This window comes from Clostridium sp. ETTB3 (assembly GCF_053571985.1).
Genome location: NZ_CP199832.1, coordinates 1783259 through 1840929, shown reverse-complemented (window position 1 = coordinate 1840929; position 57671 = coordinate 1783259). Strand labels below are relative to the sequence as shown.

At 25.0% G+C, this 57671-nt stretch carries 56 protein-coding genes and 2 pseudogenes (2 of these 58 running past the window's edge); 47 read left to right on the top strand and 11 right to left on the bottom strand.

Going from position 1 to position 57671, the window contains the following annotated elements:
• The 3 genes from ACUN06_RS09090 to ACUN06_RS09080 all read left to right on the top strand — a co-directional run.
• On the top strand, positions 1-952 hold the 3' portion of the coding sequence (locus ACUN06_RS09090) for a C39 family peptidase (protein ID WP_291735794.1). The gene continues 44 nt to the left of window position 1, outside the view; the window shows 952 of its 996 coding nt (coding positions 45-996); the start codon falls outside the window, past its left edge; the stop codon is at positions 950-952.
• A gap of 239 nt (positions 953-1191) precedes the next feature.
• A complete protein-coding gene (locus tag ACUN06_RS09085; protein WP_449389677.1) occupies positions 1192-2766 on the top strand; it encodes a PAS domain-containing sensor histidine kinase in 1575 nt (524 codons plus the stop codon).
• Between the two features lie 265 nt (positions 2767-3031).
• Positions 3032-4630 carry a C40 family peptidase gene (locus ACUN06_RS09080; protein WP_449389676.1) on the top strand — a complete coding sequence of 533 codons (1599 nt, stop codon included), beginning with the start codon at positions 3032-3034 and terminating at the stop codon, positions 4628-4630.
• A gap of 230 nt (positions 4631-4860) precedes the next feature.
• On the opposite strand, the gene ACUN06_RS09075 is transcribed toward ACUN06_RS09080, so the two are convergent.
• Entirely contained in the window at positions 4861-5808 is a 948-nt protein-coding gene (locus tag ACUN06_RS09075; protein WP_291737027.1) for an L-lactate dehydrogenase, read from the bottom strand.
• Between the two features lie 854 nt (positions 5809-6662).
• Between ACUN06_RS09075 and ACUN06_RS09070 the strand changes: the two genes are divergently transcribed.
• The 6 genes from ACUN06_RS09070 to ACUN06_RS09045 all read left to right on the top strand — a co-directional run bounded on the left by ACUN06_RS09070 (position 6663) and on the right by ACUN06_RS09045 (position 10313).
• On the top strand, positions 6663-7097 hold the full coding sequence (locus ACUN06_RS09070; protein ID WP_055292454.1) for a hypothetical protein: 435 nt from the start codon (positions 6663-6665) through the stop codon (positions 7095-7097).
• A 17-nt stretch (positions 7098-7114) separates the two neighbouring features.
• Positions 7115-7621 carry a hypothetical protein gene (locus ACUN06_RS09065; RefSeq protein WP_055292451.1) on the top strand — a complete coding sequence of 169 codons (507 nt, stop codon included), beginning with the start codon at positions 7115-7117 and terminating at the stop codon, positions 7619-7621.
• 149 nt (positions 7622-7770) lie between these two features.
• Positions 7771-8145 (top strand): hypothetical protein, encoded by a 375-nt coding sequence (locus ACUN06_RS09060; RefSeq protein ID WP_055292449.1) that lies wholly within the window; start codon positions 7771-7773, stop codon positions 8143-8145.
• Between the two features lie 181 nt (positions 8146-8326).
• Positions 8327-9382 (top strand): IS1595 family transposase, encoded by a 1056-nt coding sequence (locus ACUN06_RS09055; protein ID WP_006785445.1) that lies wholly within the window; start codon positions 8327-8329, stop codon positions 9380-9382.
• A gap of 91 nt (positions 9383-9473) precedes the next feature.
• The gene (locus ACUN06_RS09050; protein ID WP_449389641.1) at positions 9474-9848 is read left to right on the top strand and encodes a hypothetical protein; all 375 of its coding nucleotides are present in this window, start codon (positions 9474-9476) and stop codon (positions 9846-9848) included.
• 24 nt (positions 9849-9872) lie between these two features.
• A complete protein-coding gene (locus tag ACUN06_RS09045; RefSeq protein WP_449389642.1) occupies positions 9873-10313 on the top strand; it encodes a hypothetical protein in 441 nt (146 codons plus the stop codon).
• Positions 10314-10418: 105 nt separating this feature from the next.
• Here the strand turns inward: ACUN06_RS09045 and ACUN06_RS09040 are convergent, their stop codons facing one another.
• Together ACUN06_RS09040 and ACUN06_RS09035 are read right to left on the bottom strand one after the other, a co-directional pair.
• Positions 10419-11195: an N-acetylmuramoyl-L-alanine amidase family protein gene (locus ACUN06_RS09040; RefSeq protein WP_449390269.1), complete on the bottom strand. Its 777-nt coding sequence runs from the start codon at positions 11193-11195 to the stop codon at positions 10419-10421.
• A 21-nt stretch (positions 11196-11216) separates the two neighbouring features.
• Positions 11217-11357 (bottom strand): N-acetylmuramoyl-L-alanine amidase, encoded by a 141-nt coding sequence (locus ACUN06_RS09035; RefSeq protein WP_449389675.1) that lies wholly within the window; start codon positions 11355-11357, stop codon positions 11217-11219.
• Between the two features lie 46 nt (positions 11358-11403).
• Between ACUN06_RS09035 and ACUN06_RS09030 the strand changes: the two are divergent.
• From ACUN06_RS09030 to ACUN06_RS09000, 7 genes and pseudogenes are all read left to right on the top strand, one after another.
• Positions 11404-11562, top strand: a pseudogene (locus tag ACUN06_RS09030) (IS5/IS1182 family transposase); the annotation flags it as partial.
• Positions 11563-11590: 28 nt separating this feature from the next.
• A pseudogene (locus ACUN06_RS09025) lies at positions 11591-11800 on the top strand (transposase); the annotation flags it as partial.
• A 123-nt stretch (positions 11801-11923) separates the two neighbouring features.
• Positions 11924-13501, top strand: coding sequence for a hypothetical protein (locus ACUN06_RS09020; protein ID WP_449389674.1), 1578 nt, complete (start codon positions 11924-11926; stop codon positions 13499-13501).
• A gap of 203 nt (positions 13502-13704) precedes the next feature.
• Positions 13705-13947, top strand: a complete 243-nt coding sequence (locus ACUN06_RS09015) for a MerR family DNA-binding transcriptional regulator (protein WP_449389673.1) — start codon at positions 13705-13707, stop codon at positions 13945-13947.
• Positions 13868-15046, top strand: coding sequence for an RNA-guided endonuclease InsQ/TnpB family protein (locus ACUN06_RS09010; RefSeq protein WP_449390268.1), 1179 nt, complete (start codon positions 13868-13870; stop codon positions 15044-15046). The genes ACUN06_RS09015 and ACUN06_RS09010 overlap by 80 nt, the downstream gene beginning before the upstream one ends.
• Before the next feature lie 23 nt (positions 15047-15069).
• Positions 15070-15219 carry a hypothetical protein gene (locus tag ACUN06_RS09005; protein WP_449389672.1) on the top strand — a complete coding sequence of 50 codons (150 nt, stop codon included), beginning with the start codon at positions 15070-15072 and terminating at the stop codon, positions 15217-15219.
• An 84-nt stretch (positions 15220-15303) separates the two neighbouring features.
• A complete protein-coding gene (locus tag ACUN06_RS09000) occupies positions 15304-15663 on the top strand; it encodes a hypothetical protein (protein ID WP_294162894.1) in 360 nt (119 codons plus the stop codon).
• 187 nt (positions 15664-15850) lie between these two features.
• On the opposite strand, the gene ACUN06_RS08995 is transcribed toward ACUN06_RS09000, so the two are convergent.
• Entirely contained in the window at positions 15851-16498 is a 648-nt protein-coding gene (locus tag ACUN06_RS08995; protein WP_294367413.1) for a hypothetical protein, read from the bottom strand.
• A 450-nt stretch (positions 16499-16948) separates the two neighbouring features.
• On the opposite strand from ACUN06_RS08995, the gene ACUN06_RS08990 reads away from it, so the two are divergent.
• Positions 16949-17863: a hypothetical protein gene (locus tag ACUN06_RS08990; protein ID WP_449389671.1), complete on the top strand. Its 915-nt coding sequence runs from the start codon at positions 16949-16951 to the stop codon at positions 17861-17863.
• A 56-nt stretch (positions 17864-17919) separates the two neighbouring features.
• Here ACUN06_RS08990 and ACUN06_RS08985 read toward each other — a convergent pair whose 3' ends face one another.
• A complete protein-coding gene (locus ACUN06_RS08985; protein ID WP_291735280.1) occupies positions 17920-18741 on the bottom strand; it encodes a nitroreductase family protein in 822 nt (273 codons plus the stop codon).
• Between the two features lie 211 nt (positions 18742-18952).
• Here ACUN06_RS08985 and ACUN06_RS08980 point away from each other — a divergent pair, with 211 nt between their 5' ends.
• A complete protein-coding gene (locus ACUN06_RS08980) occupies positions 18953-19834 on the top strand; it encodes a LysR family transcriptional regulator (protein ID WP_291735282.1) in 882 nt (293 codons plus the stop codon).
• Between the two features lie 356 nt (positions 19835-20190).
• Here ACUN06_RS08980 and ACUN06_RS08975 read toward each other — a convergent pair whose 3' ends face one another.
• Positions 20191-21282, bottom strand: coding sequence for an Mbeg1-like protein (locus ACUN06_RS08975; RefSeq protein WP_449389670.1), 1092 nt, complete (start codon positions 21280-21282; stop codon positions 20191-20193).
• Between the two features lie 167 nt (positions 21283-21449).
• On the opposite strand from ACUN06_RS08975, the gene ACUN06_RS08970 reads away from it, so the two are divergent.
• From ACUN06_RS08970 to ACUN06_RS08950, 5 genes are all read left to right on the top strand, one after another.
• On the top strand, positions 21450-22034 hold the full coding sequence (locus ACUN06_RS08970) for an accessory gene regulator B family protein (RefSeq protein ID WP_294125818.1): 585 nt from the start codon (positions 21450-21452) through the stop codon (positions 22032-22034).
• A complete protein-coding gene (locus tag ACUN06_RS08965; RefSeq protein ID WP_291735290.1) occupies positions 22024-22152 on the top strand; it encodes a hypothetical protein in 129 nt (42 codons plus the stop codon). Before ACUN06_RS08970 ends, ACUN06_RS08965 begins: the two co-directional genes overlap by 11 nt.
• Before the next feature lie 28 nt (positions 22153-22180).
• Positions 22181-23443, top strand: coding sequence for a sensor histidine kinase (locus tag ACUN06_RS08960; RefSeq protein ID WP_449389669.1), 1263 nt, complete (start codon positions 22181-22183; stop codon positions 23441-23443).
• A gap of 175 nt (positions 23444-23618) precedes the next feature.
• The gene (locus ACUN06_RS08955; protein WP_291735067.1) at positions 23619-23783 is read left to right on the top strand and encodes a hypothetical protein; all 165 of its coding nucleotides are present in this window, start codon (positions 23619-23621) and stop codon (positions 23781-23783) included.
• A gap of 60 nt (positions 23784-23843) precedes the next feature.
• A complete protein-coding gene (locus ACUN06_RS08950) occupies positions 23844-26627 on the top strand; it encodes a helicase-related protein (protein WP_449389668.1) in 2784 nt (927 codons plus the stop codon).
• An 83-nt stretch (positions 26628-26710) separates the two neighbouring features.
• Here the strand turns inward: ACUN06_RS08950 and ACUN06_RS08945 are convergent, their stop codons facing one another.
• The 3 genes from ACUN06_RS08945 to ACUN06_RS08935 all read right to left on the bottom strand — a co-directional run bounded on the left by ACUN06_RS08945 (position 26711) and on the right by ACUN06_RS08935 (position 28020).
• Positions 26711-26926, bottom strand: coding sequence for a DUF2922 domain-containing protein (locus ACUN06_RS08945; RefSeq protein WP_291735062.1), 216 nt, complete (start codon positions 26924-26926; stop codon positions 26711-26713).
• 24 nt (positions 26927-26950) lie between these two features.
• Complete coding sequence (locus ACUN06_RS08940; RefSeq protein WP_291735060.1) at positions 26951-27169, bottom strand: DUF1659 domain-containing protein; 219 nt, start codon at positions 27167-27169, stop codon at positions 26951-26953.
• 170 nt (positions 27170-27339) lie between these two features.
• Complete coding sequence (locus ACUN06_RS08935; protein WP_449389667.1) at positions 27340-28020, bottom strand: response regulator transcription factor; 681 nt, start codon at positions 28018-28020, stop codon at positions 27340-27342.
• 311 nt (positions 28021-28331) lie between these two features.
• On the opposite strand from ACUN06_RS08935, the gene ACUN06_RS08930 reads away from it, so the two are divergent.
• Genes ACUN06_RS08930 through ACUN06_RS08920 form a run of 3 tightly spaced genes read left to right on the top strand, consistent with a single transcriptional unit; the run spans position 28332 to position 31202 of the window.
• Complete coding sequence (locus ACUN06_RS08930) at positions 28332-28877, top strand: DUF2800 domain-containing protein (RefSeq protein WP_449389666.1); 546 nt, start codon at positions 28332-28334, stop codon at positions 28875-28877.
• A gap of 58 nt (positions 28878-28935) precedes the next feature.
• A complete protein-coding gene (locus ACUN06_RS08925; RefSeq protein WP_449389665.1) occupies positions 28936-29826 on the top strand; it encodes a hypothetical protein in 891 nt (296 codons plus the stop codon).
• Between the two features lie 50 nt (positions 29827-29876).
• Positions 29877-31202 (top strand): replicative DNA helicase, encoded by a 1326-nt coding sequence (locus tag ACUN06_RS08920; protein ID WP_291735051.1) that lies wholly within the window; start codon positions 29877-29879, stop codon positions 31200-31202.
• Positions 31203-31467: 265 nt separating this feature from the next.
• Here the strand turns inward: ACUN06_RS08920 and ACUN06_RS08915 are convergent, their stop codons facing one another.
• Positions 31468-31908 carry an Hsp20/alpha crystallin family protein gene (locus ACUN06_RS08915; RefSeq protein ID WP_449389664.1) on the bottom strand — a complete coding sequence of 147 codons (441 nt, stop codon included), beginning with the start codon at positions 31906-31908 and terminating at the stop codon, positions 31468-31470.
• A gap of 413 nt (positions 31909-32321) precedes the next feature.
• Between ACUN06_RS08915 and ACUN06_RS08910 the strand changes: the two genes are divergently transcribed.
• The 3 genes from ACUN06_RS08910 (at position 32322) to ACUN06_RS08900 (ending at position 33757) form a co-directional block, all read left to right on the top strand.
• Complete coding sequence (locus tag ACUN06_RS08910; RefSeq protein WP_449389663.1) at positions 32322-33056, top strand: zinc ribbon domain-containing protein; 735 nt, start codon at positions 32322-32324, stop codon at positions 33054-33056.
• A 98-nt stretch (positions 33057-33154) separates the two neighbouring features.
• Complete coding sequence (locus ACUN06_RS08905) at positions 33155-33292, top strand: hypothetical protein (RefSeq protein WP_449389662.1); 138 nt, start codon at positions 33155-33157, stop codon at positions 33290-33292.
• A gap of 81 nt (positions 33293-33373) precedes the next feature.
• Complete coding sequence (locus tag ACUN06_RS08900; protein ID WP_449389661.1) at positions 33374-33757, top strand: hypothetical protein; 384 nt, start codon at positions 33374-33376, stop codon at positions 33755-33757.
• Between the two features lie 318 nt (positions 33758-34075).
• Here ACUN06_RS08900 and ACUN06_RS08895 read toward each other — a convergent pair whose 3' ends face one another.
• On the bottom strand, positions 34076-34330 hold the full coding sequence (locus ACUN06_RS08895) for a DUF3303 domain-containing protein (RefSeq protein WP_366002393.1): 255 nt from the start codon (positions 34328-34330) through the stop codon (positions 34076-34078).
• A 713-nt stretch (positions 34331-35043) separates the two neighbouring features.
• On the opposite strand from ACUN06_RS08895, the gene ACUN06_RS08890 reads away from it, so the two are divergent.
• The 18 genes from ACUN06_RS08890 to ACUN06_RS08805 form a co-directional block, all read left to right on the top strand.
• Positions 35044-36999: a hypothetical protein gene (locus ACUN06_RS08890; RefSeq protein ID WP_449389660.1), complete on the top strand. Its 1956-nt coding sequence runs from the start codon at positions 35044-35046 to the stop codon at positions 36997-36999.
• Position 37000: 1 nt separating this feature from the next.
• Entirely contained in the window at positions 37001-37852 is an 852-nt protein-coding gene (locus ACUN06_RS08885; RefSeq protein WP_412344951.1) for a hypothetical protein, read from the top strand.
• Complete coding sequence (locus ACUN06_RS08880) at positions 37842-38609, top strand: hypothetical protein (protein ID WP_449389659.1); 768 nt, start codon at positions 37842-37844, stop codon at positions 38607-38609. The genes ACUN06_RS08885 and ACUN06_RS08880 overlap by 11 nt, the downstream gene beginning before the upstream one ends.
• 67 nt (positions 38610-38676) lie before the next feature.
• Complete coding sequence (locus ACUN06_RS08875) at positions 38677-39246, top strand: hypothetical protein (protein ID WP_449389658.1); 570 nt, start codon at positions 38677-38679, stop codon at positions 39244-39246.
• Positions 39225-40031, top strand: coding sequence for a hypothetical protein (locus ACUN06_RS08870; protein ID WP_449390267.1), 807 nt, complete (start codon positions 39225-39227; stop codon positions 40029-40031). The genes ACUN06_RS08875 and ACUN06_RS08870 overlap by 22 nt, the downstream gene beginning before the upstream one ends.
• A gap of 98 nt (positions 40032-40129) precedes the next feature.
• On the top strand, positions 40130-40996 hold the full coding sequence (locus ACUN06_RS08865) for a hypothetical protein (RefSeq protein WP_449389657.1): 867 nt from the start codon (positions 40130-40132) through the stop codon (positions 40994-40996).
• Positions 40981-43479, top strand: coding sequence for a tetratricopeptide repeat protein (locus ACUN06_RS08860; protein ID WP_449389656.1), 2499 nt, complete (start codon positions 40981-40983; stop codon positions 43477-43479). The genes ACUN06_RS08865 and ACUN06_RS08860 overlap by 16 nt, the downstream gene beginning before the upstream one ends.
• 63 nt (positions 43480-43542) lie before the next feature.
• Positions 43543-43728, top strand: a complete 186-nt coding sequence (locus ACUN06_RS08855) for a hypothetical protein (protein ID WP_449389655.1) — start codon at positions 43543-43545, stop codon at positions 43726-43728.
• A 19-nt stretch (positions 43729-43747) separates the two neighbouring features.
• Positions 43748-44578: an NERD domain-containing protein gene (locus tag ACUN06_RS08850; RefSeq protein ID WP_449389654.1), complete on the top strand. Its 831-nt coding sequence runs from the start codon at positions 43748-43750 to the stop codon at positions 44576-44578.
• Between the two features lie 10 nt (positions 44579-44588).
• Positions 44589-45542, top strand: coding sequence for a hypothetical protein (locus ACUN06_RS08845; RefSeq protein ID WP_449389653.1), 954 nt, complete (start codon positions 44589-44591; stop codon positions 45540-45542).
• Positions 45543-45856: 314 nt separating this feature from the next.
• Complete coding sequence (locus ACUN06_RS08840; protein WP_449390266.1) at positions 45857-46414, top strand: helix-turn-helix domain-containing protein; 558 nt, start codon at positions 45857-45859, stop codon at positions 46412-46414.
• A gap of 29 nt (positions 46415-46443) precedes the next feature.
• Entirely contained in the window at positions 46444-47961 is a 1518-nt protein-coding gene (locus ACUN06_RS08835) for a class I SAM-dependent DNA methyltransferase (protein WP_449389652.1), read from the top strand.
• 27 nt (positions 47962-47988) lie between these two features.
• Complete coding sequence (locus ACUN06_RS08830; protein WP_449389651.1) at positions 47989-49284, top strand: restriction endonuclease subunit S; 1296 nt, start codon at positions 47989-47991, stop codon at positions 49282-49284.
• A 54-nt stretch (positions 49285-49338) separates the two neighbouring features.
• A complete protein-coding gene (locus ACUN06_RS08825) occupies positions 49339-49500 on the top strand; it encodes a four helix bundle protein (RefSeq protein WP_449390265.1) in 162 nt (53 codons plus the stop codon).
• 105 nt (positions 49501-49605) lie between these two features.
• Positions 49606-52857 carry a type I restriction endonuclease subunit R gene (locus ACUN06_RS08820; protein ID WP_449389650.1) on the top strand — a complete coding sequence of 1084 codons (3252 nt, stop codon included), beginning with the start codon at positions 49606-49608 and terminating at the stop codon, positions 52855-52857.
• A gap of 74 nt (positions 52858-52931) precedes the next feature.
• Positions 52932-56246: a sigma factor-like helix-turn-helix DNA-binding protein gene (locus ACUN06_RS08815; RefSeq protein WP_449389649.1), complete on the top strand. Its 3315-nt coding sequence runs from the start codon at positions 52932-52934 to the stop codon at positions 56244-56246.
• A gap of 14 nt (positions 56247-56260) precedes the next feature.
• On the top strand, positions 56261-57607 hold the full coding sequence (locus tag ACUN06_RS08810; RefSeq protein WP_449389648.1) for a DEAD/DEAH box helicase family protein: 1347 nt from the start codon (positions 56261-56263) through the stop codon (positions 57605-57607).
• A protein-coding gene (locus ACUN06_RS08805; RefSeq protein ID WP_294161508.1) for a hypothetical protein crosses the window boundary here: on the top strand, positions 57608-57671 show its beginning. The gene runs 107 nt beyond the window's last position; only the first 64 of its 171 coding nucleotides appear in the window; its start codon is at positions 57608-57610; its stop codon lies beyond the right edge, outside the window.

Below are 57671 nucleotides of genomic sequence, written 5' to 3'. Positions count from 1 at the left end.
AAAATTTAAAGTTCAAGAAGAAAAAAATAAAACAATATACTTATCAAAAGAAATAAAGATTAAAGATTTTAAAAAAATAATAATTTCCTGGAATATAGTAACACCAGTGGATTCATATGTGGATATTGAAGCTAGGGTTTTAGTAAATAATAATTTAAAAGAAAAAATATGGTCAAAATGGTTATCTTGGGGGAGATGGGGAACTAATATTAAAAGAGCATCAAATAGTAGTAATTGTACAGAAGCTAAAATTAATGTAGATACATTAACAATAAATGAAGGTTATATAGGAGAAGCTATTCAAATAAAAATAAGCAGTTATTATGATGATAAGGAATCAAAAGCTGATTTGCAACTTGTGGTAATTACTTATTGTGGAGAAAAAATTAATAATAAAAATGGAAAAGAAAAATTGATTAATAAATTAATAGAAACACCTTGTATTTCTCAAATGAAAAGAGAAGCAGAGATAGCTAATAGGATATGTAGTCCAACTAGTATGACTATGTTATTAAATAGACTTGGAGAAAATTTATTGGTTGAAGATGTTGCATATAAATGTTTTGATTATAAATATAATGAATTTGGAAATTGGTCATATAATGTAGCTTATGCTGGAAGTTTAGGATATAAGGCATATATTCAATTTGGAAATATTGATTTATTAATAAATGAACTTAATAAGGGGTATCCAGTAGAAGTGAGCGTAAAGTATACAAATGATATTAATAATAAATTATATCCATATATAGAAAATGCACCATTAACAACAAGTGGGCATTTAATAGTAGTATGTGGAATGGAATGTACTAAAAATAGCAAATATGTTATAGTTAATGATCCAGCAGCAAAGGAAAATAATGGGGTAAGATTAAAATATAAATTTGATGATTTTATGAAAGCTTGGGCTACATCTAATTATATAATGTATGTTATACACTATAAGGATTAAATAAATATAAAAGAATTTATGGGGCTGTTGCACTAAAATTTTTATACACAATATATTGTTTTGAAAAATGAAAATCAACACAATATATTATAGTATTTATTCTTAATGGGACATCCTCATAATTTTTTATATAACATGGATAATCTATATCTTGAAATATATCAATTATTTGGATACAATAGTAAGAATATAAGGTGAAAAATGAAAGATTAATTTAAATTTATAAATAGAGGATAAATATGAAAGAAGTATTAGAGAATGTAAATAATTATGTAGTTATTATTGATGAGAATGAAATAATTAAATTTTGTAATGAAAAATTTGCAAAAAAAATAAGTTATAGTAAAGATGAGTTACTTGAATGTAAAATTACTGAAAAGTTATTATATAAAAATCATTTTTTTTACAATATAAAAGATAGTTTTAAACTTTTAAATGAAAGTGATAATATATATAGTTTTAAAAACAAAAATGGTAATATAAATAGTTTCATTGGAAAATTACATAATATTAAATGGGAAAATGAAGAGGCATATATATTAATTCTTAATGATGATGAAGTTAGTTTAACTGATTTTGTAAGAAAAGATTTAAATATAGCATTGCAAAAATATAATGAATTAGAAAAAATTATTTCTATGGTATTAAATTCTAAGAATAATATAGTGGCTATTATTGATACTGAAGGAAATATGATGAAAATAGGAAAAGGATGGACAGCTTGTACTGGATGGAATGAAGAAGATTTTAAAAATATGAAGTGGCCAGAATTATTTCATCCTGATGAAAGAGAAAAAGCTGTTAATTTAGCGAGAAAATGCAAAAAAGGTAATATAGCTAGTATAGGTATTAATAGATGTAAATGTAAAAATGGAGAATATAAAATATTTAATTGGAGTTGTATGTACATAAAGGAACAACAAATTTACATAAGTTCAGCAAGAGATATAACAGAAGAAAAAAGATATGAAAGTGAAAGTAAAAAATATGAAGAAGCATTTCATAAAGAAGTTGTAAAAAATGAATTTTTTTCTAACATGTCTCATGAATTTAAAACACCATTAAATATTATATTTTCGGCATTACAATTAATAGAGCATGGAATTAAAAATAATGACATTAAAGTTTATAATGAATTTAATTTGGAAAAGTATATAACATCAATTAGACAAAATTCATATAGATTATTAAGATTAGTAAATAACATTTTAGATATAAGTAGATTTAATATGGGATACTTTGATTTAAATTTAGAAAATTGTAATATAGTTTATTTAGTTGAAGATATTGTTACATCTATAGTTAAATATGTTGAAGGAAAAAATATAGATTTAATATTTGATACTGAATTTGAAGAGATTATTTTGGCATGTGATTCAGAAAAAATTGAAAGAATAATATTAAATTTAATTTCTAATTCAATAAAATATACAATTAAAGAGCAGACTAGACATGGAAAAATTGAAGTTGATTTATCAGTAAGAAATAATGAGGTTTTAATATCTGTTAAGGATAATGGAATAGGAATATCAAAAGAAGAGATTGAATTGATATTTAATAACTTTAAAAGGGTTGACAATAAATTGAATAGAAAAACTGAAGGTAGTGGTATTGGTTTATCATTAGTGAAAGCTTTAGTTGAAATGCATAAAGGGAAAATATGGGCTGAAAGTGAAGTTGGAAAAGGAACTAAAATTGTTTTTTCAATTCCAATTAAAACTGTAAATGAATATTCAGTATACAATAATGAAATTGTAAAGCTAGAAAGCACTGAAAAATGTAATCTTGAATTTTCTGATATATATGAATTTTAATCTAAAGGTTTGTATAAAAAGGAATTTGGGGATATTGGTAAAATAATAAAAAAATATAAACTCTAATTTATGTTGTATATGTATATAGCTTAAATTAAAGTTTATTTTTATTTAACAAAAAAAATATATTAAATTGACAAAAGTAATAATAATGATGAATTTAATGATAAAAATAGCAAAATATATAGAAAATTTATTAATTAAAATATATAATTTAATATGTCATAATTTATATTATAATTAGTGGGGGTGTAAAAAAAATAGAATGCAGAAAAAAAAGCTAAAAAAAATAATGATTGCTTCTGGCGTAATTGGTTCTATTTTAAGTGCTAAGGGTGTAACTGTAAATGCTACTACAGTTAATAATGGAATTTCAGTTGCATCTATAAATAAAGGACAAGTAGTTAATGTTACTTCGGCATTAAGAGTTAGAGCGGAAGCTAGTACAAGCTCTTCAGTACTTGGAACTATGAGAAATGGAACTACATTTGATATTGTTTCAAAAAGTGGAAACTGGTATGAAATTAAGTTTAATGGGAAAAATGGATTTATTTATGGAGATTATGTTAAGGAAATTACAAATTCTTCAGCAGTTTCAACTACAGGAAAGGTTGTAAATGTTACTTCTAATCTTAGAGTAAGAAGTGGAGCTTCAACAAGCTCAACAGTATTAGGGTATATAACTAATAATACTTCAGTAAGTATATTAGGATCAGAAGGCCAATGGTATAAAATTAAATATAATAGTGGTTATGGATATGTTCATAAAGACTATATATCAGTTAATGGAAGTTCAAGTAATAATACTTCTGGAGGGAATAAAGAAGATGATGATTTAAACTCTAGAATTGATGAACCTGTTCAAAATCAAGTTAATAAAACTGGATATGTATATAATGTAAGTAGTGGTGGATTGAGAGTTCGTAAAGAAGCTTCAACAAGTTCAACGGTTTTAGGTACTTTATATTCAGGAAATTCAGTTAATATTATAGGGGAAAGTAGAAGTTGGTATAAAATAAGTTATAATTCTTCAACAGCATATGTTCATAAAGATTATATAACTGAAACTAAGCCATCTTCAGGAAATACATCTAATAATGTAGGAAATAGTAACTCTACTTCTAATGGAAATTCATCATCATCTGAAGCAATGAATGAAACAGGAGTAATAGTAAATGTTTCAACTAATCTTAGAGTAAGAAAAGAAGCATCTTCAAGTTCATTTGTATTAGGATATCTTTTAAATAATCAAAGTGTTAATATAATTGGAAAAGAAGGAAATTGGTATAAAATTAAATTTAATGGAGCTACAGGTTACGTAAGTTCAGATTATGTTAAGATAACTAATGGAAACTCTAATAACGGAAGTAGCAATGGAAGCAGTAATGGGAATAATTCTAATATAGAATCAGTTTCTAATTCTTATGAAATTGTTTTAGAAGCAATGAAATCTCAAATAGGTTCACCATATGCTTATGGTGCGGCTGGAGAATTAGTTACTAGAGATTCAATAAATAGTTTAAAAGGAAGATTCCCAAGTTATGCATCACAAGGGAAATATGATTTCTTAGAACAATTTGTAGATAGCGGATTAAGAGCATTTGACTGCTCAGGATTAATGCAATGGGCATTTGCTAAAGCTAATATAAATATAGGTAGAAGTACTTATAATCAAATAAATGCTGGTATTGAAGTTGCTATAAGTGATATTAATCCAGGAGATTTATTATTTGATAATGCTCTTGGGCATGTTGCTATGTATATAGGAAATGGACAATGGATTGAATCCCCTAATTCAGGGAAAACAGTTAGAATAACTAATGTTCGTTGGGAATCAGTACAAAGAGCAAGAAGAGTACTTTAGGGAGTTACAAGTTTCAACAGTTGCAAGTGGCAAGCTTCAATAGTTGCAAGTGACAAGCTTAAACAGTTTCAAGTGACAAGTGACAAGTTTCAAGTTAAGGTGTAAATTCAGCTTATGCTGAATTTAATAAATATATTTTTAGAAATTCCATAAGGAATTTCATCTTTAACTTGTCACTTGTCACTAATTTAACTCCATTAGAAGTTTCATCCTTAACTACTAACTACTAACTAATTATTTTGTTTTGTATTAATTCTATCTATATATTCTTTCATTAAATTAGCAGATTCAATAAATTTTCTTTCTTCAACTTTAGATAAATGAATATTTAATACTTTTTCAATACCATTTCTACCAAGAAGTGTAGGCACACTTAAATAAGCATCACTAACTCCATAATAATTATCTAAAAGTGTTGAAACAGTTAAAATACTTTTTTCATCTCTTATAATTGCTTCAGTAATTCTTGTTAATGCAATTGCAACTGAAAAAGCTGTTGCACCTTTTCTTTTTATAACTTCATAAGCACAATTTTTAACATCTTCAGCAATAACATTTTCTGTTCCAATATCCCAAGTTATTGAATTTTGTTCGGAAAAGCTTTTAACTGGAATGTTACCAATCATTAAAGAAGACCATGTAACAAATTCACTATCACCATGTTCACCAAGAACATAACCTTGAACATTTCTACCATCAATACCCAAATATTTACCTAATAAGCTTCTAAGTCTTGCAGTATCTAAAACAGTTCCAGAGCCAATAACTCTTTCTTTTGGGAACCCTGAAAGTTTATACGTCATATAAGCTAATATATCAACAGGGTTAGATACTACTAATAAAATTGAATTAGGACTTAACTTTGCAATTTGGGGTATAAAGCTTTTAAATATTTCATAGTTTTTATCAACTAAATCTAATCTAGTTTCACCAGGCTTTTGTGGTGAACCAGCAGTAATAATTACTATATCTGAATCTTTAGTATCTTCTATACTTCCTAAAGTAACATTACAAGGAGAGCATAATGAACTTCCATGCATTAAATCCATAACTTCGCCTAATGCTTTTTCTTGATTTATATCATTTATTACTATTTCTCTTGCAATTCCTCTTTGTAATAAAGCAAATGCTGTAGTTGCACCAATTGCGCCTGCACCAATTATTGATATTTTACTCATACTTCCACCTCATTTTTATTATATATATTATAGTATTAGTATTTTTTTTAAAATATATTATTAAATTAAATAATAATAATTATTATTTAATAATTATATTTTATAATAATAAAGAGAAAATTTCAAGTAATGTATGGATTTAATGGTAAAAATAATAAAAAATTATGCAAAATAAGGATTAAAGTTTGATATAAGTTTAACTTTAGGCCTGTTGGATAATAATGTTCATATGTACATATAATTCATAAATAGTGCTATAATATAGATAATAGCATTATTGGAGATATCTACTAAACTTCTATCAAATTATATTAGTTATTATAAGTGGTTGCAAAGTTTTAGTATTCAATTTTAGTAGAGAAATTTAAATTCAATTTTGTTGTTAAATTAAAAAATGAACGTGGTGCTGGAAGAAAAGAAATGTTTACTGAAGAACAAAAGGCTAGAGTGAAAAGTTAAGATTACAAGATAAAAGTTACAGAGCTATTGCTAAAGATAAGAAGTGTAGTGTTACTAGTGTTCATAAAATAATTAATGAACAACAATGTTAATAAATTAATTAACAAACAAAGTGTTATTTAATTAATTTGTTAACAAGAATATTAAAAATTTAATGTGGTGAAAAATACAATTTTATATGAAAGTTTACTGGAGCTAAACTTAGAGTGGTGTTTTCACCCCTTATAAATGGCTTAAAACCGTAAATTTTAAAAAATAAAAATAAAAAACTGAGTAGAAGAATAATTCTACGCAGTTTTTTTGTTAAATTGAAATAAATCATTATAGATGGTAAAATTAGCTATGATATTAATAAATAGGTAACATATGAAAAATAAATAGGGGAGGAAGGCATTATGTTAATAAAATATATAAATACTAAAGAAGATTATTGTGATGTTTTAGAATATTTTGGTATAAAAAAGTTAAAAGTTCTTAATTTTATAGCGTTTTGCTTGAGTATAGTAGTGGCTATTTGTATATATGTATTATTATATAAATTTGATAATATATATAGAGTAATAATTTCACTTTTAATTAGTATATTGATTTGTGTATTTGCAATAAAGAGAAATCGAGAGAGTTTTTATGATGTGGCAAATAAATTAGTAAGTAATGAGATGTTAGAATTAACAATAAATAAAAATAAAAATTATAATTTATTAAATATAAATAATAAATGGGTATTAATAGATGGAAATAAAAGTGTAGTTTTCATTGTTCCGAATAATACTTTTAAATCAAAAAACGAAGAAGAAATTTTTATTAATTTAATAGAAAAACAAATTTAAAATATTAAGGGGGAGCTATGGAAATTAGATATAAAAATAATAAAAAAGATATATATACATATTCTGAATATGTGTTTAAAAATTCAGTATTTAGTAAAAAAAAGTTTATATATTACAATTTATTTTTCTTTTTTTTTACAATAATAATCATAAATTTATATTTTTCAAATAATAAAAGTGAAAATGAATATAAATTATTTTGGATTTTATTAATATTAGGCATTATTGTAATAATACAGGTTGTTGCATGTAAAAGATACATATATAGTTTGATGAAATCATTATTTACAAATGAATTTTATAACAAAGAAGTTTATATAAATATTGAAAATGGAAATATAATAAGTATTTTTAGTAATACAGTAAAAATAAAAACTAAATTAGGTTTAAATAGTAAATTGATCAATTATAAAAATATATTTATTTTCATAATTGATTTAAGAACAGTTTTAGTAATTCCAAATAGAGTTTTAGAAAATTTACAAGATAAAGAGCAATTTTTTAAAGTGTTAAATAACTCTTAAAAAAATTGGATAAGAGAGGAGAAGCTATGTATATCAGATATAATAATACGAGAAATGAATGTAATCAGGTATATAGATACTTATATAAGAAAAAAATATCTTTGCTAAAATTGAGAGTCGTAGTATATAGCATATTGGGGGGAGTTGGTATGTATATGGCAATGTATACATTGGTAGATTATATATATAAAATATTTTTTTCAATTTTATTTACTACAATACTTTTTATAGCAGGTTTAAAGCAAATGACTAAGCAAATAAATAAAGAAGTAGATACTATTATAAACGATGAATTAATAGAATTAGTAGTTGAAAAAAACTTTATAAAAATAAAATCAAAAGAAAAAGAGTATAGTTTATTAATAAATAAAGAAGAAAATTATAGATTCTTAGAAATTTGTAGGAATATTGTATTGGTAAATAAAAATAGTAAAATAGTTTTTATTATTCCAGAAAGAGCTTTTAAGGATATAACTGAAAAAGAACAATTTTTAAATGAAATTAAACTAAAAATTGAAATATGACAAAAAAGAAATCTCTTTAAATTGAGATTTCTTTTTTGTGTATTTGAGATAGTTTAAAATAAATAATTTATTTTAAATATTTTTAATTATTAGGCTTTGTTTTAATAAACTGTTGAAATTTGATTAACCTCTATAAATATGGTTATAATATATAATATAACTACTATTTAGGAGGTTTTTTATGCCAAGAGTTAATAATGTTATTCAGCAAGTTTCACAATTAAATACATATGAGCAAGAGAAGGTATTTGATTTTTTAAAGACTGTATTGATGTCAAATGGAATAACTAACTCTATAGATGAAGAAATCGCTGAAAATAGATTTAACAAGGGGAAGTGCTGTCCTTTTTGCAATCATGATAAAATATCTAAGTATGGAAAATATCATGGTAAGAATGGCGTTAAACAAAGGTATAAATGCCAAAATCCAGAGTGCAAAAAAACTTTCAATGATTTTTCTAAATCCCCGGTTTCAAGTAGTAAAAAGGGATTAGATAAATGGCTACTATATGCTCAATGTATGATAAATGGTAACACTATTAGGCAATGTGCAGAAATTGTTGAGATTAATATTGCAACAGCTTTCTTTTGGAGACATAAAATTATAGACGCTATTAGAAAATTTATTGGCTACGGCTCTCTTGAGGGTGTTATTGAACTCGATGAGACATACTTTGCCCTTAGCTATAAAGGGAATCATAGCAAAAGTTCTAATTTTACTATGCCAAGGGAATCAAGAAAGCGTGGTAAAGAAATAAATACAAGAGGTATATCAAAGGAATTTGCCTGTGTATTATGTGGTGTAGATAGATTAGGAAATATATATACTGGTTTAATATGTGATGGCAGACCTAACTATACTGATATAAATAGGGCTTTATCAGAGGTTGTTGAAAAAAATTCTATTTTATGTACTGATAAACATAGGAGTTATATCCCATTTGCGGCTCAACATAATTTTGAATTACATCAAATTAGGGGCGGGAGAAAAACTGTGGATATTTATAATATTCAAAGAGTCAATGCTTTTCATAGTAGCTTAAAAAGATGGATAAGAAAGTTTAATGGTGTTTCAACCAAGTTCCTAACAAACTACCTATTTTGGTATAAATGGACCCAATTATTTAAAACAGAAATGGAAAGGAATAAACCTAAAAAGTTCTTTATTCATGCTAATTCAACACATTCTGTATCTTTAATAAAGGATTTTAAGATTAGAAGACCAATATATGTATAAAGGTAAAATTTGTTTTAATTTTACTATTTTTAGTGTACAATAAATATAATGATTGATGAACAATTGTATTTAATTTGAAAGGAGGAAAGACATGAAATCTAAGTATGCGAAAAAATCATATATAGAGGTAATATGTTTTGGTGCAATTATTGGTCTGATTACTGAATTATTGAATTTTTATCCTAATGATGATTTATGGGGTTGGAGTTCTATTGCAAGCTCTTTTGGCTTTTGGATATTCTCAACAACATTTGTGATTTACTTTAGTTCTTCAAATAAAAATGCAATGATAAATACCTTCTCATATTTATCCAGTATGTGTATCAGTTATTATTTGTTACAAGGTATCATTGATTTTTTCACCCCAAATGTAACAGTTGATAAGTTTCTCCAATGGAACCATCTATTCCACTGGATTGGTATAGCTGTTTTTTGCGGACTTGTAGCTTATGTCTTGTTCTATTGAAACAAAAAGACAGTTTGGGGTAGTGTGTTGTATGCACTTCCTGTTGCGGGGATGTTAGTTGATACGATTAACAACTGCATGAAGTTCTACTATTCGCAGACAAATTTAGCAAACAGCATTTTGGGTATTATATTTCTTCTCATTATGTTCGTGGTGCTATTTAAGAAAGTAGATAAGAAATGTATATTTGTGTTTGTATTAATCGTTGTTGCGTTAATCGGCTTCATACTGTTCCCAACGACTTCTCAAAGTATTACAATGGAATCTACTATAACTTGCGAATTAGGCGGTGAAACTGAGGTGTTTTACATAAAAATGAGGGATGACGGTAAAATATTAGAAATTGAGGGTGACGAAACAGTTTATGAGGAAATAGATATTAATTCCTTAAAAACTATTCCAGAAGTAGTCCATGCATTGCAAAACTATTACGAGAGCAAAGGCGGAGCATGGAAAATGGAATAACTTCCAATTTGTAGAGTTGATTTAGCGAACAATTTTAAATTATTGCGATTCAAATAGGATGTCCAAATGGACATCCTATTATGTTATGCTAATTTCAACACTATTTTAAAACAAAGCCTTTCTTTTTTGTGAGGTAAGCGAAGAATAATGATTATCTAGTAAAATATCAAATCTTTTAGTTGTAAAACTTTGAGAAAGTTTTATTGCATCAATATCTGCATCAATATCAATTTTAGAGAAGCTAGAATCTTTTCCAGTAACATATTTATCTGCAATGTCTTGTTCAGACTCATTTTTATATTTGGTTTGTTTTAATTTAGTTATATCTCTTAGAGCAGTAGCTAAATCACCACCCCAACCAGTCCAAAAGTTAGGTATTGCTATTGATGGTGGATGATCAAGTATACTATTTATATATCCTAAAGTTGTAGCTGCTAAGTGAGCTAAATCTATTTTAAATCCATATATATTAAAATCCTTAGGGTCATTTTGAATATAAGGTAATAATTTATTATGAATAGAAGTATAATTAGTTTTTATATATTCAACAAAAGGGCTAATATCACCGACAACTATTTTCCACTCAGAGTCATCATATCGAACATGTCTTAAATAATCTAAAATACATTTATTAATACTCTTTATACCTAGTAATGAATTCATTGAACAGTATCTGACTGCTAAACTTGCTAGTTCATTAATTAAAGAAATATTTGTAACAGGATTTCCAAAATAATTATAAATTTCATTAAAAATTGCATTAGCAAAATCAGATTGCCTAGTATTTAAAAGGTTAGCATCGCTAGAGTTACTAATGAAGGCAGTTTCAACTAAAATAGCAGGCATATTAGAAAGTCTTAAAACAGCAAAATTAGTATGTATTGATACGAATAAGTCAGCTCCCTAAGCATTAGCAAGTCTAGCTCTTTCCTCTAAGCTTAAATAAGTATCATTAGTTCTAGAGTATTTTATTGATATTCCACTTCCGTTAAGTAAAGAACCTAACTTTGTAGCAATGCTAAGAACAATATCTTTTTCTTTCAATCCATTTCCTGAAGCTCCAGAGTCTTTTCTACCATGTCCAGCATCAATGAAAGAAGATGCTATGAAAAATGGACAACTTAAACCAGCTTATAATGTGCAGCATGGGGTAGATGCTGAATATATTACGTGGCTTACTGTTGGGCCTGAGCCAACAGACACAACTACATTGATACCATTTCTTAAAAGTATGGAAGAAAATTTAAACTTAGTATGTTATAATCAATAGTAATTAACATAGAAATAAGGCTAGATTAAAAGTAGCTAAATTACACGAAAAAATAACAAATCAGTGTAAAGATTTTTTACATAAATTATCTACTAAGCTAATAAGAGAAAATCAATCAATAAATATAGAAGATTTGAGAGTAAAAAATATGCTTAAAAATAACAAATTATCAGAAGTAATTAGTGAAGTTAGTTGGTATGAATTTAGAACAATGTTATAATATGTAATGTAATTGATAAAAGTAATGAAAAATTAAAAGAATTTGTCTTTTAATAAAGAAAATATTGAAGTTAAGTTACTTTATAAAATGCTTTACTTCGACTAGAAAGGAGAATTTGATTTGGGAAAAACCATTGATGAAAAAGAATTAGAAATACAAGAAATAAATAAATTAAAAGTTCAGCTTGATTTAGCTAATAATGAAATACAAAAAATTAAAAAAGATATGGAGTTATTAAAAAGAGCTATTAATATAAATAATAAGGATATAAAAGATGCTGATTTAAAGGAGTTAGAAGATAATAAATCTGGGTTAGAATTTGTTATTGAAGATGAAAAAAAAGAAGATGGTATTAAAGATGAAAAAATAAATACTCAAAATAATGAAATAATTGAATTTGAGCTTAATAAGGAAGAAGAGGAAAAAAGTGAAAAGTTAACAGATATTACCGTTGAGGAAATAGATAGTGAAATTCAATTAAGTTTAAAGAAAATATCTGGAGAAATTGAAAGAGAATTAGAAAATATAGCTAATGAAATAGTAAAAGAAGATGATGAGAAAGCTGAATTGAAGGATGAAGAGGGGAAAAACCTTAAAAAACAATTAGAAGATAAAAATCAATATATAGAAAATAACTTATTAGAAGATACAGAAAATGATAATTTAAATGAAGAAAATGAATTAAAAATAAATCTAGATGAAGACTTACACAAAAATAAAACAACAAATTCAAAAGATACAATTGAAAGTGTAGAAGAAATTATTGGACAAATAGAAAGTAAAATGAATGAAGAAGCTAATAAAGAAAGTTTAAGCTTATTAAAAAATATTAAAAATTCATTTATAGAAAATAATAATTATGAATGTATAATAGCTTTAAATAAATTTATGGATAATATAAGACATATAGAAAAGTATTTAACTTCAAAAGATATTATAATGTTAATGTATTTAGGCTATTTTTATGAAAAATTAAATAATTTACTAGAAAAAAGTAAGAAAGTAAATGAGTTTTATATATCAGAAAATGAGGAAAGTAAATTATTAAGATTTATCATATTAGAAAAAGGTTTTCCAATAAATAAAGATGCAAATTCATGTGTTGAAGAAATGTTAAATAATAAAAAATTATTTAATTCTCTAGAAACAATGGTTAAAGGAAATATTATAGAAAGAATTCATAATATTGCTTATAAAAAATTTGATGAAGTGTTTTCAATTAAGGATATAGTTCATGGAGAAGATATTATAAATATTAAGGCTTGGGTTAAGAAAAAAGATAAATTGGGATGGAAACTTGTTGAGGGGTTATACTCTAATGGAACAAATAAGTTGTACATGCTTGAAAGTGCTATTTCTATATTAAACTTAAATTATAATAAAGAAAGAATAGTTTCTAATAATCTAGAAAGTAATGTAAGTGTAAAATCTATAAAAAAAACAGAAGTTAAAGAAAAGAATTCAACTGAAAATATAAAATTAGATAACGATCCACTTGTAAAAAATATAGAAATTGAAGAAAATAATAAAAATCAAAGCAATATAAATAATACTTGTAAAATTGATAAAAATAAGATACTTAAAGAAGTTAAAGAAAAAGTCAAAGAAGAAAATATTGGTGATGATGAAAATGATTATGGATGGAGAAATTTAAAAAATAAAATATTTTCTAAATTTAAAAGAAGTGATAAAGAATAATTGTTATGAAAAAGGCATATCATGTTTGGTATGCTTTTTTGTTTACAGTTATTTAACAATAAAGAAATATTAATAACGTTTACAAGTGGTATAATATACTGTATAATACAAATATAAAAAATGTTTAAGGAGGAATATATAGTCAATTAAAATATTAACGAATGTGTTTAAAAGTGTTAATATGTGCCCGATGAGTGATATTAATGAACAGTAAACACATAACAAATTACAAACCAAAAGATTTTGCTGAATTACTTGGAGTGAGTGTAAAAACCTTGCAACGTTGGGATAGAGAAAACATATTAAAGGCAAAAAGAACACCAACAGATAGAAAATATAAGAAAAAGATAAAAAGGGATGAAGAAATTGCTAAAAGCCTACAAAGTAGAGATAAAACCAACAACAAAACAAATACAGAAAATCAATCAAAGTATTGGAGTTTGTAGATGGCTATATAATGAATATTTATCAACGAACAATCAACTATATACTAAATACAAAAATGGATTCATTGATAAGAAACAGGTGTTTATGAGTGCCAATGATTTTGATAAGTATATAAATAATGAAATTAAAGTTTTAGATGAATACTCTTGGATAAATAATTGTGGTTCTAAAGCTAGAAAAAAAGCTATACAAAATGCCGAAATCGCTTATAAAAGGTTTTTTAAAGGTCAAGCTAAGTTTCCTAAGTTTAAAAAGAAAAATAAATGTGATGTTAAATTATACTTTCCTAAGAATAATAAAGGCGATTGGAAAGTGGATAGACATAAAATAATGATACCTACATTAAAAAACGTAAGGTTAAAGGAGTATGGCTACATTCCAATAGGCTCAAAAATTATTAGCGGAACTGTATCAAAGAAAGCAAATAGATATTATGTGTCTGTAATAATAGATGTAGAAAATATCCCACAGAAAAATACAAATCAAGGTATAGGAATTGATTTAGGCATAAAAGATTTTGCTATTTGCAGCGATAAAATCATTTATAAAAACATAAATAAAACTCAAAGAGTTAAGAAGTTAGAAAAGAAATTATTAAGAGAGCAAAAAAGACTTTCAAGGAAATATGAAAGTTTAAAAATAAGAAATAAAAAAGAGAAGGGAGAAGCTACTAGACAAAATATCCAAAAACAAATAGCTAAAGTACAAATACTTTATCAAAGACTTAACAACATAAGAACTGATTATATAAATAAAGTTGTAAGTAATGTGGTGAGAAACAAACCATCTTATATTACGATAGAAGATTTAAATGTTAAAGGAATGATGAGGAATAAGCATTTATCTAAAGCAGTAGCACAACAGAAATTTAATGAATTTAGAAATAAATTAGCAAATAAATGCAATGCTTTGGGTATAGAATTAAGAATTGTTGATAGATTTTATCCTTCAAGTAAACTATGTCATAAATGTGGTTCTATAAAAAAAGATTTAAAGCTTAAAGATAGAATTTTCAATTGTGATTGTGGGTATGTTGAAGATAGAGATTATAATGCAAGTCTTAATTTAAGAGATGCAAAAATCTATAAAATAGCATAAACAAATTTTATAGATATGTACCGATGGCTAAGTCGGGAATTTACGCCTTTGGAGTGACATATCAAACTAAAGTAGTCTATGTTTATCAAGACAAAATAGGTCACGTTGAAAAAGGAAAAATCTCAATATGGATACGTTTGTCCATATTTCGAGTAGCAGGGATAAATTTGTAAAATAATTTTAAGATTATATTAATATTACTGTAACAAAATTGACAAATTAATATAGTATAATTTTTATAATAGAGGTGATTTTATATGGAAAATAATACAGAATTTGTGGATTTTTATCACGAAAGAAATTATATAGAGTTAGTTAAAAATTTTATGGGAAAATTAAATAAAGATTTATATATAGTATTGAAATTGTTAAGTATAAATGAAGTTTATACAGTTGCAAAGGAATATATATTTGAAACAACAATTAAATTTAAAGATTTATTAAATGATTCAAGAATTGTTAGTACATCAAAATTTATAACAGAACTTGCTTATAGTTTTTATACAAAGCATTTTTCTGTTCATGAAATATCAAGTACAAGAAAGTTAGATACTGATACAAGAAATTTTATAATAAATATTTTAAATTATTATGAAGAAAAAGCGGTGATTAGTTAGGAGCAAGTGACAAGTGGCAAGTTTCAAGTTAAGGTATAAATTCAGCTTATGCTGAATTTAATAAATATATTTTTAGAAATTCCTTAAGGAATTTCATCCTTAACTTGCCACTTATCACTTATCACTTGCCACTTATCACTTGTCACTTATTACTTGTCACTTATTACTTGTCACTATCCTAATGCTACTAACTAACTCTAAAGCTTGCCATGTTATTACGATTATCTCCTAGTTTAACTACAAATTCAGTAAGAGCTTTTGGTAAAGTTAATACTATTTTTGTAGAGCCAGAATCATTTGATTGTAATCCAACAGAATTTTCAAGAGTAAATTTTCTTATTATATAATCATTATTTTCATTTATAAGTGAGCTTCCATCTAAATTACAAACTTCAATGCCAACAGTGGAATATTGACCATCTTTTGTAGTTTTTGTATTATTTGATAAAGAAGTTGTATATTCAATTATTACATATTCTAAAGAATTATTAGCTAATTGAGGGATTTTTGAAGTTGAAGCATTTTTATTATATTCATTAATTATTTTTTCAGCTTCAGCACCTCTAATTACTTTATTTAATGTTATAGATGCTTCATCATTAGAAATTTTTTCTGATGAATCAACTATATTTTTAGAAACTACAGCAGATTCACTAATGTCTATTATATTATCAGCAAAATCATTTTCATAATCTCTTTTTCTTCCCTTTTGCTCAGAATTACTTTTTTTAGCCGTAGCATTGGCTCTTATAGATTCAGTTGTGTTTGAAGAATAACCTACAGCTAATGTTATTAACATAGCTGATAAACATATTAACCCAATTTTTTTTCGCATAATTATACCTCCGTGTTTATAAAAATTCATATAGCGTTTTAATTATAGTCTTATGGCAAAATAAAGTATATGAATAAATAAGGGTAATTTATTAAGAAAATTAAAGAAATTTAAAGTTAATTTTAATATTTCTAAAAGAAAATTGATATATATAGTAATTTTAGGTTTTTTAGTTGTTAGAATTGAAAAAGTACTTTTGATAACGTTTAACAATAAGAGAAATAGCCATTATTTCATAAATAATCCTTTGGTTCCATAAAAAATACCAAAAAGTAAAAATAATGAAATGATTATGTGAATTATGATAAATAAAAATTAATGAGAGAAAAATAATAAATTATGGAGCAAAACTTATAGCAAACACTTGAAAATTATAATTAATGTAGTATAGTTTTAAATATATAGAGTGATTAAAATAGATGAAAAATTAAAGTATAAAGGAGCTTTAAGATGGGGTTATTTAACATATTTAATAAAAAGAAAAGTGAAGTAGAAAAAATTGAGCATAAGGTTCCAGAACATTATGGAACTACAAGTGAGTTATTAGATGAGGTTGAAAATTTAGCTTTAAGATATTTAATAAATGATAATATGTTAGATACATATAATAAGGAAAAATTAGATATAAAATATATTAATGAAGCAAGAGTAGAGTTAGAAAAAGCAATAAAGGAATTAAATAAATCATTAGAAGAATATTATGATAATGAGTATAGTGCTGTAGGAAATACAAAAGAAAGTAATAAGAACTTTCCATATTCATTAGAAGCTTTAGTAGCAGTATTTAATAATTCATTAGATTTATATTCTGATGATGAAAATACATGGGATACTTTAAACTTAGCTTATAATAAGTGTAATCACAAATTAAATAAAGTTAAAGAAGTTTTAAGTGATAATGAAGCAATTCAAGAATTTACAGGACTTAAGCCTATTGAAAAAGAGGAAGTTAAGGAAGAGAAAGTTAAAGAAGATAATGTAAAAACAAAAGGTGAATTTGAAATAGCAACAGAAGATTTAAAAGATGAAGATGATGGAGATTTAATTGTTAATAATGATAAATTAAATATTTATTATGTTAGAATAAGTAGAAATGAAGATGAATCAATAAATTTAAATCTTTGTGTTAAAAATAAATTTAATAAAAATATTATAGTTGAAAGTAAAGATGTTAGTGTTAATGGAATTGATACAAATCCTAAATTTAGTATAAGTGTTTTAGCTGGAGAAAAATCATTTGATAAGATGGTATTTAATACTGATATTGCTGAGTTAGTTAATTTAAAATGCATATTTGTTATAAAAGATGAAAATACAAATGAAGTTTTAGAAGAATGTAGCATTGATATATTTAAAGAAGATTAATTTAAAAGCAGCTACATTTAAGTTTGTAGCTGCTTTAACTTTAACATTAGTTAATATTAAAGCCAGTTAATATTAGCTTTTTTTCTTGGAACAGTTCTCTTGTACTTAACATCTGGATAACCAATAACTAAGCAAGAAACTATTTGATTACCATCATTAATTCCAAGTAAATCTAAAATTTCTTTATTATCTTTAGAAGCTATTTGAATAAATCCACTAAAGAAAGTACCAAGTCCTAAGGCATCAGTCATAAGTTCCATATTAGAAGAAGCTAATCCACCATTAAATGCATTAGGTGAAGTAACCAATATTACTGCAGGTGCATTAAAGAAAATTCTATCATTTTTTATAGGATCTTCTTTAAAAGCAGCATAAGAGTTAACCCATGCAGTTGCATATCTTTTTAAATATTCAGTTTCAGGTGTTAAGTTAGCTAAGATATATTGTCCTTTTTGATTTAAGCTTTCATAAGTTAATTCTTTAAGTTGTGGTAGTTTGTCTGTAACTACAGTATAAGAAACATCTTGAGAATTAGTTGAAGTTTGAGTAAATCTTCCAGCTTCAATGATTTGTTGAATTTTTTCTTTTTCTACAGGCATATCTTTAAAGCGTCTAACACTTCTTCTAAATTTAATAAAATTTAAAAGAGTTTCTGATTCTACAGTAAATGTTTCTTTATCATAAGGCTTTACTTCAGACATATCATAATCATCAGTTGAAACAGCTTCTACAGGACAGACTGCAATACAATGACCACATTTAATACAGCCTTCATTATTTATATAAGCTTTCCCTTCTTGTAAGGAAATAACACGTACAGGACAATCTTTTATACATTGTTTACATGCAATACATTTTTCTCTATCTACTTTAAACATAAAAAAACATCTCCTTTATTACAATAATATCATTAGTATATTTTGACTTTTATATTCAAAAAAATTATAATTCATTAATGAAAACTATGAATTGATATTGAGATTATATCATTATTTAAGTAACTAGGTCTAATTAAATATATTCATAAAAGGATAACTAAAAGTTATGGATTAAATTTGAATACAATAAAATTTAATAGGAGATATTAAGATGAACTTACAACAATTAGAATATTTTAAGGTAGTTTCACAAACAAATAATTTTACTACAGCATCAAATATATTATCAATAACTCAACCAGCTTTAAGTAAGGCAATTTCAAAGTTAGAAGAGGAATTAGAGGTAAAATTATTTGAAAGAGAAGGGCGTAATATAAAAATAACTAAGTATGGGGAAACTTTTTTAAAGTATGCAGAATCAGCTTTAAATGATGTTGAAAGAGGAATAGAAAAGATACAAGATATGAAGAAGAATAATGATAATGTAATTTCAATTGTATCGACTTATTGTATTGGTGCAACATATATTCCATTTTTAATAAGCAATTTTTTAAATAATCATACTGATGTAAAATTTAATTTTAATAATCAAAGTACAGAAAAAATTCTTAGGGACTTAAAAGATGGAAAAGTAAACTTTGGCTTTTTTGATAATATTGAAAAAATTAATGATTATCCAGAAATAGAAAGTGTTTTAGTTAAAAAAGAAGAATATGTATTGATTGTTCCTAAAAATCATCATTTGGCAAATAAGGAAGAGGTTTATTTAAGTGATTTAAAAGATGAATATTTTATTGTACAAAGTAATAAGGAGTGTGAAAGAAGCATTTCTTATTCAGAGCTTATAGGATATACTCCTAAAATATCTGTTGAGCCAACAGAAGGTGCAATGCTTTCAAGCTTAGTAGCAGCAGGAGCTGGAATTGCAATAATAGTAAATACTCCAATAATAAATATGAATAAAATTTCTACTATTAAAATTAAGGATGAAATTGGATATAAGAAAATTTATATGGGATGGAATAAAAATGTTTATCTTTCAAAAACAATAGGGGAATTCAAAAAATATGTAATTAAAGAGTACAAGAGTTAAATTTAATGTTATTTTAGTATGAAATGAAGTTTATTAAAATTATTTAATATTATTAAAATAAAAAAATATAACTGAAGATTTAAATTTCAGTTATATTTTTTTAAAGTTTTAACGTTTATGCCCATTTCCAGCACCAGTTTTTCTTTTTATTTCATGAAGATTAAGATGTTTATTACTATTATTTATTATTTTAAATATTTTCTTACTTTTATAATTCTTCATAGTTTCTGTTCACTATCCTCCTAAATTATTAATACTTATAATATTGTCTTATGTTAATTTAAATTTTAAATCATATAAATTTAATATTCCCTAAAATAGAGTAAATATTTGTATTAGCATTAGGAGTTACAAAATTATTCATTGTGAGTAATAATTTTAATATATAAATTTAAAAGAGCTTTAAATAATAAAATAATCATAGTTTTAATTTCTTTATCAAGATTATTTAATGATTTCAAAATAATAGGAAAGTTTTTATTCCAATTATGAAATAGTTCAATAAAATTTTTGCAGTTAGTACAAGATATAGCATTAAATAAGCTTTCCACAAATAATTTTCTTTTTTTATTATCAATTTTTTTTATCCAAGTATTTAAAGCTTTACAGGTATATTTAGAATTAGAAGATATTTCTTTTAAATAAATAAAATCAAAATTACTTACTTGCCAAGAAAATGGATTATGCTGCTGTAATCCACCTAATTTATTACTTTTTACAATATAATAATTTTCATTATTTTCAAACATCATACCAATTAAAGATGAACCAGGAATTGTTTTTATAATTTTATTTTTTATAAATTTAAATTCATTACTTTTAATAATTTCTTCTTTGAAGCCAGGAGAATCATGACTAAATATTTTTTTTATTTTAGATGAAGCTTCAGGATTACAATACATAGAAGCATAAATGGCAATATTACCACCTTTAGAGTGACCACCAATATAAAATTCACAAGATATTAGCTTTGAAACTTTATTTATATAATCAATACCTTCTAATTGTGAAGGAACTGGGGTTATAAATGACATATTAAAATCTTCCTTCCATCCAATAAGACTATAATCAGTTCCACGAAAAGCTATATAAGCTAAATTTTCATTTAAAATAAAGGTTGTTGCTGAAAATTGTTTTTCAAAAGCAACATCTGATTTAGAAATATAATAATTAATTTTTATATTTCTAAATCTAGGGTTTGAGGAAATATAAAAAAGAAGTTCTTTAGTTTCTTTACTATATGGAATAGTATTAAACATTTTATTAAAATATTTTGGGTTTAATAAATCTTTAAAAGTTATGGGGCTTTTATTGGCAGTTATTGAGCCAACTAAATTATCAAAATTTATATAGCTTAATTGAGATAAAATTAGTGAATCTACATTATTAAACCTTTTTTCTGAAAATGTATATAAATTTGTCTTAGAATAATCAATAATATTTTTCATTTTATACTCCAAAATAAAATAATTTATTATTGTTATTTGTAGTTTTAATTTAATGATGTATTATGTTAAATTATTATTTTTTATTATAATAAAATATTAAAAAATTGTTAATAAGTAAAAAATATGGTATACTAAACGAGCCCAAACATATATTTAAAGGAGTATTAATGATAAAAAGATTTATTGAATGGCTTATAAGTGATTTGTCTAACTATAATAAATATAGTACACAGCAGCAAGAGGAAATGAAATATGTATTAACAATATTAATATATGAACTTATAAAATTTATATTGATTTTAACTATATTTTATTTTTTTGGATATTTTAAGGAATGTTTATTAATATTAATTTATATGGTTACTACTAAACCATTTACTGGTGGATACCATGAAGATAATCAAAAAAAATGTTTTTTATCAACATTAATAATTGTTATGTTTATAGTTATATTATCCAAAAACAGTAATTTAGATATTGTTAGTAGTATAATATTAAACTTTATAAGTATATTTTGTATATATAATCAAGTTCCAATAATAAATCCTAAAATGCCATTAACAAAAGAAAATCTAATAAAACGAAATAGGATTATTAGTATTGTAAATAGTTTAATATTTATAATACTATCAATTGCTATGTTTAATATTAAATGGTTTTCACAAGTCATTGTTTGGACAGGGGTTGTACAAACAATGTTATTATTTAATAAATTTAAAGAAATACATGGAGGTAAAGAATATGAAGTTTAAGAAGGTAATTGGTTGTCTAGTATTAGCATTAACTGCTGTTTTTGTAAATACAGGAAATGCATCATTAGCATTTGTTGGAGTAGAGGATATGCCAAAATCAATGAAAGAAAATAGATAATTGAAATATAGAAATAGATAATTAAAATATGAAAATAAATATCATAAGTTTAGCAGATATAAGTAATACAATAATGCAAAGTTTAATGTTGGTATTAATTCCTAATTATTGTATAGAACAGAGATATAAAAATAGTAAATTAAAACTATTAATTTTTATAACTTTTTTGTTTTTAATAATTATAGCAACAACATATTTAATTGGGAATTCAAGTTTGGGAACAATTTTAACACACTTAGTATTACTAATATCAGGGATTTTATTTTTTAAAGAAGATAGTTTAAGTGCAACAATAACAATATCAATTATATATTTAGTTATAATTATGAATGTATTTATTACATCAAATTTATACTTAGGAATTTTTCAGTATAAAATATCAAGTGAACATTTTAGTTTAGGATATGTATTATCAATTTATTTTCCACAATTGATAATGGGTATATTTATATTAGTAAAAAAAGATGTAATTTATAGAATTTATTCTTCTATTAAAAGTAAAAGGTTTTCTATAATGACATTAATAATTATGACTGTAGTTGCAGATTTTATAATATCATTTAATTTTATAATGCATGATAGAGACAATCCATTATTTATGAATTTTTTATTTTTAATACTTGGATTATTTATAATAGGAATTACAATTTATTTTTCAAATATTGAAAATAAATCTAAGGAAATTAATATTTTAAATAAAGAATTAGAAGAAAAGATTAATGATCTAAAAAAGGTAAAGCATGACTATGGAGCACAAATATCATATCTTTATGGAATGCATCTTATGGGAAAATATGATAGGCTTGGAGAGTCATTAAAAGCAATAATAAATGGACATAATAATATTATTAGTGAAGTAAAAATAAGTGATAATAATTCTATGATAACAATGATTATAAATGGTATCAATCATAAAGGAATTAATATAATGGTTGATGAACAAGCTTTATTAGAAGATGCTAATATGTCTGAAATGGAAATACAAAGAGTAATTTCGAATATTTTAAAAAATTCTATTACAGCAATGAATGAAAAAGGACTTATTACTATTAAAACTTATTATAATATTAATAGTGTTGTAATTAAAATACAAAATAATGGTCCTAAAATAGAAAAAAAAATAATAAATAAAATATTTGATGTTGGTTTTACTACAAAGAATGATAAAAACAAAGATCATGGATTTGGATTAGCTATTGTTAAGGAATTAGTGGAAAAGCAAGGTGGAAAAGTTACTGTTACTAGCAATGATAGTATTACAGAATTTATAATTAATATACCTTTAAAGTAATTTTTAAATAGTTATTATATTAATAATTTTTAATATCTAGTAAATAAGAAAAGGAGAATTCAAAATTATATTGAATTCTCCTTTTATAATATTTATTATTAATAGTTTTAGTTTTAGGAGAAAAATATATGGTTGTAGGTATATCTGCATAAGCAGTAAAAGGATAAAGTTATATATGAAATATAAGGTTATATTATTTGATGTTAATAAGGAAACCCATGATATTATAACAAAGGAAACTATAAATGATGAAAATGAACTATATAGTTTATGTTATAAAAATGGATGGAATATTGAATGGTATGATAAATATAAAGAAAAGCTAAATATAGTATATTGATTTTTCACAAAATGAAAATTCTAGCAAATGGTATAAGCAGATGCTAGAATTTTTATTTATATGGATAAAGGTTTAATATATAATAAGAGATATTGTAAAAATATTAGTAAGACACAAGGAAGTGATGGCGTGGGTTCAATTAAATGTACATTAAGAAAAGAAACAAAAAATGATATAGCTAAATTTATAGATAGAGAATTTATTAATGAAGCAATTAAAGAAATTACAATATACATAAAAACAACAAATAAAGTTCAAATTGATGATTCAAATTTTAATGAAAAAGATTCAAATTCAAAAGTAACCTTAAAAGATGGTGGTTCATTTAATGTTTATGATTATACATATGTAAAAGATTTTATATATGAATTATCTTGGGAAGGTTCATATATTCATGAATTAAAGGAAAATGAATTTACAAATGAAGTTGAAGAGGTATATAAATATCTGCCAAGAGAAATTGCAAGTGTTATATATGAAAAAGTAGCAAATGTAATGGAGGAAAGGAAGGAAAAATTATATAAGGAATTTAAAAAGAGATATAATGAAGATTTTCTATTTAATAGTGTAAGGTGGTACAAGAGAACACGTGATGGAAAAGTTTATTATGATATGAACTTAGAAGAGCTTAGCAGTGACAAAAAGGTAGCATTAGAAGAAAAAATAAAAGTAGAAATAGGAAATGGATTTAAAACAAGATGGGGAAGTCCAGTTACCTCTAAGGTAGCTCCATTAGAAGATAAGCTTTTATTAGATATATATGATAAGGGATGTGAATTACTGGGGATTGAAAATCAATATTCAACAGAAGTTGTAAAAGCTGATAATAGCTATGATGAAGAAAAGCTTACAGAGCTTATGATAGAAAATTGCAAAATAGCAGCAAACTTAACAAAGGGAATAAATAGGCTTAAGGTTAAGGTAGTTAATTCTATAGATAAAAGGTTAGATGACCTTATTAATATGAATGTATATAAAACTAAAGAGCATATGGAGTTATATTTAGAAAATGCAAGAACTATGGTCTTTGGATATTATAAAAGTATTAATTTACCTGGATTTAAGAGAAATCTTATTGGTAAGGAAGAAAAGATAAATAAAATAATAAATAAAATTGCAGTAATAGAAAATATAATTTATAAGGATTATTTAAAGGAAAATGAAAATACAGCTTCTATAGAAGAAATGAAAGAATTTAAGGAATGTATTCCTTGGATATGTATTAAAGGATTAGTATGGACAGTAGAAAATATCTATGTTAAAAATAAGGCAAAAGATGATATTAAGGAAATAATATTAGATAATCCAATAAATGAATATGAAAAAGCAAGAGCTATGAAAAGACACTTTTACCTTCATGTTGGAGAAACTAACACAGGAAAAACTTATGCTAGCATAGAAAGACTTATGGAAGCTGAAAGTGGAGTGTATCTTGCACCATTAAGATTACTTGCACTTGAAATTCAAGATAAGCTTAATTCTGAAAATATAGCATGTTCATTATTAACTGGAGAAGAAGAGAATATTCTTTCATATGCATATCATGTTTCTTCAACAATTGAAAAGCTTCAACTTGAAACACCGTATGATATTTGTGTTATAGATGAAGCACAAATGATAGCTGATAAGCAAAGAGGATGGGCTTGGACAAGAGCTATATTAGGTGTATTATCACCAGAAGTTCATATATGTATGGCACCAGAAGCCTTAGATATAGTTATAAAATTAATAAAAGATTGTAAAGATACCTATGAAATTATAGAGCATAAAAGAGATACAAAATTAATATTTGAAGATAAGCCTTTTGATTTAAATAAGGATGTTAAAAAAGGTGATGCATTAGTTGTATTTGGAAAAAGAAAGGCATTAGCAGTTTCAGCACAGCTTTTAAATAATAATATAAAAACAAGTATAATTTATGGTTCTCTTCCATATTCAACAAGAAAAAAACAATTTGAAAGATTTTTAGATGGTGAAACAGAAGTAATAGTATGTACAGATGCAATAGGAATGGGTGTAAACTTGCCAATAAAACGTATTGTATTTTTAGAAACAAGAAAATATGATGGTGTATCATTAAGAAAGTTAAATGTTTCAGAAATAAAGCAAATAGCAGGAAGAGCAGGACGTAGGGGAATTTATGATACTGGATATGTTACTGCTATGACTGATTGTAATTTAATAAAAAATGCATTAAATACAAAAACATCTAAAATTAAAAAATGTTATATAGGAGTTCCAGAGTCTCTTTTAGATATAAACATAGATATTATAGATACTTTAAAAACCTGGAGTGTAATGCCACTTAAAGGACATTATGAAAAAACAGATATAACAAGAATTACATATCTTTTAAATATATTAAAAAAACTTAATATAAATTCAAGCAAAGAAGATCTTATGAAGATGGCAACAATACCTTTTGAAGAAAATAATAAGGATGTTCAAAAGTTATGGGAAGAATATTGTAAAATGTATAGTTTAGGGGTAGTAAACTTAAAGAAGCCAGTTCTTAAGAAAAATATAAGTTCAAAGAAGGAATTAGATGAGCTTGAAACTTACTATAAGGAATTAGAATTAAATTATTCTTTTGGAAAGAACTTTAACATGATGATAAATAACAGATATATATCAATGGAAAAAGAAGATACAGCAAATAAAATAAATGAATTGCTTTTAACTAATCTTCTTGACCATGAAAGACTTTGTAGTATTTGTGGCAAAAAGTTACCTTGGGATTGTCAAAGTGATAAGTGTAGAGCTTGTAGGGATATGATTCAAGGAATTAAAAATGAAAAATATAGGCCTGTATTTAGGGGGCGTAGAAAGAGAAGAAGATATTAGTAATAAAAAGTAAAGGAGCAGTAGAATGACTTTTTTATCATTCTACTGCTTTAAATATTTTAAGGGAAAAGTTTATTTAATAATTAAACTTCAAATTTTGTGATTTCTTTTCCTGTAACTTGTGCAGATTGTTTAGATACATAAGCACCTTTTTTATTATAAAAGATGTTATTTTCTATTATACTATCCATAAGGGCTTGTACCTCAGATTCACTTACATTATTTTTAACACCAGATAAAGTAAATGCAGCTTTTTCACCAGATTCAGTTAAAAAAGTCATAGTTAATGTATATTCCATAATTCACACACTCCTTTTTATTTATTATTCTTCAATTTGAGATACTTCAGTTACATAAAAATAACCAGTATCTTTTTCAAGTAAGTTAGCAACTAATAATGCTACAGCTTGAACTTTGTCAGGAGCAGCATTTGAAACTAAGTTACCTATCTTCTTTTTTGTAAATCTTGGGTTACCATCTTTATCAGTACCAGATTTCACCTCGATTGATAATACAGTACTTTCAAGAGTTTTGTTTGCCATAATAAAATCCTCCTTTTTATTTAATTTTTAGTGGCTACATTTAAAACATATACTGGAAAAGAAAGTTTTTGCATTAAAATATATAATTTATTCTTAATGGGATAGCCTCCTTTGAAAATATATATTTTTAAATTCAGCATTAGTTGAATTTATACCTTAAAAACTACAAACTAAATTTCCTTACTTTTTAAAACATAGCCATATCCAGAAGCAGATTTTAGGCAAGTTAAATTAAGCTTTTTCCTTATCTTACATATATGAGCATCAATAGTCCTATCACTAACAACTTGAGAAGAGCCCCAAATAGAATTTAATATTTGTTCACGAGTTAAAACAATACCTTCACTTTTTACAAAAAGTCTTAAAATTTCTAATTCAGTCTTACTTAAATTAATTACCTTATTATTTAACATAGCAATTTTAGAGGAAAAATCAATTTTTAAATCATTATGTGTCCAAACATTATTAGTCAAATTAGAAATTGGATTTTGTGAATTTAAAATAAAGTTTATCTTTTTAAGTAATAAACCACTATAACAAGGTTTAACAACAAAGTCAGATATGCCTAAAGAAAGACATTCTTTTTGAAAAAGATAATGATTTATAGAAGTGTACATTATAACAGGTATGTTAACGTTGTCATTTCTGATAGTATTTAAAAATTTTATTCCATTCATCTTAGGTAAAACAAAGTCTAAAAGTATTATATCTATATCATTTTTCTTTAATGTAGAAAGTGCACTTTCTGCATTATCACAGCAAATAACCTTAAAGCCTTCTTTAAATAAAGCATTAATAATTTCATCATATTCTTTTAAATTATCATCTACCAATAAAATAGTTCTAAGCATAAACATTCCTCCTAAAAAATACTTATAAATTCTAATAATATTTATTTTTATAACAAAAATAAATATTAGATTCTAAAAATTAACAGTTTTTATTTTAAATTAACAACTTTAGGTTTTAATATAATATTTATTTTCTCACAATATTACAAAAAATGGAATAGTAAAAATAGAAAAAATTTTAAATGTTGCAAAAATTAACAAAAAAATTTTAAAAAGTTGCAAAAAGTAATAAAATTGCAACATTAATATTTTATAATTAATTTATAAGATAAAAGAGCTAAGGTAAATTTAATGGGAAATGGGGGATATTTATGAATAATAAAAATTTATTTATGAAACTAGATGATAAGTATATTAAGGAACTTATAATATTAAAGTTAAAGAGATATTATGAATTTGTAAAAGGTGAGGAATATAAAAATTCATTTATAAATTTAACAATTACTTATGGATATTCAGATTTTATAGAAATGTTATCAAGAATTGCATTAGAAAAAGTAGTTGAAAGAATAAGCGAAATTAGTGAGCAAGGAAAGGTAAGAATTTTATTTAATGAAGAAGTAAAAATTAATAATAAAAAGGGTGATTTATTAAAAACTTGTGATGTGATTTTATTTACTAATGAAACTGTGGAAGTAATAAGAATAGTACCAATGGAACTTGACATAATAAATGTTAATAATGATGATGAAAGTATGATTTTAGGAATTGGGGTAATTGATAAATTTGCAACACAAATGGATTGTAAGTATATAAATCTTACAGTTATACAACCAAACTTAATTACAACTTCAATATATGAGACAAGCATTAATAAGTTTTTACATGAATATGATTTTTCACTTATATGGAGTTAAATATTAAAATATTAAGCTGGCTAATAATAGCTCAGCTTAATAGTTTGGGGGAGAAGTTATGAGAAAGAATCATGAAATTATTAAATATATTTTCAGTGATAAGGAAATTAGTAAAGATGAAAAGTTTATATTTTTTAGTATTTTATCAATAATAAATGAAGTAAATAAAGAAGAAGTTGAAGTTTCAATTGCTAGTTTACTGGATATTTGTAATCCAATAGGAAAAAGAAAACTTTTAAATATTTTAAATTCATTAGAAACTAAGGGATATTTTAAAATAATAAAACAAACAGGAAAAATAAATAAATATAAAATTACCAAAAGTTATTTAAATAATGAATATGTTCATGAAGTTTATAATTATGAAAATACAAAAAGTAAGGTTAGGACTAGTAATCAAATAAGTAGTAGTCAAAATAATACTAGTAATCAAATAAATGGAGGTCAAATAGATACCAGTAAACAAATGGCTACTAGTCAAATTAATACTGCTTTCAATTATATAAATGATGATGAAAGCATTGAAAATAAAGGGTTTACTAACTATCATGAAAGTAATCAATATTATTTAAAGGATTATATATATAATAATATAAATAATATATACATTAATATATTTAATACTTGGAATAACATAAATATTAATAAAGAAAAGGTATTAAGGGATTACACTAAAAGGGTAATATACAAAGCTTTAGAAATTTATAAAGAGGAAGAGATAATAAAATCAATAAAAAATTATAAAAAAGTTTATATAAGTCAAAATCATTATTATAGCTATAGATGGACATTGATAAATTTTTTATCAAAGCCAAATGGAATTAGTAGATTTATGGACAATGGTGATATGTGGCTTGAATATAAATCAATTATTGAATCATCAAATGATGAATTTATAGGAGTTAGTGAATTAGATGATTTTGATATAGAAAGTTATATAGATATATAAATAATGAATATAAGAAAAGTTGATTATAGGGTAGAGGTTGGGGAAGGTTTATGTTAAGTAATGGTCAAATAGTATTAGAGCAAGAAATACTTGGTTCTTTATTTAAAAATGAGGACCTTATTATAAAAGCTAAGGAAAAGATAAAGCCAGAAATGTTTTTATATTCTAAGCATATGAATATATATTTAGGAATTTTAGAAATGGTAGAAAATAAAATGAAGGTAGAATTAATAACATTTTTGGAGTATCATAGAGGGAAAATTAATGAAATGGATGGAGTAACTTATGTTTCAGAGATATTTACATGTAGTATAAGTGATTTTGCTTTTAATACAAAGATGGATTTATTAATTGATAATTATAAAAAACATCTTTATATTGAAATGGCATCTAGGATAAATGAGGATATGTCTTTTGAAAGTATAGAAAGTGAAATTGAAAATGTAAAGGTTAAAATTCATAAATGTGGCATTAGAAAGGAACTTGAAATAACTAAACAATATGATGATTATGTTGAATGGCTTTATGAAGAAGAAAGAGATCAGGGGATGAGCACAGGAATTAGGGCTGTTGATAGATATATAGGTAATTTACAAACTGGAAGAGTTGTAACTGTATTTGCAAGAACTGGAGGAGGAAAAACTACTTTTGGACTTCAAGTAGCAGCTAATTTGGTTTTAAATGGATATAAGGTTATTTATGGAAGTTCGGAAATGTCAAGGAGAGAAGTATTTACAAAAATGGCTTCAAGTAATGCATCTGTAGCTTATAAATCAATTAATGAAAATACTATTAATGATAGTGAAAAAAGTAAAATAGCAGAGTTTATGTCAAAAATAATTAGTAATAAGTTTTATGTATCTATTGAAAATGACCTTAATAAGTTTATTAATGAAATTAAGCTTTATAAACTTCAAAATAATCTTGATGTTGTTTTTGTTGATTATGTAAATAAATATGTAGATCATAATGATAGGGATTTAATGACTAATAAGATAGGGAAAATAAGTGGTTTGTTTAAAAATTTGGCTGTAGAAGAAAATTTATGTGTTGTGTTAATTGCACAAGCTAATAGGATAGTTGATAAGAAGGGGGGAGATGCAGCAGTTGAAAAGTTGGAATCTAGTGATATTCAAGATAGTGCAAGAATTGAGCAGGATAGTGATCAGGTAATAGGGCTTTATAGAAATGTTAAGCTTGATGATAAAATTTATAGGGACAAGCTGTTTAGGCTTGGCAAGTTAAAGTATGAATCTAAAAATGCTGATGAAAATCCTGAATGTATTAATGCTGTAATTATTAAGAATAGGCATGGTGAAAGGGGTACATGTGCATTAAGGTGGAATGGAAGATTTTCAAGAATATCGGATTTTTAACGATAAAAAAAGCAACTGTAAAACTTAAAAATAGGTTTTACAGTTGCTTTTTTGCTATCAAGTTGGCAAGTGGAGAGTGGCAAGTGACAAGTGGCAAGTTAAGGAAAAAATTCAGCTTATGCTGAATTTTTGAAAATATATTATTAGAAACTCCTAAAGGAGTTTCTAATAAAGGAGTTTCAACCTAAACTTGTCACTTATTACTTGTAACTTGTTACTAATTTAATCTTTCAATCATAACTAAAAACTACTAACTAGTTAAAAGTTACTCTATTAAAATTCTATTGCTATTATTTTGTGTTAATTCTTTTTTAGGCAACTCGATATTTAAAACACCATTATCAAATTTTGCTTTAATAGCTTCTTTATTAACATTGTTAATGTAAAATCCTCTAGAAACTGAACCATAGCTTCTTTCACGCCTAATATAATTGTCTTTCTTTTCTTCATGTTCATTATTTCTTGTAGCTGAAATAGTTAAATAGTTATTGTTGTAATCAATGTTTATATCTTCTTTGTTTATTCCTGGTAATTCAGCATGAACAACGTATTCTTCAGGAGTTTCTTTTATATCAGTCTTAAAATTTCCACAAGACTTAAAGTCTGCTAACATATCATCATTAAAGAAATCATTGAACATGTCATTAATGCTTAATCCTTTGCTATTTTCTCCATTATTAAATTTAAAAGGTACTAAACCTAACATACAAAGACCTCCTTTATAAGTGAAATTCTAAATTTTAATTTAGTTAATTGAACTTACTCTTACAAATGAATGTGAGTAGTGAGTTTCATTTAATTAATAAATTTTGTGAAAGTTCAAAAGTTGTTTTTGTTAAGCTTAATTGAATTTTCTTTTTTATTGGAAGCTCTTTAATTACTTCCCTTATCTCTTTGTACAAGTATATTATAAGATTAAGGTCAGATAAGGTCAAATTAGTATAAGTGAGAATAGAGAAGTATAAGTGATAAAATGAAGGAGAGAGGTAATTGAAAATTAATTTTAAATAAGTTTAATTAGTTATGGAGGAATAAGATGTGATTTGAGGATTATGGGAAAATAATTTTTAAATTATAAAGAATTAAATTTAAGTTGAAATTTTTTAGGTGGTTTAGAAAGTGGATTTAATAAAATGTCCTGAGTGTAATAAAGAAATATCAGACAAGGTTAAGGCATGTCCTTATTGTGGATATCCCTTTGAACAACAAGAGGAAGCACAAAAGGTTGAAATTTCATCAGTAAATATTAAGATGAAAAAAGAAAATAAGAAAAAGATAATCATTTTAGTAATTATAATTTGTTGCGTAATAGTTGTTGGTTTTATAGGGTTTAAAGTTTATAAAAATGAACAGGCAAAAAAAGAAGCTGCAAGATATGAAATTGAAGTTGAAAATTATATTGATAATATAAATAAAATGAAGGTTCAAATGATAATTACAGGATCAGAAGCTGAAGGCTTAATGAATAAAACATCTATGGTTTGGAGTAATGCCATTTTTAAAAAGAGTGATAGCGAAACAGATAAATATACTATGGTTAATGGAGAATTTGTAGATGATTTCAATGATGCATTAAGTAATTTATTTTTAGATAGTGAAACTTTAGATACAATTTCTTCAATTAAAGATGGACAGGTTAAGGTTGCAAATATAATAAAGGATTTAAAAAATCCGCCAAAGGAATATGAAAAGGTATATGATACAATTACAGATTTATCTACAGTATTTATTTCAGTAACTGATTTTGCAATTAATCCTAAGGGGAATTTGCAAACATTTAATAAAAATGTACAAGAAAAGATAGATAAGTTTATGGATTTATATAATACATTAGATGCACAAATACCTAATTGATGCTTTAGGGAATTATTGAGTTATATTTTATTAATAATTTATTTTAAAAAATTATAAGAGTTAATTAAATTTAAAAAATTTAAGTTAGGGAAATAATTATGGAAAATTTAGTTCTTTATATTCATGGAAAAGGTGGAAATTCATTAGAAGTAGAGCATTATAAAAACTTATTTTCTTATTATGATGTTAAGGGCTTAGATTATAAATCAAATACTCCGTGGGATTTTATTGAGTAAGTCAATCACATAACAAATAAGATTGTGGAATAATATGGAAATATTATAATTGTTGCAAATAGTATAGGTGCTTATTTTGCAATGAATGCATTATCAAAAATGAAAATTAAAAAAGCTTTTTTTATTTCTCCAATTGTAGATATGGAAAAGGTTATTTTGAATATGATGACATTAGCAAATGTTTCAGAGCAGTTATTAAAAGAAAAGCAAACAATTAATACAAGCTTTGGTGAAACTTTATCATGGAATTATCTTAATTATGTTAGAAATCATCCAATTAAGTGGAATATTCCAACAGAAATTTTATATGGGGAAAATGATTATTTAACATCATTAGAAACAATAAGTGATTTTGCAAAGAATAATAATGCAGGAGTTACTGTTATGAAAAATGGTGAGCATTGGTTTCATACAAAGGAGGAAATGGATTTTTTGGATAAATGGATTAAAAGTAAATTGGATTAGTTTTAAGGAATAAATGGTTTTGAAGAGGGGTGGAATTAAATGGAAGTGTTTAATTAACAATGAAACACTAAGTAGATTTGTGTTTTTTAGATATCCTCGTTTTTCACAAATCTATCATAAAAAATAAGCATAGATATATATCACTAAAGTGATTTTCATCTATGCTTATATTGTACAAATCCATCTACTGTCCCGTTTGTATTTTCATAAGATTATTAATTGATTTGCATTTGTAATAATTTCATCAATCTTATCAATATTACTAATTTCTTTGTTTTTTATTCTTATGATGTTTCTCTTTTCATAATTAGTAGTTGTCTATTTATTTGCCATTTTATCACTCATCTCTTGACTACTAATAACAGGAATAAATTCAAAATCGGTAACATCATTCCAGTTGGAAGACCATTCATACAATAATTCTTCATTCTGTGCTTCATTAATTTGATAACAGGTATTCCCATCTTCTGAAACCCAGCTATTAACATAGCTTACACCTTCGGGCATCATCCTGCCTTTTTCTCTGAATCTCTTATAAACTGCCTCTTTATTTTTATATTTTTCTATTACCATGTATAGAATAATGATTACCTCCTTAATTTCAAATTTGTAAATCTAATAAAATATGAGTTTTGTTTATTCTTTATAATATCATAAAAGTAGAGCTAATGAATAAATTTTACATTTATATATTAACCCTATTTTTTATCATACTTTGTCTACAGTTTGAAATGGAGGAGGGATGTATCATCCATTTCAACATATTACAATAATTGAAATAGTGAAATAATATTTTTTAGTATCTTTTTAGGGTTTTAAAAACATCATTATGAAATTTAGCTTTAATAGTTTCTTTATTAACAGTGTTAATGTAAAATTCCTTAAAAACTAAACCATAACTTCTTTCAGGCTTAATATAATTATCATTTTTTTCTTTATTTTTATTGCTTATTGTAGCAGAAATAGTTAATAAAGATAATATGGAGCACTTAAATAAATTAGTTAAAAAATAAAGTTATAACAACAAAGAATATTTTATAATAAGCACTTACTTAAATGTAGGTGCTTTTAATATATATTTTAAATATTAAAAAAATAATTACTAATAATAACTTATATGTAATTAAAATAGTTAAATGGAATAATAAACTGCAGAAATATAAACAATATTCGACATGGAAATTATACATAATAACGTATAATTAGAATTAAATAAAAATATAAATAAAATAACTAAAGTTATAATATATGATTAAAAATTAAAATCATCAATAAGGGGTAAAAGTATGTTTAATATATTTAAGGAGAGTAAAAATAAAAGTTTATGGAAATTTTCCGTTATTCCTGGAATAGAAGAATCAACCTTTAATAAAGTTTTAGAAAGATTTTATGATTTAGGTATATCAGGACTTGTTAGAGAAAATATTCAAAATTCATTAGATGGAAAAATACCTGGAGAAACTGAACCAGTAATAGTTACAATAAAAACAGGAAAAGTAAATAAAAATGATATACCAGGATTAGATAATATAAAAGAAAGAATAGAGTGTCTTGTAGGTCATAATAGTTATACTAAAGAAACTATAGAACATATGCAAAATAAAATGAATCAAGATGAAGTTGATTATATATCTTTTGAGGATTATAACACAAAAGGATTAAGAGGGGCTAAAAATGGACAAAGCTATAGACCAGAAGATACATGGGGAATTTATGCATATAACAAAGGTGTTCATTCAGAGGAAGAGGATAGTACTTTAGAAAAATCTAGAGGTGGATCACATGGAATAGGAAAAATAGCTTCTAATGCAGCCTCAGAGTTACATATGATGTATTTTGCAAATTGTGATGATGAAGGAGATAAGCATTTAGGGGGAACAGTACAGTTAATTGAGCATAAGTATAAAGATAAATATTATCGTTCTACAGGATATTTTACTGACATAAAGAAAATTGAAAATAATGAGGAAAGATTTTATCCTTATGAAAATACTTTTAGTGAAATATTTAAAAAAGATACTAGAGGTTTAAAAATAATAATACCATTTTTAAGAGAACAATTTAATAATGAAGTAGATATTATAAAGAGTATATGCGATAGTTTTTTCATTGCAATACTTGAAAATAAATTAGAAGTTATAGTAAATGATAAAAATATAAATAGTAAAACTATTAAAAAGTATATAGAAAATAAAAAGTATTACAATCAAGATATATCAGAAATGAAAGAGGAATTTACTCCATTATATTTAAGCACGTATACTAAGAAAAAACCTATGCAAGTTACAATAGAAGATACAAAAGAAAAGTACAATTTCAATTTATATTTTAACTATGATGAGTCTATTCCAAAAGGTCGTGTAGCTATAATTAGAACTATAGGTATGAAAATTGAAGATAAAAAGGTTAAGGGAAATGTAAACAAGCCTTTTAATGCAGTCTTAATACCAGATTCAACTAAAGAAGATGCATTTTTAAAATCTCTTGAAAATGAATCACATACACAACTTTCTTTTGAGCATATAAAAGATCAAAACCTACAAAAAAATGCTAAGAGATTTATAAATAATATATCTAAAGTAATGGCAAAAATCATTGAAGATGAAATTAAAAAGAGTAATCCAACAGATGGGATTATGAATACTGAAGATGTATTGTACTATGTGGAAAATCAATTTAAGCAAGAGTTAGCTAATTGTCTTGGAACAGTAAAGTTAAGTAGTGGAGATAAAGAAAAAACTATTGTAAAGGTTGAACAAGATATTCCAGAAAAGAAGGATCCTAAAGATAAAAACAATAAAAAGAAGAAAAAGAAGAAACCTTTAAAAAAGATAAAAAATAAACCAAGAAATGATGAAAGTGATACTGAACAAGAAGTAAATGAAGTAAGTCCAGAAAAGTTAACAACTTATAGTACACATCCTGATAGAGTAGATAGATTAATTATAAGAGATAAAGAATATGTAAAATTTGATTTTACAGATAGTGATGAAATGAAAAAAGTAAAACTTTGTGACATTACATTATCAGTTGTTGATGGAATGGGTGTAGAGTATAGTAATGAATTTAATATGAAAGATAATTATGAATATGTAATAGATAAGGCTACAGGACATAAATGTAAAATAGAAAATAATTTAATTAAAGATGTAAAAGTAGTTAAAGGTAATGTACAAATAGAATTAAAGCTAAAGGAAAATTATAATAAGGCTTTAAAATTTATGTACTACGTGGAGGTGTAATATGATTTACAAGAAAGATGCGAATTTTCCATATCCTATATTAACAAATACATCAAATAGTTATGATAATTGTAGTTTTATATTAGATATTGATTTAGAAGAAAATACTAATGAGTATATATTTGAAATAAAATATGATATTACTTCTCCATTTATCCAGGGATTACTTAAAAATGGACAAGCAACCTTAATATTAATTATTAAGTCTAAAGATAATAAATTTTTTAATATTGAATATGGGCAAAAAAGTAAGAGTATTCCAAAGTCAAGAATATCATTGAGTAATAAAACTACAATTCAATTATTTATACAATCAAATGAAAAAATTAACTTTAAAAATAATCATGATTTGGATCATTTTTATGATGAATTTAGAAGTGAGGTAGAAGTGCCTAAAAATGCAATATTAGGTTTTTCTAATAGTGTAATATTTAATGGAAGTAATAATAAACCTTTAGAGTTATTTGAAAAAAAGGTTAATCCAAATTTAAAGTCAGGTGTAAAAATTGAACTTGGTAGTGAAACAATTATTATAAATTATAAGAATGAATCTTTACAATTTACAGATCTACCACAAAGTAGTACATTTAATAATCCTTATGTATATATGGGATTACAAAAAGCTTTATATAGATTTATTGTAAATAATAGTGAGGATCATGAAAGTGTTGATTTAGAGGAAATGGAACCACCAAATGATGGGTTAGATTTTAAATTATATAATCTTATGAGAAAGAAAAAGATTAGTGAATTAAATATAGAAAATATTGATGAAGTTATTTATTCTATATCAGATAAGATGTTAGAAAAATATACGGCTGCAGTAAGGAGGTTATATTCTAATGGAAATTAGGCTTTTAAAGAATGGATATAAGAAAAGTGAACGGTTTTATAATGACTTTTTAGAAGATCAAATAAGAAGTAATGATGATTATTTTAGTGGAGATGTAGTTTATATAGACGAAGCACCTGATTTTCCAATTTATATGGGAAGAGGTAGTGAAAGTGAGAAAAAGGAATTATTTATTGAAGCTGTAAATGTGATATCTAAATATTATTTGAAAACTGATAGAGATGTACATTTTGATGAGTTATTTTGGCATTCACTGTTTACTGTTTATAAAAGAGAGTATTTACTTGAGAAATATCCGCAGATAAAGGAGGGTAAAAAAGAGTTTGATACTGTAGTGGTTAAGAATTTTGATTGGCAAAATTATATCTATAAGTGTGTACTAGCAGCACAGTATGTAAATGATAATGTTGAAACTGAAGAGGAAAGACAAAGATATTATGAGCTGATCTTTGATAATCTTGATTTGTATAATTATATTATTAAATATGAGATTTTTAGAAATGATAAGTTTTTATTAAATATTTTAGATATTATTGATGAATTGGATTTAGCTAAGGTAATGAAAGCTAAGATAAAGAATAGACCTGATCTTGGTAAGGATGAACGTGTTGGCAGAAGGGTTATATTTGAATTTAATAAGAGTTATCCTGTAGTTTTATCTCCTATGCTTGATAAGGAAAGTTTGAAGGAGCCGTTTTTGGAGTATTTGAGTTATTATTATGATATAAGTGAGATAAGAGAAAAGATAAAGCATTAAGGAATAATTCAAGTATAAAATATAATTGAAAGTAACAGAAAACTTTTATGAATAGGAGGGAATTAAAATGATAAAATTTTATATTCATAAAGCGGTCATAAAGAAGATTAAGAGAGAGCAAGCTCTTTTTGATGAATTAAATAAATATATATATAATTACAAAAATATGTTAGTTGAAAATGATATACAGATAAAATATATAATTGATCCACTTTATGAAGGTAAAATATTGTATAGGGATAAGATAATTTTTGATGTTGCAGATGATTTAGAATCACTTATAATCTGGAATATTGGAGATTATAGTGATATGAAAGTAGTATCATTACTAGAATCAGAGTATAAGCATAATAATCTAGTAGAAGTAATAGAAGGTAATCAATTTTTAGAAAAAGAAATAGAAGATGATTATGGAAAAATTCAAAGGTGTCTAAGAGAGATAATAAACTCAAAAAGTATAGAGTTTGATTATTATTTAGATAGTAATCAAAAAGAAGTTATTGAAAAATTTATAGATAATAAAGAAATTATACAAGCTATATCTGGAGCTGCTGGTTCAGGTAAAACATTAGTGTTGCATAGATTAGCTTATGAAGAAATAGAGAATTTCTTTATATTGTATTTACAAAGACATTAAAAGATAAATTTAATGATTTTATTTACGATTTAGTAGAATCGAAAAATAATAATATAGAAATAAAAGATAAAGCTAATGTTTATACATATGAAGAGTTTTTGAGAGATTATCTATCACCGATACTAGGAATAGAAAAAAATAAATATATTACATTTGATGAATGTGAAGATTTAATAAAAAGAATAATAAAAAAAAGCTTTAGTAAATTAAAAGATAATACTTTCTTAGGAATACATAATAGTGAGCTTGTAAGAATGATTATGTCTCTATTAGTAGATATAAAGTTAGATGACTCAGATGAAGTAATAGATACGATAGTTAGGGAAAAATTAATTAAGCTTATTAGTAGAAAAGAAATAAATTTAAGTGATAAAAATATAGATAATATAATTTCTATAGTAATTGAATATAAGGTTGAGGTAAAAAAATTAAGAAAAAAGCTATTATGGGGTGATTACCTTAGCGATATAAATGAAGCATTAAAATATAATAAAAACTATTCAAATTATGATGCAGTTTTAATTGATGAAATGCAAGATTTATCTCAAGTAGAGTATAATTTAATTGATAAATTTTTAGAAAATCAGAATACAAATAAATCTAAAATAGTTTTAGCTTATGATTTAAATCAAAGAATATCATTAGAAGGAAGCACTATTAGAAATTTAAAAAATAGAGTTAATTGTGATGTAACAAATTTAAAGTATAGTTATAGAAATTCATATAATATACAAAAGTTTGCTAAGAATTTCATTGAAAATATAGAAGAGAGTGAAAAAAATTAAAAGCTAATATAAATTCTAATAAGGTAAAAATACTTATTGAAAGAGATATTAATTATGTTATAGAAAAAATAAAAAATTCATTTATGCCAGAAAGCGATTTGAATATAGGAATATTAGCTTTTGGAGATAGTTATCATAAGTATTACAATGATTTTATAGATGAATATGGAAGAAATAAGATAGTTGGTATTGAATATTTTAATGAAGAAAATATAAAAGGACTAGAATTTTCAAATTTAATAATTTTAGATTTTATGAGTCTTTTAGATGCAAGAGAAATAGTATCTGATATAGATTTTAGAAAATGGTATGTAGGTATAATTAGAGCAAGTGAAAATTTAATGATACATTTTTCAAGTGAAGAAGAGTTAAGAAATTTAAATACTATAATATATGAAAAGTTTAAAAATAAAATTATAGATGAACATTTGCATGTAGATAACTATATAAAGTTAACTAAAGATAGTGAAACTGCATTTGATGAATTTACTAAAGATTTATTAGTATCATTAGGTGGAGAAAGTAAAGCAATTTTACTAAATGAAGGTAAATCCTTATTAGAAACTTATGAAAAAACATTAAATAAAGATATTTTAGATGATGGAATAAATATTTTTTATAAATTAAAATCCTTTAATACTTTAATTAGTCTATTAAGGGCAATAAAAGTACAAAACAATAATATATATATAGAAATAGTTAATGTTGCCATAATATTAGATGATAAAGAAATAGTATATATTTATTTTAACAAAGTACTAAAAAATGACAGAAATAAATTAATGCTATTTGCATTAAGAAATAATAAAGAAATTGCAGATTGCTTAAAAGATGATTTTAATATTAAATTTGATAAAGATAAATATATTAAAAAGTTATATGATAATATAAATACTTTAAAAAAGGAGCGTAATCATAATTCAATTATAAGATTATATGAAATGAAGAGTTGTATGATGAAGTAATTGATTATTATAGCGGAACTAGAAATTATAACTATGATCTTGATGCAAAAAAATGTATAGGTAAAGCATATAAGAGATTGAATAGAAATGAAGAAGCTATAAACTTTTTTATACAAGAAAATAATATTGAAGAAGCAATTAGATTGTGTGAACTTCAAGGTAATTATATGAAAGCATACAATATATCTATAGATGAATTTAAAAAGGTATATTCTAAAAAGTATATTCAAAAAATAAAAAACTTAGGTGAAAAGATAATAGATTTATCACTTAAGATAAAAAAAGAAGAGGTATATTTAAGTGCATTAAAAATTTCAGATAAAATAAATCATTATAAAAATCATAATATATATTTTGAACTTTACTTATTAACATTAGATATAAAATATAATATAGAATCAATAAAAATATATTATGAAAAAGATGATTTTAACGCAGTATTAAGATGTTTTGAAAAAGCTAGTAAGGAAATAGAGAAAAATAAAGATAATGAAGTTTTATATATGGTGGCTAATTCTTATGAGAATCTTAATTTAAATAATGATGCTGCTAAAATTTATATAGCAATAAATGATTATATTAAAGCAGTAGAACTACTTTTTAATGATAAAAAATATGATGAAATAATTGATATATATGAAAATAAGAATAGTGATATATATGATAATAAATATGGAAATATGATTATTGAATCATATGATAATACTAAAAGTGTAAATAAAGCAATAGATGTGTGTTTTAAAATTAATAATATGGATAAGGCAATAGAGGTTTATTATAATAATGAACTTTTGAAAGAAGCAATTACTGTATATAAAGAAAATCAAGCCTTTGATTATGAAAATAGAACATATAAAATTTTAGAAAAATGTACAAGTAACTCAAAAGATTTTAAATTACATGCATTTATATGTCATTATAAAACTAAAGAATTTGGAAAAGCTATAGAATCTTATTATGAATTAGAAAATAAAAGTGACATAATTAAGGTATATGAAGAAGAATGTAAATTACCAATTGAAAAAGAAACAATTAGAAAGTTAATGTTTAATACAGATGTTAGTAATGAAAGAGTTGAAGAGCTGATTATTAAGATTATAGAGTCTTATGAAACATTTAATAAAATAGAAAAGGCATTAAATTTATACTTAGCAATTAATAATAAATCAGTAGCAAATAGAGTAGTAGAAATTTATTATGAATTGAAAAAATATAAAGAGCTTATAGAGTATAAGAATAAAATTATTGCTGATTATGAAGTTAAGAGTTATGAATATATAGCAAGAGCTTATGAAGAACTTAAAGACTTTAAAAATGCTATTGATATGTATTTAAAGATATCAATAAATAAAAAATATATTTTTGAAGTTTTAAGACTTGGTGAGTATTTAGATTATGATAGTGCGAATAAATTAAATACAGCATTAAAAGCAACCTATGACTTTACTAATAAAGAAAAAGAAATTATAGAAGATAGATTAATAAGTTATATTTATAGAGAGTTTAATTTAATAAAGGAAACCCTAAAAGTAAATGATCTTATTGAAAATAGAAAGAGAAAAAATTACTTTAGACTTTATTTAGATATAATAGAAAACAATTGTAAAAATAAAGGTGATAAAGTTATCAAAGATATTTTTGATTTTGTAATTAAAAATAATAATGAGAAAAATTTAATAGATGATGAATATGCTTATAAATTCTTTATTCAGTATTATTATAAATTCAATTATTTATTTAACTCTAGACAATATAAATTAAATAGCATGGTAAATAATGTAGTAGAGAAAAATCTTAAAATATTTGCTGAGAAAAATAATGATACATATAAAGAGGCAAATAAATTAATTAGTAAAAATAGAGAGCTTATTAAAGAAGCTAATACTTGGTTTGAAAATACGGCTAATGATTTATTATTATGTACTAGCATTGAAGATTATAATGAAAGTAATATAAAAATATCTAAAGTTGAAAGTTTAATTGATAGAATAAATGGAAATATTAAAAAAATATATAATAAGCAAGAAAGTATTTGGAAATTATTAGATGGATTTACCGATTTGTTTATAAGATATGATGGATTTAGCTTTAGTGCAGGAAACAATAAGAAATATAAAGATGAAGGAAATAAATATGAAAAGTTAGCAAATGATTTAAAAGGTATGATTTCTACTATACAAGATATAGAAAAGAAATGTGTAGCACTAAAATATATATTTGTGAGAATTGAAGAAGAGAATACAATTACTAGGGAAATAAAAGAAGAAATAAAAGTTGCATGTGGATTTAGACAGATTGATATAGAGAAAGAGAAAAGTAAAGTTATAGAAAAATCCAATATAGATGATATGAAAGTTAAAAATGAGGATGTTAAAAAAGTAGAACCTATAGATAGTGAAAAAGTAATAGATTTAACAGAAAATATAAAATGTAATGAAGATATAGAAGAATTAGATAAGTCATATTTAATGGAAGACTTATAAGTAAAGAAAAATACAGAGCTTTTAAAGGCTACAGAAGGACAAAAAGAATTAACAGTAAATGATATGAAGAAGGAAAGTAAAGAAAAAATGGAAGATGTAAATGAAATTATAGATAATGCAAAATTTGAACAACAAATAAAAATGGCCAAGAATGCTATAGAGAATAATTTAGATGATGATGTAATAGAAAAAATAACTGAATTATCAAAACGAGATTTAAAAATTATAAGAATAGCACTGAATTGTTAATAAAGAATAGAGGTATAAAATGGCAGTATTATTTCCAAGCAAAGAAGAAATTTTAACAACTAAACCTGCTCCAACAGAAGGAGAATTATTTTTAATAAATAAGTTTGAAGAGTACTTAGATGACTCCTATGAGATTTATTTTCAGCCGTTACTAAACGGAGACAAGCCCGATATTATAATTTTAAGAAAAAAGGGCGGAATTTTAATTATAGAGGTAAAAGATTGGGAATTATCAAATTATAGAATAGATAATAGAGGAAATTTTAGTTTAAGAAAAAACAATGCATATATAAAAAGTCCAATACATCAAGCATTAAGATATAAAAAAAGTATATGTGAACTACATATGCCTATGTTAGAAGATGCGAGTATGAGAAAAAATAATATAAAAAATGTAGTTCAAATAGCTGTATATTTTCATAAGGAAAACTCAAGTTCACTTAGTTATTTACGAAATGTATCAAATATTAGTAGTAATATTATGGGAAGAGATAATATTACTAAAAGTGGCATTGATGCATTAATGAGAAATACTAGAATAAATGGAAGTAGTATATATTTTAATGAAGAGTTATACATAGAAAGCAAAAGAATACTACAACCATCATTTCAATTGTATGAAGATCGAATAAACATCAGTTTAGATGAAGAGCAAATGGAGTGTGCTAAAAGTAAAGTAGGTAATTATAAAATAAAAGGTGTTGCAGGTTCAGGAAAAACAATTGTATTAGCAGAGCGGGCGGCTAATTGTTATAAAAGAACAAAGGGAAAGATATTAATACTTACTTATAATATTACATTAAAAAATTATATAGAAGAAAGAATTGGACTAGCATTACAAAAAAAATAATATAGATAGAATGATAAGAAAAGAATTTGTAATTACAAACTATCATCAATTCATTAATAGTATGGCTAATAACCATTCTATTACGATCAATCTAGAATCATATGATAATATAGAATTATTTAATGGTATAGACTTAAGTTATGATAAGTTTGATGGAATTTTTATAGATGAAGTTCAGGACTTTAAATATGAATGGCTTAAAATAATAAAAGAAAATTTTCTTAAGAAAAATGGTGAATATTTATTAGTTGGTGATGAAAAGCAAAATATTTATGATAGAGAGTTAGATAAAGAAAATAAATGTAAAACTAATGTAAGAGGAACGTGGAAGACGCTAAAGAAATGTTATAGATTAAAGGAGAAAACAGCAATTGTTGCACAAAAGTTTCAAAGTGAATTTTTATCTGAAAAATATTCAAGTGATGAATTTGAGATAGTATATCAGCAAAATTTATTTAGTGATAGTCATATAAAGTATAAGAAAGTAAATGAAGATAATGATTATACAAAGATTGTAGATGATATTATTAAATATGTAAAAAGTAATTCACTTAATAATAATGATATAGCTATTATTTCACCAAGGGTTGAAAGTGTTAGACAAATAGAAGAGATTTTAAGAAAAAATTATAAAATATTATCTACAATAATGCATGAAACAGAAGAGCAATATCAAGATATTATTGATAAAAATGATAAAGATAAAGCAGAAAAAAAATTAACATCAATTAGAAGGGCTAAAAAGTGTAATTTTAGAATGAATGATGGAAAAATTAAGCTATCAACAATAAAAAGTTTTAAAGGGTGGGAAATACATACGTTGTTTTTATTATATGATGAAAATTGTGAAGAAGAAAATATGTATGTTTCTATTACAAGAGCAATTAGTAGTCTTTATGTTATTAATTTAGGAGCAGATAAATATGATAATTTCTTTAAGAATATAACCAAAAGCTTTGAATAAGTTTTACATAAGAGGTTACTTAAATGTGATAAATTAGAACTGTTAAAAATTATAAATATCAAAGGTTGAGTAATTGGTTTAAAATGATGAATAAGCTTTAAGTATTATAAATTATCATAAAAAATAATATGTAAAAATTAGTAAAGGTAGTTGATTAAATGTAACTACCTTTTCGCAAATAATGGTATATAAAATATTGATCTAGACAATAAAAGGTTGTACAATATAACTATATTGACTAAGACAATAAAATCTAGTTTGTAAAGTGTGGTGGTAATATAAAAGGGTTAGAATATATATTAGCTTTGTATGATATGCAACATATAGAACTAGCAGAAAAACTGGGTATAAAGAAACAAAATATTAATATGTGGATAAAAGGAAAACAAAATATTCCTAAAAAATATCTTCCTATATTAGAAGAACTATTTGGGATAAAGGCTGAGTACTTTAGCAAAAATATTGATGAAATAGATAAGTTAGAAATACAAAAGGAAAAGCTAAAAAGAGACTTAAAGCCAATAATAAAAAATGAGCAAGCCGTTTATTTTGGAGAAGATATTAACGATATGGTTAAAGTTCCTACATATGATAAAGAAGAAATAAATTCTTTAGAGAGGAATATTGAAAAGGCTAAATTAATTAATAGATTTAAGAATTCTCTAGAAATAGCAGATCCTAATCCTTATATTGATATATACAAGCTTGTGGTAGAGGTTTTAGAAAAAGGACAACATGAAAGTATAGTTCATAAAACAATCGAAGCTCTTGCTCATTACTTAGAAGTGTTACCGGAAGGTATAACTACAGGAGAAGAGCAAGCAGAGTTTGAAAGTGAAATATTTGAAGTTTTTGATGACAATAATTTTTAAAAAGTAATTAAAAGTTTGGAGGAATATAAATGTCAAGTGCAAACATTGGATTTGAAGAAACGCTATGGAAATCAGCAGATAAATTAAGAGGAAGTATGGATTCAGCAGAATATAAGTATGTAGTATTAGGTCTTATATTCATGAAATATATATCAGATAAATTTGAAACTAAATATGAAGAGTTAGTTGAAGAAGGAGATGGCTTTGAAGAAGATAGAGATGAATACGAAGCAGAAAATATCTTCTGGGTACCAAAAGAAGCAAGATGGGGTTATTTAAAAGATAATGCAAAAGACCCTAAAATAGGACAAATAATTGATGATGCAATGATTCTTATAGAAAAAGAAAACCCTACATTAAAAGGTGTTCTTGATAAGAGATATGCAAGACCAGAACTTGATAAAAGAAGACTTGGAGAGCTTATAGATTTAATTTCAACTATAAGACTTCATAAAAATGGTGAAAAGGACCTTTTAGGTAGAGTATATGAATATTTCTTAGGACAATTTGCAAGTTCAGAAGGAAAAGGTGGTGGAGAGTTCTATACTCCTACATCTGTAGTTAAAACTTTAGTAGAAATGATAGAGCCTTATAAAGGTAGAATATATGACCCAGCTTGTGGATCAGGTGGTATGTTTATTCAAAGTGAAAAGTTCATTGAAGAACATGCAGGTAGAATAGGTGACTTATCAATATATGGTCAAGAGCTTAATGCAACAACTTGGAAACTATGTAAGATGAACTTAGCTATTAGAGGTTTAGATGGTAACATAGGACCACATCAAGCAGATACTTTCCATGATGATTTACACAAAACATTAAAAGCAGATTATGTACTTGCAAATCCGCCATTTAATATTAGTGACTGGGGCGGAAATAAATTAACAGAAGACGTTAGATGGAAGTACGGGGTACCACCAGAAGGTAATGCAAACTATGCATGGCTTGAACATATAGTATACCACCTTGCACCAAATGGAGTTGCAGGAGTAGTTTTAGCAAATGGGGCTTTATCTTCAAATACTTCTAATGAAGGAGTAATAAGAAAGAATCTAGTAGATGCAAAACTAGTAGATGCTATAGTAGCATTACCTGAAAAATTATTTTATTCTACACAGATACCAGTATCTTTATGGATATTAAATAGAAATAAAAAGGATAACCCTAAGTTTAGAGAAAGAGAAGATGAAATATTATTTATAGATGCTAGAAACTTAGGAACTATGGTAGATAGAAGACATAGAGAGTTAAGTGAAGAAGATATTAAGAAAATATCAGATACTTACCATAATTATAGAAATTTAAATGGACAATATGAAGATATTAAAGGATTCTGCAAAGCAGCTAAATTAGAAGAAGTAAGAGAACATGAATATGTACTAACTCCAGGAAGATATGTAGGAATTAAAGAGCAAGAAGATGATGGAATTCCATTTGAAGAAAAGATGAAAGCTTTAACAAGTGAGCTAGGAGAACTATTTGAGAAGTCAAGACGCCTAGAGGAGGAGATTAAAAAGAATCTAGGGGGAATAGGATTTGAGTTTTAATTAAGAATTGAGAATGGAGAATTAAGAATGAGTAGTGAGTTTAAAAAAGCTAAATTAGTTGATTTATGTGAACTAATAAGCAGAGGAATAACACCTTCATATACTGAGGATATTGAAGAAGGAGTTGTAGTATTAAACCAAAAATGTATAAGAGATAATAGAATTAACTTTGATTTAGCAAGATTAACCAATTCAAATAAGAAAAAAGTTACCGAAAATAAGTATTTAAGAAAATATGATATATTAGTAAATTCTACAGGGGTAGGAACTTTAGGGAGAGTTGCCCAAGTAAAAAAGTTGGATAAAAAGATGACAGTAGATAGTCATGTTACTATAGTAAGACCAAAAGCAGAAATTGACCCAATTTATCTAGGGTATTATATGTTTATGAAACAGAAATACATAGAGTATTTAGGCGAAGGTTCTACAGGTCAAACTGAATTATCAAGAGTGAGATTAGGAGAAGCTTTGGAAGTTAATTTTCCAAGTTTAGAAGAACAAAAGGCAATAGCAAAGGTATTATCAGATTTAGATGAAAAGATAGAAACAAACAATAAAATAAATAAAAAACTAGAAGAAATGGCTCAAGCTATTTTTAAACAATGGTTTGTTGATTTTGAATTTCCTAATGAATATGGTAAGCCATATAAAAGTAGTAGTGGAGAAATGGTTGAAAGTGAGTTGGGAATGATTCCTAAGGGATGGGAAGTTATATTATTAGATGAAATTGTTGATACATTCAATGGTTATTCTTATAAGGGAAAAGAACTTTCAGAATCAGAGGATGCAATGATTACAATAAAAAATTTTGATAGAAATGGTGGGTATAAGATGGATGGGCTAAAAGAAATAGTAATATCTGATAAGGTTAAACCACACCACTTTGTAGAAGTAAATGATATTATAGTTGCGCATACTGATTTAACGCAAGGGGCTGAAATTATTGGTAATCCAATAATGATTTTTTCAAAAGGTAGCTATGAAAAATTAATAATGTCAATGGATACAGTTAAGGTTAAATCTAAAATTAAGGAAATGAACAATGAACTATTATATTTCATATTAAAAGACTACAGATTTAAACAATATGCTTTAGGATATGTTAATGGAACTACGGTATTACATTTGTCTAAAAGTACAATACCACAATATAAAATTGCATTACCTTATGACAAGTCAATTATGAATCAATTAGGTAATAATTTATCTCCAATTATGAGTAAGATTGCTAACAATTTTAAAGAAAATGAAAAGTTAATAATGTTAAGAGATACGTTATTACCAAAACTTATGTCAGGTGAAATAAGAGTACCGATAGATTAGTTGAGAATTCAGAATGGAGAATTAAGAATTTGGATAAAATTTAAATAATTCTTTATTCTCAATTATAAAAAAGAAGCAGGAGAAGCTGAGTATTGGATAGAGCTTTTAATGGCAACAGAATATTTAAATGAAAAAGAAGGAAATTCAATCCTAAATGATTGTGTAGAAATAAAGAAAATATTACATTCAATTGTAAAGAAAATAAAAAGTAGTTAAGGTGAGTTGAGAATTCAGAATTGAGGATTAAGAATTGGGTAAAAACTTAAATAATTCTCAATTCTCACCTCTCAATTCTCAATTATTTAAGTGGGGTGTGGAAATTTGAGTTTATTTGAAAATTTCACAGAAGATCTTTTAGAGCAAGCAGCTATAGAGATACTTCAAGAATTAGATTATAGTTATGCTTTTGGGCCAGATATTGCATATGATGGTGATACTCCTGAAAGAAATAATTATAAAGATGTTTTATTAGAGCAAAGAGTTAAAGATGCTTTATTTAGTATAAATAGACATTTACCAGAAGAAGCTTTAGAAGATGCTTACAGAAAAATTATTACATTTAATAGTCCAGTATTAGTTGATAATAATAAAGAGTTTCATAAGCTTTTAGTTGAAGGTATAGATGTTTCTTTTAGTAAAGATGGAGCTATTAAAACTGAAAAAGCTTATATTATAGATTTTAAAAATATAAATAAAAATGATTTCTTAGTAGTAAACCAATTTACTATAGTTGAAAAGGAAGAAAGAAGACCAGATTTAATTATTTTTGTTAATGGTATTCCTTTAGTAGTAGTTGAATTAAAATCAGCTAGTGATGAAAATGTAGGTATTGAAGAAGCTTATAATCAAATTCAAACTTATAAGAACGATATACCAAGTTTATTTAATTATAATGCATTTTGTATATTATCAGATGGTATAAATGCTAAAGCTGGTACTATTACTTCTAATGAAGAGAGATTCATGAACTGGAGAAGTATTGATGGTGGAACTATTGCATCTTTAGATGTACCACAATATGAAGTTATGCTAAGAGGTATGTTATCTAAGGAGCGTTTATTAGATATAGTAGAAAACTTCTTATTATTCCAAACTTCAAGAAAAGCAGATTATGATGCTAATGGTAATAAAATTGGAGATAAGGCAGTTAATATAAAAATATTAGCAGGTTATCATCAATACTTTGCAGTTAAAAAAGCAGTAGAAAAAACTAAATTAGCTTGTAGTGAAAAGGGAGATAAAAAAGCCGGTGTTATTTGGCATACTCAAGGTTCAGGTAAGAGCTTTTCAATGGTATTTTATGCAGCACAATTAGTAAAGCACTTAAACAATCCAACAATAGTTGTTTTAACAGATAGAAATGACTTAGATGATCAATTATTTGGAACATTTGCTAAATCAGCTGATATTTTAAGACAAACTCCAAAGCAAGCAGATGTTAGAAAGCTTTCAGATGAGCAAAAACAATCTAATGTTAAAGCTAAAGATAATTCAAAAGAAGTAAATGGATTATTTGATTTACTTAATGATAGAGAATCTGGTGGAATTATATTTACAACTATCCAAAAGTTCAAGCCAGAAGATGGAGAAATGCCTGCTTTAACTGATAGAAGAAACGTAATTATAATGGCAGATGAAGCTCATAGAAGTCAATATGGATTTGAAGCTAAAACAGATAAAGAAGGTAATGTTAAATATGGATATGCTAAATATTTAAGAGATGCACTTCCTAATGCAACATTTATAGGATTTACAGGTACTCCAATTGAACTTGATGATAAATCAACTCCAGTGGTATTTGGTGATTATATTGATATTTATGATATGACTAGAGCTGTTGAAGATGGAGCTACTGTAAAAATATATTATGAAAATAGAATAATTAAGCTTGATACTAATGAAGATATTATTGAAGAAATTGATGAAGAATTTGATGAAATAACAGAAGGTCAAGAAGATAATGATAAAGAGAAGTACAAGAGCAAATGGTCAAGATTAGAAGCTGTTGTAGGTTCTCCAAGTAGAATTAAAAAGTTAGCAGAAGACATAGTAAATCACTATGAAGAAAAAGCTAAAACTGTAGATGGAAAAGCTATGATTGTTTGTATGAGTAGAAAAATCTGTGTTGATCTTTATGATGAAATAATTAAATTAAGACCAGATTGGCATTCTGATGATGTTGATAAAGGTAAAATAAAAGTAGTTATGACTGGTAGTGCAGCGGATAATGAAAGATTACAAGCACATATTGGTGGTAAACAAAGAAGAGATACATTAGCTAATAGAATGAAAGATAATAATGATGAATTAAAAATCGTTATAGTAAGAGATATGTGGCTAACAGGTTTTGACGTTCCATCAATGCATACTATGTATATAGATAAGCCAATGAAAGGACATAACTTAATGCAAGCTATTGCTAGAGTTAACAGAGTATTTAAAGATAAATCAGGTGGAGTTGTAGTTGACTACTTAGGAATTCTTGAAAGTCTTAAAAAGGCATTAAAACAGTATACAGATAGTGATAAACATAATACTGGTATAGACACATCTGCAGCTATTGCAGTAATGGTTGAAAAGTTAGAAGTATTAAGAGATATGGTGCATGGACTAGATTATTCAGGATATATGGGAGATTCTCAAGCACAAAGAATAAGAGCTATTACTACTGGTATGAACCTAGTTTTAGGTTTTGATGAAAAAGATCAAAAAGAATTTAAACAAATTGCTACAGAATTAGCAAAAGCTCATGCTTTATGTGCGGCTACAGATGAGGGGAAAGAAGTTGCTTTAGAAGTAAGTTACTTTAAAGCTGTAAAGGCAAGTTTAGTTAAGCTAGATACTAAAAAAGTAGTTAAAAAATCAAAGCAAGAGATGGAAGCAAGAGTTAATCAATTACTAGAAAAATCAATAATATCAGAGGAAGTTATTGATGTATTTGATACTTTAGGAATAAAAAGACCAGATGTTTCAATTCTTTCAGAAGAATTCTTAGAAGAAGTAAAAGGAATGAAAGAAAAGAATCTTGCAGCTGAAATGCTTAAGAAGTTATTAGAAGGTAACTTAAAAGCTATGGAAAGAACTAATTTAGTTAAATCTGAAAAGTTCTCAGAAAAGTTAAAGAAAACTTTAAATAAATATAGAAATCAAGCAATAACTAATGCAGAAGTTATTGAAGAGTTAATTAAGATGGCTCATGATTTAAAGAATATGAAAACTAGAGAAGAAGAGCTAGGATTAAATTCTGATGAAATTGCTTTTTATGATGCATTAACTGATGATGATGCAGTAAAAGAGTTTATGACAGATGAAACTTTAAAGATGATTGCACATGAATTAACTTATGCTATAAGAAGAAATATTTCTATTGATTGGAGCATAAGAAAAAGTGCCCAAGCAGGTATGAGAAGGATAATTAAGAGACTTTTAAAGAAATATGATTATCCACCAGATAAATCTAAGAAAGCTTTAGAAACTGTTTTAAGACAAGCAGAGTTAATGTGTGGGAATGTAGATTTTAATGATGAAGAATATGAAATGGTAGCAGAGAATAAAAGTGAATATGAGGCATAATTAGAATAGAATGAGATATAAAAAAAGTCTCATTCTATGTATTAACTTGTAATATATGATAAGTAGGTGTAAATATGCAAGAGTATATTAAAATGCCATATTGGATAAATGGGTGGCAAGATATGATTAGTGATAATCTCATTAGTTTTAGAAATTTAATAGATAACAAAAATAGCTATAAAATAGAGTTAAGTTATTTAAGAAATTATTATTTGCAAAATCAAGATACATTTAGAGATGTAGTTGATGAGATGGCTTTAAGAGGGTTTGAATTTCACTTAACAAAACCAAATGTGCTATTTTATGATAAGAGATATGAAAATGTAGAATTTCTAAAAGCAGAAGAGTATGCTGATTTTACCAATATTGATTTTGAAATATTCTCATTAGGAAATTTTATATCGAGATTTAAAGTTAAAAATAATGAATTTTTTAATTATATACCATTAGAGGGCTTTAAGGTATTAAATCCTGAGATTAATATTGAGAAATTAAAATTAGAATTTAATAAAAATGGTTTTGAATTTTATAAGGTTTCATCTAGTAGTAATGATTTAGTACTTGACAAAGTAGAATGTGTAGAAGATAGAAATATTTATACATTTGAATTAGAAAAAAATTATAGAGAGAGTAGTGAAGAAAAAATAATAGTTAATTTAGATGATACTAATAGTTATAATGAAGAAAATAGTCTATGTACTGATGATAGGGTAGAGAAGTATTTTTATGGTAATGCATATCTATTTGCAATGAGATATTTAACAATGAATGGAGTTAAATATTTAAGGCAAATAACAAATGAAACAATAATTAATTTATGTAAATCTAGGGGTATAGGTGTTATAAAAATTAAAAAAATTATAGATAGATTAATTGAAATATATCAAAATGAAAGAGATTTTATAAAAATTAATTATGATATTTTTGATATAGATTTTTGTTTTTGCATATCAAATTTAGAGGATGCAAGAGAATTTTTTAAAGGTGAAATGAATCTTAAAGATAGTGCGGAGATAAATGAGAGACATTTAGAATTATTTTCAAATAAAAAGGGAGTTACTAAAAAGAAATTAGAACTAGTGATAGAAATATTACAAAGATTCAATAGCATTGAAAGAAAAAGGCCCTTTAAAAAAGAAGTTAAGATAGAGTTTGTAGGATATTGGTATGAAAAGTTTAAAAATATTAGTATTAACGAAATCGGAAAAATTTTCAATGTTGATAAAGAAATTTGTTCGCCATTAACTTTAGAGCAAATAAATAATAAGGATATTATAGATTTAGGGTTAATGGATAATTATGAAGAGATAAACAAGATTTCAGAAATTATTAATAAAACAAAACAATTAAGATATCTTTTAGAAGAAGCTATAAAAAGTATTAATGATAAAGAAAAAGAAGTACTTGAATATAGGTATATATATGGAGATACATTAATTGCAATAGGAAAGAAACTAAACGTTACAAGGGAAAGAATTAGGCAAATAGAAGTACGAGGAAAGAATAAATTTGTAAAATATTTATTAAATAATAATTTTCATACAGTATTATCTTTAGAGTTTATAGGAAGAGATTTTTTCTTTATAAAGGAATTATTACAATTTTTTAAGGAAGAGAATATATATTATTATAAGATTATATTAAATGAGATTGGTAAAATATATATTTTTGAACCATTAAATTTAGTATATTTTAAAAATTATCAAGGAATAGATAAAAAAATAGAATCTATAGAAGCTATAATAAATGAATTGCCTGAATTTTTTAATATATATGACAATTTAGACACTTTAATTAATGGAATAACAGCATTAGGCATTGATGATGTAAGTTTAGAACAAGTTGAAGATTTACTTATTAGTTATAGGTATAAAATACAAGGGGAATATGCTACAAAAGTTAAGATGACATTATATTCTACGCTTGAAGAAATATTTAAGGTGTATATAAAGAAGCCGATACGATTAGATGATGACGGAGCTAAACAAATTTCTATTATTGCAAAGAAGCATTTTGATTTTGATTTAAATAATAGTGTTAAAACTATGGAGGGAAGAATACGCGATAATAAGGATATAATATTGGTGGATAGACTTACATTCGTTCATATAGATAACTATGATTTTAATAGGAAATATGTATTGAAAGCATATAATTATTTAAAAGAAATTTTCAAAATTAAAGATTTTGTTAATATTGGAGTTGTTTTTAATGAATTTAAAGATGAGTTTATTGAAAACGGAATTAATAATAAATTAGCATTATATTCATTAATTCAATATTATTACGGAGATGAATTTAGAGTTGGTAAGGGTAATACGTTAGATATATACAAGGATATAAATACTGATATTACATCCAGAGAAGATAAGTTAATTAAGTTTATTAATGATAATGGAGGCTCTTCTACAAAAGATGAAATTCTTAATAGCTTAGGATGGACAGAAGCAAAAATTGAAAATGCAATTTGTGATTCACAGAATATTATTAGGTATGGAAAGTTTATTACCACATTACAACATTTAAATATAACAGAGGGTGAAAATAATGAGATATCAAAAGTAGTTAAGAAACTAATGTTTAAAGATGGATATACAACATCTATTTTGTTACTAAAAGAAATTATGTTTAATAGTGAACTTAGTGATTTTATTAGAAGAAATAGAATAAAAAGCAATGAAACTATAGCAGCGATTGTAAAGAAACTTTTACCCAATATAGATGGGCATATTAATTTCTTATATAATGAAACATGTAAATATAAAAGTGTAGAAGATGTAGTAAGAAATAAATTTGAAAACACTTTCTATAGGGAAGATATAAGAAAATTTATGTATTCTTTGGGATATAAAGAGATGATGTATAGTAGAACAGTCACCAATATTATTGAAGAAGGTACTTTTGTTGAGATTGGAAATGACGAGTTTGTTAATTCTAAAGATTTTAATATTGATGAAGATGTAATAAAAGAAACAAAAGAATACATAGATAGTCAATTTCATGATAATGAATATTTAGTTTTATCAGAATTAAAAGGATATAGAAAAGCTTTACCGTATATTGATTATAAGTGGACTCCGCATTTAATTAAAAGCGTAGTAGCAGGAAAAGGATATAGACAAATAAGACGAATTTTTCAGGACTCTAGATCGGAAAAAGTTATAATTGTAAGGGAAAATAGTGAAATTAAATCTTTTGCTGATTTTCTTTATTATATTATAAAGAATGAGTATAGAGGTAATATGCATGAAAGAAAAATATATGACTTTTTATCTGAAAAAGGAGTTGTTACAAGTCAAGAAGATATTTTGGATAAGAAAATACCGTATGATTTAAAGGTATCAGGAAGAATAATAATAGATGAGGTTGGAAGAGTAGAATTGATATAGTTAGTGGAGGTAATATGATTACAGCGCGAGATTATCAGATTAATGCAATTAATAAGTTTAGGAATAATCAATGGCGAGGGATATTAGAAATGGCAACTGGAACTGGTAAAACAATAACTAGTTTGCTTATTGCTAATGAATATAAGAATATCAACAAAGGAATATTTTTAATAATTTTAGTACCTTTTACGCATCTTGTAGATCAATGGGAAGAAAACTGTGAACTATTAGGTTTTAGAAATTTGTTAAAGTGTTACGGATTAAAAGATTCATGGAAATATAAGCTTCAAGGAAAGGTTAGAGATTTCAATATTGGAATTTCTGAGATGGAAGTAGTTATTTCAACTTATAAAACAGCATCGTCTATTGAATTTAATGAAATAATAGGGGAAATAAGAAGTAGATCATTTATTATAGGTGATGAATGTCATTATTTTGGAATAAAAGGACTTAGAAATCATAACTTTAATGGAATAGATGCAAGATTAGGATTATCAGCTACTCCTGATAGGTGGTGGGATAATAATGGTACAACTTTTCTGAGAGAATTTTTTGGTGATACTATATATGAATATTCTATGGAAGAGGCAATAAGTAATAGCATTTTAACAGAATACAAATATTCACCAATAATAATTGATTTAATTGAAGAAGAATCTAAGCGATATGAATATTTCACTAAAATTTTAATAAATAAGATCAATAGCAAAAATGCTGATAAAGAAGAAATTGAAGAGATAAATAGAAAAAGAAGTATGATACTATCAAAGGCAAAAAATAAAAAGGATACTCTTTTTGAAATATTTAAAAATAAAAATATTAATGAAGTTTCACATACATTAGTATATTGTGCGCCAGGAGAGATAAATGAGATAACATTACAATTATCTTATATAGGGTACAGGGTTCATAGATTTGATTCAAATGTACCTTTGAAAGAGCGTGGAAAGGTATTGAAATATTTTTCTATGGGTGAGATTCAAATATTAGTGGCTATTAAGTGTTTAGATGAGGGGGTAGATGTACCAAGTACTAGGGAAGCATACTTTTTAGCAAGTACATCAAATCCTAGAGAATTTATTCAGAGAAGAGGTAGGGTTTTAAGAAGAGCTAAAGGAAAAAATTTAGCACAAATTTATGATTTTATAGTTATTCCATCCAATATATCTGAAAGGCTATATAAAACTATTGTATCAAAGGAATTGCCAAGATTTGCTGAATTTTCTAGATATGCTATTGATAGATTTCAAGCTAGAAGTTTAATTTCACCATATTTAAGGATATATTCTTTAGAATATTTAATGGATAAACTACCTTGGGATGTATATAACGAAATGATGGAATTAAGGGAGGAAATATAGATGGATATTAATGTGAATTTATCTGAAAAATTAAAAGAAATGCCAAGTGATATTAGATTTATTG

Excerpts from the sequence above, each read along its gene's own strand:
- ACUN06_RS09085 (WP_449389677.1), top strand. The coding sequence starts at position 1,192 with ATGAAAGAAGTATTAGAGAATGTAAATAATTATGTAGTTATTATTGAT.
- ACUN06_RS09080 (WP_449389676.1), top strand. The coding sequence starts at position 3,032 with ATGCAGAAAAAAAAGCTAAAAAAAATAATGATTGCTTCTGGCGTAATT.
- ACUN06_RS09075 (WP_291737027.1), bottom strand. The coding sequence starts at position 5,808 with ATGAGTAAAATATCAATAATTGGTGCAGGCGCAATTGGTGCAACTACA.
- ACUN06_RS09070 (WP_055292454.1), top strand. The coding sequence starts at position 6,663 with ATGTTAATAAAATATATAAATACTAAAGAAGATTATTGTGATGTTTTA.
- ACUN06_RS09065 (WP_055292451.1), top strand. The coding sequence starts at position 7,115 with ATGGAAATTAGATATAAAAATAATAAAAAAGATATATATACATATTCT.
- ACUN06_RS09060 (WP_055292449.1), top strand. The coding sequence starts at position 7,771 with ATGTATATGGCAATGTATACATTGGTAGATTATATATATAAAATATTT.
- ACUN06_RS09055 (WP_006785445.1), top strand. The coding sequence starts at position 8,327 with ATGCCAAGAGTTAATAATGTTATTCAGCAAGTTTCACAATTAAATACA.
- ACUN06_RS09050 (WP_449389641.1), top strand. The coding sequence starts at position 9,474 with ATGAAATCTAAGTATGCGAAAAAATCATATATAGAGGTAATATGTTTT.
- ACUN06_RS09015 (WP_449389673.1), top strand. The coding sequence starts at position 13,705 with ATGAACAGTAAACACATAACAAATTACAAACCAAAAGATTTTGCTGAA.
- ACUN06_RS09005 (WP_449389672.1), top strand. The coding sequence starts at position 15,070 with ATGGCTAAGTCGGGAATTTACGCCTTTGGAGTGACATATCAAACTAAA.
- ACUN06_RS09000 (WP_294162894.1), top strand. The coding sequence starts at position 15,304 with ATGGAAAATAATACAGAATTTGTGGATTTTTATCACGAAAGAAATTAT.
- ACUN06_RS08995 (WP_294367413.1), bottom strand. The coding sequence starts at position 16,498 with ATGCGAAAAAAAATTGGGTTAATATGTTTATCAGCTATGTTAATAACA.
- ACUN06_RS08990 (WP_449389671.1), top strand. The coding sequence starts at position 16,949 with ATGGGGTTATTTAACATATTTAATAAAAAGAAAAGTGAAGTAGAAAAA.
- ACUN06_RS08985 (WP_291735280.1), bottom strand. The coding sequence starts at position 18,741 with ATGTTTAAAGTAGATAGAGAAAAATGTATTGCATGTAAACAATGTATA.
- ACUN06_RS08980 (WP_291735282.1), top strand. The coding sequence starts at position 18,953 with ATGAACTTACAACAATTAGAATATTTTAAGGTAGTTTCACAAACAAAT.
- ACUN06_RS08975 (WP_449389670.1), bottom strand. The coding sequence starts at position 21,282 with ATGAAAAATATTATTGATTATTCTAAGACAAATTTATATACATTTTCA.
- ACUN06_RS08970 (WP_294125818.1), top strand. The coding sequence starts at position 21,450 with ATGATAAAAAGATTTATTGAATGGCTTATAAGTGATTTGTCTAACTAT.
- ACUN06_RS08965 (WP_291735290.1), top strand. The coding sequence starts at position 22,024 with ATGAAGTTTAAGAAGGTAATTGGTTGTCTAGTATTAGCATTAACTGCT.
- ACUN06_RS08960 (WP_449389669.1), top strand. The coding sequence starts at position 22,181 with ATGAAAATAAATATCATAAGTTTAGCAGATATAAGTAATACAATAATG.
- ACUN06_RS08955 (WP_291735067.1), top strand. The coding sequence starts at position 23,619 with ATGAAATATAAGGTTATATTATTTGATGTTAATAAGGAAACCCATGAT.
- ACUN06_RS08950 (WP_449389668.1), top strand. The coding sequence starts at position 23,844 with ATGGATAAAGGTTTAATATATAATAAGAGATATTGTAAAAATATTAGT.
- ACUN06_RS08945 (WP_291735062.1), bottom strand. The coding sequence starts at position 26,926 with ATGGAATATACATTAACTATGACTTTTTTAACTGAATCTGGTGAAAAA.
- ACUN06_RS08940 (WP_291735060.1), bottom strand. The coding sequence starts at position 27,169 with ATGGCAAACAAAACTCTTGAAAGTACTGTATTATCAATCGAGGTGAAA.
- ACUN06_RS08935 (WP_449389667.1), bottom strand. The coding sequence starts at position 28,020 with ATGCTTAGAACTATTTTATTGGTAGATGATAATTTAAAAGAATATGAT.
- ACUN06_RS08930 (WP_449389666.1), top strand. The coding sequence starts at position 28,332 with ATGAATAATAAAAATTTATTTATGAAACTAGATGATAAGTATATTAAG.
- ACUN06_RS08925 (WP_449389665.1), top strand. The coding sequence starts at position 28,936 with ATGAGAAAGAATCATGAAATTATTAAATATATTTTCAGTGATAAGGAA.
- ACUN06_RS08920 (WP_291735051.1), top strand. The coding sequence starts at position 29,877 with ATGTTAAGTAATGGTCAAATAGTATTAGAGCAAGAAATACTTGGTTCT.
- ACUN06_RS08915 (WP_449389664.1), bottom strand. The coding sequence starts at position 31,908 with ATGTTAGGTTTAGTACCTTTTAAATTTAATAATGGAGAAAATAGCAAA.
- ACUN06_RS08905 (WP_449389662.1), top strand. The coding sequence starts at position 33,155 with ATGGAAAATTTAGTTCTTTATATTCATGGAAAAGGTGGAAATTCATTA.
- ACUN06_RS08900 (WP_449389661.1), top strand. The coding sequence starts at position 33,374 with ATGAATGCATTATCAAAAATGAAAATTAAAAAAGCTTTTTTTATTTCT.
- ACUN06_RS08895 (WP_366002393.1), bottom strand. The coding sequence starts at position 34,330 with ATGGTAATAGAAAAATATAAAAATAAAGAGGCAGTTTATAAGAGATTC.
- ACUN06_RS08890 (WP_449389660.1), top strand. The coding sequence starts at position 35,044 with ATGTTTAATATATTTAAGGAGAGTAAAAATAAAAGTTTATGGAAATTT.
- ACUN06_RS08885 (WP_412344951.1), top strand. The coding sequence starts at position 37,001 with ATGATTTACAAGAAAGATGCGAATTTTCCATATCCTATATTAACAAAT.
- ACUN06_RS08880 (WP_449389659.1), top strand. The coding sequence starts at position 37,842 with ATGGAAATTAGGCTTTTAAAGAATGGATATAAGAAAAGTGAACGGTTT.
- ACUN06_RS08875 (WP_449389658.1), top strand. The coding sequence starts at position 38,677 with ATGATAAAATTTTATATTCATAAAGCGGTCATAAAGAAGATTAAGAGA.
- ACUN06_RS08855 (WP_449389655.1), top strand. The coding sequence starts at position 43,543 with ATGAAGAAGGAAAGTAAAGAAAAAATGGAAGATGTAAATGAAATTATA.
- ACUN06_RS08850 (WP_449389654.1), top strand. The coding sequence starts at position 43,748 with ATGGCAGTATTATTTCCAAGCAAAGAAGAAATTTTAACAACTAAACCT.
- ACUN06_RS08845 (WP_449389653.1), top strand. The coding sequence starts at position 44,589 with ATGATAAGAAAAGAATTTGTAATTACAAACTATCATCAATTCATTAAT.
- ACUN06_RS08840 (WP_449390266.1), top strand. The coding sequence starts at position 45,857 with ATGCAACATATAGAACTAGCAGAAAAACTGGGTATAAAGAAACAAAAT.
- ACUN06_RS08835 (WP_449389652.1), top strand. The coding sequence starts at position 46,444 with ATGTCAAGTGCAAACATTGGATTTGAAGAAACGCTATGGAAATCAGCA.
- ACUN06_RS08830 (WP_449389651.1), top strand. The coding sequence starts at position 47,989 with ATGAGTAGTGAGTTTAAAAAAGCTAAATTAGTTGATTTATGTGAACTA.
- ACUN06_RS08815 (WP_449389649.1), top strand. The coding sequence starts at position 52,932 with ATGCAAGAGTATATTAAAATGCCATATTGGATAAATGGGTGGCAAGAT.
- ACUN06_RS08810 (WP_449389648.1), top strand. The coding sequence starts at position 56,261 with ATGATTACAGCGCGAGATTATCAGATTAATGCAATTAATAAGTTTAGG.